53 protein-coding genes, 2 tRNA genes, 1 other RNA gene and 1 pseudogene (2 of these 57 cut by a window edge) are annotated in these 57671 nt (G+C 37.6%); 1 reads left to right on the top strand and 56 read right to left on the bottom strand.

The genetic code is table 11. The features are described 5' to 3' along the window. The 15 genes from PHC29_04310 to gatC form a co-directional block, all read right to left on the bottom strand. Nucleotides 1-484: the 5' portion of a dihydropteroate synthase gene (locus PHC29_04310; GenBank protein MDD5108715.1), read on the bottom strand. 305 nt of this gene lie to the left of the window's left edge; only the first 484 of its 789 coding nucleotides appear in the window; it begins with the start codon at nt 482-484; its stop codon lies off the left edge, out of view. A 2-nt stretch (nt 485-486) separates the two neighbouring features. Further along, entirely contained in the window at nt 487-1422 is a 936-nt protein-coding gene (locus PHC29_04305) for an acetyl-CoA decarbonylase/synthase complex subunit delta (protein ID MDD5108714.1), read from the bottom strand. Then, nucleotides 1407-2159: an AAA family ATPase gene (locus tag PHC29_04300; protein ID MDD5108713.1), complete on the bottom strand. Its 753-nt coding sequence runs from the start codon at nt 2157-2159 to the stop codon at nt 1407-1409. Before PHC29_04300 ends, PHC29_04305 begins: the two co-directional genes overlap by 16 nt. Then, the gene (locus tag PHC29_04295; protein MDD5108712.1) at nt 2160-4103 is read right to left on the bottom strand and encodes an ASKHA domain-containing protein; all 1944 of its coding nucleotides are present in this window, start codon (nt 4101-4103) and stop codon (nt 2160-2162) included. A gap of 55 nt (nt 4104-4158) precedes the next feature. After that, nucleotides 4159-5490, bottom strand: coding sequence for an acetyl-CoA decarbonylase/synthase complex subunit gamma (acsC, locus tag PHC29_04290; GenBank protein ID MDD5108711.1), 1332 nt, complete (start codon nt 5488-5490; stop codon nt 4159-4161). An 88-nt stretch (nt 5491-5578) separates the two neighbouring features. After that, nucleotides 5579-6256: a nickel pincer cofactor biosynthesis protein LarB gene (larB, locus tag PHC29_04285; protein ID MDD5108710.1), complete on the bottom strand. Its 678-nt coding sequence runs from the start codon at nt 6254-6256 to the stop codon at nt 5579-5581. 4 nt (nt 6257-6260) lie between these two features. After that, entirely contained in the window at nt 6261-6572 is a 312-nt protein-coding gene (locus PHC29_04280) for a helix-turn-helix domain-containing protein (protein ID MDD5108709.1), read from the bottom strand. Between the two features lie 8 nt (nt 6573-6580). Continuing rightward, complete coding sequence (locus PHC29_04275) at nt 6581-7084, bottom strand: polymer-forming cytoskeletal protein (GenBank protein MDD5108708.1); 504 nt, start codon at nt 7082-7084, stop codon at nt 6581-6583. Next, nucleotides 7074-7526, bottom strand: a complete 453-nt coding sequence (locus PHC29_04270; GenBank protein MDD5108707.1) for an MgtC/SapB family protein — start codon at nt 7524-7526, stop codon at nt 7074-7076. Before PHC29_04270 ends, PHC29_04275 begins: the two co-directional genes overlap by 11 nt. 129 nt (nt 7527-7655) lie before the next feature. Then, nucleotides 7656-8639 carry a tRNA (adenosine(37)-N6)-threonylcarbamoyltransferase complex transferase subunit TsaD gene (gene tsaD / locus PHC29_04265; GenBank protein ID MDD5108706.1) on the bottom strand — a complete coding sequence of 328 codons (984 nt, stop codon included), beginning with the start codon at nt 8637-8639 and terminating at the stop codon, nt 7656-7658. Continuing rightward, on the bottom strand, nt 8636-9406 hold the full coding sequence (locus PHC29_04260; GenBank protein MDD5108705.1) for a divergent polysaccharide deacetylase family protein: 771 nt from the start codon (nt 9404-9406) through the stop codon (nt 8636-8638). Before PHC29_04260 ends, tsaD begins: the two co-directional genes overlap by 4 nt. A 21-nt stretch (nt 9407-9427) precedes the next feature. Next, nucleotides 9428-10696 carry a S41 family peptidase gene (locus tag PHC29_04255; protein ID MDD5108704.1) on the bottom strand — a complete coding sequence of 423 codons (1269 nt, stop codon included), beginning with the start codon at nt 10694-10696 and terminating at the stop codon, nt 9428-9430. Further along, on the bottom strand, nt 10689-12125 hold the full coding sequence (gene gatB, locus PHC29_04250) for an Asp-tRNA(Asn)/Glu-tRNA(Gln) amidotransferase subunit GatB (GenBank protein ID MDD5108703.1): 1437 nt from the start codon (nt 12123-12125) through the stop codon (nt 10689-10691). The genes PHC29_04255 and gatB overlap by 8 nt, the downstream gene beginning before the upstream one ends. Further along, nucleotides 12122-13558, bottom strand: a complete 1437-nt coding sequence (gene gatA / locus PHC29_04245; GenBank protein MDD5108702.1) for an Asp-tRNA(Asn)/Glu-tRNA(Gln) amidotransferase subunit GatA — start codon at nt 13556-13558, stop codon at nt 12122-12124. Before gatA ends, gatB begins: the two co-directional genes overlap by 4 nt. Before the next feature lie 2 nt (nt 13559-13560). Further along, complete coding sequence (gatC, locus tag PHC29_04240; GenBank protein ID MDD5108701.1) at nt 13561-13848, bottom strand: Asp-tRNA(Asn)/Glu-tRNA(Gln) amidotransferase subunit GatC; 288 nt, start codon at nt 13846-13848, stop codon at nt 13561-13563. Nucleotides 13849-14002: 154 nt separating this feature from the next. Between gatC and PHC29_04235 the strand changes: the two genes are divergently transcribed. Continuing rightward, a complete protein-coding gene (locus tag PHC29_04235) occupies nt 14003-17230 on the top strand; it encodes a cellobiose phosphorylase (GenBank protein ID MDD5108700.1) in 3228 nt (1075 codons plus the stop codon). A 60-nt stretch (nt 17231-17290) separates the two neighbouring features. Here the strand turns inward: PHC29_04235 and PHC29_04230 are convergent, their stop codons facing one another. From PHC29_04230 to dnaK, 41 genes and pseudogenes are all read right to left on the bottom strand, one after another. Next, entirely contained in the window at nt 17291-20047 is a 2757-nt protein-coding gene (locus PHC29_04230) for a tetratricopeptide repeat protein (GenBank protein MDD5108699.1), read from the bottom strand. Nucleotides 20048-20090: 43 nt separating this feature from the next. After that, a complete protein-coding gene (locus PHC29_04225; protein ID MDD5108698.1) occupies nt 20091-20429 on the bottom strand; it encodes a hypothetical protein in 339 nt (112 codons plus the stop codon). Nucleotides 20430-20622: 193 nt separating this feature from the next. Next, the gene (plsY, locus tag PHC29_04220; GenBank protein ID MDD5108697.1) at nt 20623-21243 is read right to left on the bottom strand and encodes a glycerol-3-phosphate 1-O-acyltransferase PlsY; all 621 of its coding nucleotides are present in this window, start codon (nt 21241-21243) and stop codon (nt 20623-20625) included. Next, on the bottom strand, nt 21212-21775 hold the full coding sequence (locus PHC29_04215) for a CDP-alcohol phosphatidyltransferase family protein (protein ID MDD5108696.1): 564 nt from the start codon (nt 21773-21775) through the stop codon (nt 21212-21214). Before PHC29_04215 ends, plsY begins: the two co-directional genes overlap by 32 nt. A gap of 16 nt (nt 21776-21791) precedes the next feature. Next, nucleotides 21792-22367 carry a signal peptidase I gene (gene lepB, locus PHC29_04210; protein ID MDD5108695.1) on the bottom strand — a complete coding sequence of 192 codons (576 nt, stop codon included), beginning with the start codon at nt 22365-22367 and terminating at the stop codon, nt 21792-21794. Beyond that, entirely contained in the window at nt 22364-24163 is a 1800-nt protein-coding gene (lepA, locus tag PHC29_04205) for a translation elongation factor 4 (protein MDD5108694.1), read from the bottom strand. Before lepA ends, lepB begins: the two co-directional genes overlap by 4 nt. Further along, the gene (gene cmk / locus PHC29_04200) at nt 24164-24817 is read right to left on the bottom strand and encodes a (d)CMP kinase (GenBank protein MDD5108693.1); all 654 of its coding nucleotides are present in this window, start codon (nt 24815-24817) and stop codon (nt 24164-24166) included. Then, a complete protein-coding gene (locus PHC29_04195) occupies nt 24814-25644 on the bottom strand; it encodes a prephenate dehydrogenase (protein ID MDD5108692.1) in 831 nt (276 codons plus the stop codon). Before PHC29_04195 ends, cmk begins: the two co-directional genes overlap by 4 nt. Then, nucleotides 25631-26659, bottom strand: a complete 1029-nt coding sequence (aroF, locus tag PHC29_04190) for a 3-deoxy-7-phosphoheptulonate synthase (GenBank protein ID MDD5108691.1) — start codon at nt 26657-26659, stop codon at nt 25631-25633. The genes PHC29_04195 and aroF overlap by 14 nt, the downstream gene beginning before the upstream one ends. Then, nucleotides 26656-27801: a histidinol-phosphate transaminase gene (gene hisC, locus PHC29_04185; protein ID MDD5108690.1), complete on the bottom strand. Its 1146-nt coding sequence runs from the start codon at nt 27799-27801 to the stop codon at nt 26656-26658. Before hisC ends, aroF begins: the two co-directional genes overlap by 4 nt. Nucleotides 27802-27831: 30 nt before the next feature. Beyond that, nucleotides 27832-28890, bottom strand: a complete 1059-nt coding sequence (gene pheA, locus PHC29_04180; protein ID MDD5108689.1) for a prephenate dehydratase — start codon at nt 28888-28890, stop codon at nt 27832-27834. Next, nucleotides 28868-29473, bottom strand: coding sequence for an SMC-Scp complex subunit ScpB (gene scpB / locus PHC29_04175; GenBank protein ID MDD5108688.1), 606 nt, complete (start codon nt 29471-29473; stop codon nt 28868-28870). The genes pheA and scpB overlap by 23 nt, the downstream gene beginning before the upstream one ends. A gap of 2 nt (nt 29474-29475) precedes the next feature. Continuing rightward, nucleotides 29476-30102 (bottom strand): OB-fold domain-containing protein, encoded by a 627-nt coding sequence (locus PHC29_04170; protein MDD5108687.1) that lies wholly within the window; start codon nt 30100-30102, stop codon nt 29476-29478. After that, a complete protein-coding gene (gene ruvC, locus PHC29_04165) occupies nt 30099-30581 on the bottom strand; it encodes a crossover junction endodeoxyribonuclease RuvC (protein MDD5108686.1) in 483 nt (160 codons plus the stop codon). The genes PHC29_04170 and ruvC overlap by 4 nt, the downstream gene beginning before the upstream one ends. Beyond that, nucleotides 30578-31333: a YebC/PmpR family DNA-binding transcriptional regulator gene (locus tag PHC29_04160; GenBank protein MDD5108685.1), complete on the bottom strand. Its 756-nt coding sequence runs from the start codon at nt 31331-31333 to the stop codon at nt 30578-30580. The genes ruvC and PHC29_04160 overlap by 4 nt, the downstream gene beginning before the upstream one ends. Nucleotides 31334-31459: 126 nt before the next feature. Continuing rightward, nucleotides 31460-31834: RNase P RNA component class A (gene rnpB, locus PHC29_04155), an RNA gene on the bottom strand. A gap of 20 nt (nt 31835-31854) precedes the next feature. Next, nucleotides 31855-32229: pseudogene (locus PHC29_04150) on the bottom strand (ribonuclease HI family protein). Then, nucleotides 32226-32945 carry a C4-type zinc ribbon domain-containing protein gene (locus tag PHC29_04145; GenBank protein MDD5108684.1) on the bottom strand — a complete coding sequence of 240 codons (720 nt, stop codon included), beginning with the start codon at nt 32943-32945 and terminating at the stop codon, nt 32226-32228. The pseudogene PHC29_04150 and the gene PHC29_04145 overlap by 4 nt, the downstream one beginning before the upstream one ends. 144 nt (nt 32946-33089) lie before the next feature. Next, a tRNA-Val gene (locus PHC29_04140) sits at nt 33090-33163 on the bottom strand. 187 nt (nt 33164-33350) lie between these two features. Beyond that, a tRNA-Ile gene (locus PHC29_04135) sits at nt 33351-33424 on the bottom strand. A 73-nt stretch (nt 33425-33497) separates the two neighbouring features. Then, nucleotides 33498-35813, bottom strand: coding sequence for a diguanylate cyclase (locus PHC29_04130; protein ID MDD5108683.1), 2316 nt, complete (start codon nt 35811-35813; stop codon nt 33498-33500). A 96-nt stretch (nt 35814-35909) separates the two neighbouring features. Next, entirely contained in the window at nt 35910-37463 is a 1554-nt protein-coding gene (rpoD, locus tag PHC29_04125) for an RNA polymerase sigma factor RpoD (protein ID MDD5108682.1), read from the bottom strand. 3 nt (nt 37464-37466) lie between these two features. Then, on the bottom strand, nt 37467-38396 hold the full coding sequence (locus PHC29_04120) for a toprim domain-containing protein (GenBank protein MDD5108681.1): 930 nt from the start codon (nt 38394-38396) through the stop codon (nt 37467-37469). A 12-nt stretch (nt 38397-38408) separates the two neighbouring features. Continuing rightward, nucleotides 38409-39233, bottom strand: a complete 825-nt coding sequence (dnaG, locus tag PHC29_04115) for a DNA primase (GenBank protein ID MDD5108680.1) — start codon at nt 39231-39233, stop codon at nt 38409-38411. Nucleotides 39234-39235: 2 nt separating this feature from the next. Beyond that, nucleotides 39236-40114 carry an NGG1p interacting factor NIF3 gene (locus PHC29_04110; GenBank protein ID MDD5108679.1) on the bottom strand — a complete coding sequence of 293 codons (879 nt, stop codon included), beginning with the start codon at nt 40112-40114 and terminating at the stop codon, nt 39236-39238. Next, entirely contained in the window at nt 40111-40689 is a 579-nt protein-coding gene (locus PHC29_04105) for a CvpA family protein (GenBank protein ID MDD5108678.1), read from the bottom strand. The genes PHC29_04110 and PHC29_04105 overlap by 4 nt, the downstream gene beginning before the upstream one ends. 76 nt (nt 40690-40765) lie before the next feature. After that, the gene (locus tag PHC29_04100) at nt 40766-41698 is read right to left on the bottom strand and encodes an SDR family oxidoreductase (GenBank protein MDD5108677.1); all 933 of its coding nucleotides are present in this window, start codon (nt 41696-41698) and stop codon (nt 40766-40768) included. After that, complete coding sequence (locus PHC29_04095; GenBank protein MDD5108676.1) at nt 41691-42626, bottom strand: NAD-dependent epimerase/dehydratase family protein; 936 nt, start codon at nt 42624-42626, stop codon at nt 41691-41693. Before PHC29_04095 ends, PHC29_04100 begins: the two co-directional genes overlap by 8 nt. Continuing rightward, a complete protein-coding gene (locus tag PHC29_04090; protein ID MDD5108675.1) occupies nt 42623-43933 on the bottom strand; it encodes a nucleotide sugar dehydrogenase in 1311 nt (436 codons plus the stop codon). Before PHC29_04090 ends, PHC29_04095 begins: the two co-directional genes overlap by 4 nt. Further along, complete coding sequence (locus PHC29_04085; GenBank protein MDD5108674.1) at nt 43926-45224, bottom strand: UDP-glucose/GDP-mannose dehydrogenase family protein; 1299 nt, start codon at nt 45222-45224, stop codon at nt 43926-43928. Before PHC29_04085 ends, PHC29_04090 begins: the two co-directional genes overlap by 8 nt. Before the next feature lies 1 nt (nt 45225). Continuing rightward, nucleotides 45226-47442, bottom strand: coding sequence for an LPS assembly protein LptD (gene lptD / locus PHC29_04080; protein MDD5108673.1), 2217 nt, complete (start codon nt 47440-47442; stop codon nt 45226-45228). After that, nucleotides 47432-48091, bottom strand: a complete 660-nt coding sequence (gene fsa, locus PHC29_04075; GenBank protein MDD5108672.1) for a fructose-6-phosphate aldolase — start codon at nt 48089-48091, stop codon at nt 47432-47434. The genes lptD and fsa overlap by 11 nt, the downstream gene beginning before the upstream one ends. Then, nucleotides 48088-49014, bottom strand: coding sequence for an ROK family protein (locus PHC29_04070; GenBank protein ID MDD5108671.1), 927 nt, complete (start codon nt 49012-49014; stop codon nt 48088-48090). The genes fsa and PHC29_04070 overlap by 4 nt, the downstream gene beginning before the upstream one ends. A gap of 51 nt (nt 49015-49065) precedes the next feature. Beyond that, nucleotides 49066-50061 carry a GGDEF domain-containing protein gene (locus tag PHC29_04065; GenBank protein ID MDD5108670.1) on the bottom strand — a complete coding sequence of 332 codons (996 nt, stop codon included), beginning with the start codon at nt 50059-50061 and terminating at the stop codon, nt 49066-49068. Further along, nucleotides 50049-51230, bottom strand: coding sequence for a sensor domain-containing diguanylate cyclase (locus tag PHC29_04060; GenBank protein MDD5108669.1), 1182 nt, complete (start codon nt 51228-51230; stop codon nt 50049-50051). Before PHC29_04060 ends, PHC29_04065 begins: the two co-directional genes overlap by 13 nt. Nucleotides 51231-51370: 140 nt before the next feature. Then, nucleotides 51371-52474: a sn-glycerol-3-phosphate ABC transporter ATP-binding protein UgpC gene (gene ugpC, locus PHC29_04055; protein ID MDD5108668.1), complete on the bottom strand. Its 1104-nt coding sequence runs from the start codon at nt 52472-52474 to the stop codon at nt 51371-51373. A gap of 235 nt (nt 52475-52709) precedes the next feature. Then, entirely contained in the window at nt 52710-53549 is an 840-nt protein-coding gene (gene accD, locus PHC29_04050; protein MDD5108667.1) for an acetyl-CoA carboxylase, carboxyltransferase subunit beta, read from the bottom strand. 2 nt (nt 53550-53551) lie between these two features. Beyond that, on the bottom strand, nt 53552-54841 hold the full coding sequence (locus PHC29_04045; protein MDD5108666.1) for a DUF1015 domain-containing protein: 1290 nt from the start codon (nt 54839-54841) through the stop codon (nt 53552-53554). Between the two features lie 118 nt (nt 54842-54959). Next, nucleotides 54960-55217 (bottom strand): zinc ribbon domain-containing protein, encoded by a 258-nt coding sequence (locus PHC29_04040; GenBank protein ID MDD5108665.1) that lies wholly within the window; start codon nt 55215-55217, stop codon nt 54960-54962. A gap of 77 nt (nt 55218-55294) precedes the next feature. After that, complete coding sequence (dnaJ, locus tag PHC29_04035) at nt 55295-56461, bottom strand: molecular chaperone DnaJ (GenBank protein MDD5108664.1); 1167 nt, start codon at nt 56459-56461, stop codon at nt 55295-55297. A gap of 71 nt (nt 56462-56532) precedes the next feature. After that, nucleotides 56533-57671 carry the 3' portion of a molecular chaperone DnaK gene (gene dnaK / locus PHC29_04030; GenBank protein MDD5108663.1) on the bottom strand. 784 nt of this gene lie beyond the right edge of the window, so only the last 1139 of its 1923 coding nucleotides appear in the window; its start codon lies off the right edge, out of view; it ends in the stop codon at nt 56533-56535.

Genomic DNA, 57671 nt, shown 5'->3' with positions numbered 1-57671 from the left:
TTGGGTCTAAATAGAGATCCTCAATTGGGAAACCGTTTTCCTGGCAATATGTAACAATTTTTGCCGCTAGTTCTACGCGTTGTTCCATATTTTGGGGAATACCTTTTGTACTGATAGTTATACCGATTAGTTGGGCTTTATGTTCTTTGGCTAGCGGAACAAGTATATTCAATTTTTCCAAATCCGCAGTAGTAGAATTAATAACAGTTTTATTTCTAGCAGCTTTGAGTCCTTCATTAATGACTTCGGGATTACTGGAATCCAGGCAAAGTGGTTTATCCGTTACTTCTTGGATTGTTTCAATTAGCCAACGCATATCAACCAATGGATTATCTGTGGCTGGCCCGCAGTTTATATCAAGGGCACAAGCTCCACAACTAATCTGATCAAGCGCATATTTCTGTATTGTTTTTTTATCATGCCCTTTAATGGCAGAGGCGATTTTTGGATACATGCCATTAATAAGCTCACCAATAATAAACATATTTATTCCTGATATAATGTTTCAATAAAATTGATTACTTTTGTAATTGCTTTAGGATGGCGCATAATCAAAAGATCGGCTCCTGCTTGAATAAGGCTTGAGGCAGTAATTGCCTCCCACATAATTCCCTGTTCCAGGCTTACTTTTGCTTCTTTGGTCCTCCATGCTTCCTGTCCGACAAAACAAATAAATGGGCAAGCTAAGGTTTTGTCTCCCGACAAGGCAGCAAGCCGAGCTCTTTCCATAATAGAGTAAGCATATTCAAGTCCGTATCCTAAGGCACCGATAGTCGGATCGATAACAATGCGTTCAAGGTTTAGTCCCATGTCGGAGATTAAGATATTGAGTTGTTTGGCAATATTAATATCAATGGGGCTTTCGGCAATAATACTATGGCCATCGGCTAATACACTGGCAACTAAAGTTTTATAATTATCTTGTAGAGCACTACCGATAAGGCAACGCTGGCCTTTAGCTGCTTCCGAAACCGCGGGTAAAATTAAATTATCCTGAGTATTATCACCGCATCCTGTAATAATCAAAGGAATTTTAATTCTGCTTAATAATTTAGAGATAAATTTAGCTGATTCATCAGGAGCACGATTTCCAAAATCAGGATGCGCTCCCTGCATTTTAACATAAAGTAATTCCGCGTTAAATTCATTCACGCATTTATCCGCCCAATCAAAAGGATTATTTATCTCTTGTCCATAGGCTAATAGAAGCCCTTCCTGCCAATCTTGCGCAGGTGTATCCCAAATTTCAAAAGCAATTTTTGGTTTATTGGGTAGAGCGCCCTCTTTAAATAATAAAGGCAAGGTGGATTCTCCTCCTATTTTTACTGTGCTGTTACGAGACCCTCCTTCTTCTTTTTTAGCCCCAATTTCTATTGTGGAGATTACTCCTGGCCATTTTTCAAGTACTAGTTGTGTTTCCATATTTTTTCCCCCAGTAAATTAAATGCAGCAAATACCAACGCATTCGAATTTAATTCAAAGATTGATTTGCCTTCTAAGCTTAGCTCTTCAATCTCTTGATCCATCGGTAAATTACCCAGGTAATCCAATCCTATTTCTTCAATCTTTTCATTATCAATGTTTTTCTTAAATCGATTGATTAAAAGTAAGCTATTTTTTACTTCAAATTTCAATTCTTTTACAAGATCAGTAATCCTTTTGGCAGATTTAAGGCCGACAATAGAGGAATCAGAGATAACGATAAGCATATCGGCAAAACGGCTGGTCCTGCGGGATAAGTGTTCCAGGCCGGCTTCATTATCAATAATGATATAATCATAATCTTTGATCAATTTAGTCATTATTCCCCGTAAAACATTATTCACATAGCAATAACAACCTGGCCCTTCAGGTTTTCCCATAGTTAACAGATCGAAACCATCTTCTTCCTGAATAGCTGATTGTACTTGATGTTGAATGAAACGTTCTTTGGGCATGCCGGCTGGTACTTTATCAGGGTCGCTGCATATTTCATCAAGTATTTTACCGATGGTTTCTGGGGTACTGACCCCCAGGACTTCACCTAAATTACTGTTTGGATCAGCGTCAATAGCCAAAATAGAACCTAACTTTTTATCTTTGATTAAACGGATAATTAAAGCGGCAATCGTGGTTTTTCCAGTACCGCCTTTACCAGCCATCGCAATAATATAGCCCATTTAAAATCTTACCGTAGGAAATTTAGTTAAATCCGTATGCGGAAAAAATAAAGCCTGCCCGTATTCTTCCATATAACCGGGTTCAACTGATAATTCAAAATAAGTGATTTTTGATGCAAGTTTATCCGCCATATCCATCGCCTGGTCGGATAAAAGTATCTGCCGCGCTCCGGCCAAAGAGCTGTTGCCAATAAAAACAAATTTATCCCGCTCTATGTCCGGTAATAATCCAATTCCGATTGCTTTCTCTATATCCAGATAAGTACCGAATCCCCCGGCAATATAGAATTTATGAATTAAAGAAAAATCCAATCCCAGATGTTTAACTAAAACAGATGTGGCAGAATATATCGCGCCTTTGGAGCGTTTAAGGTTTTCAATATCGGCTTCATTAATGACAATGTCGGCTCCTGAATCAGTTTCTTCTTTAAAACAAACTACAAATTCTTTTCCAGTATCTGTTGAGCGGATACGCTTCCCTTGAGCTTTAATTTTACCGCCTTTATCGATTATTCCTGCATCCAACATTTCACTTAAGAGATCAATATATCCAGATCCGCAAATTCCACGCGGTAATTTATCCTGAATTACTGAATATTTAATAGTAAAATCTCCTTTATCAATACGCACCTTCTGGATTGCTCCGCTAGATGCCCTCATTCCGCTAGTTACTCCGCTTCCTTCGAAAGCCGGCCCAGCAGATGCGGCGCAGGCTACTAGGAATTCCTTATTACCTAAAACTATCTCTCCGTTTGTACCAATATCAATTAATATGCAAGGTTTTTCTTTTTGATATAATCCACTGGATAGAATTCCGGCAGTAGTATCTCCTCCGACATAGCTTGATACACCCGGAACGCAACAAAGTAGCCCTCTGGGGTTAATATTAATTTGAGCTTCTGCCGCGCGTAAAACCGGTAAGAAATTTGCTGTTGGAATATACGGTTGGCGCCGGATATGCGCAGGATCCATATTTAACAGCAGGTGGATCATTGTGGTGTTTCCTGAGCAAACAATACAATTAACATCATTGAGATCGACGTTGTGCTCCTGAACCAATTCTTTGATAATCTGGTTTATTGTGTCACAGACGGCGTTATGTAATTGCTCTAGGCCGTCAATCTTAGCAGCATGGACAATACGCGTAATTACATCGCTACCAAAAGTAGCCTGTTGGTTATAAGAAGCTTTTGTCCCCAGGATCTTTTTTGAATTTAAATTTACCAACTGGCCTGAAATTGTCGTTGTTCCTATATCAAAGCAAAGCCCGAAATTTTTATGTGTTGTGTCTCCAGGTTCAACCAGAACAATTTCTACAGTATTGTTACGCTTTCCCAGGGTAACGGTAATTTTCCATCCGTAATCACGCAGTAATTGGCCAAGCTGGCGGATATTGAATAATCCAGTTTGTATTTGGCCAAACTCACCTTGTTTTCGTAGCTGCCGGTATAACCGTTCTAAATCGCTGATAGAGTCATTCAGTGTCGGTTTAGGAAGCTCCAGGTATATTTTAGTAGCAAATGGTGAATGTTTAAAAAGCTGGTCTTTAATTTCGGTTTTTTGCGGATGGATCTCTTCTGCTTTTGAATAAAGGCCGCTTAGGCGCTCCTCTAATTCTTCCGGGGTAAGCTTATCAAAATTAAGACGAGAATTATCTGGAATATAAACCTCTAAATCTCCCTGGATATTGGTTAGGCACGCCAGATAGATACTATCTTTTCTTTCTTCGGGTGTGATTATTCCATTTGGCTGGCTACTCACTTGGCCGCAAACCTTAACTTTACATTTCCCGCAAATTCCGTCGCCTCCACAGGTAGAATTAATGTAAACTTTGGCCGATATTGCCGCCGAAAGAATAGTTGTGTCTCTTTCAACAGAAATAGTTAAATTATCCGGTAGAAAAGTAACTTTGAATTTTTTCATCTCTTCTAGGTTATCCGCCACTGAAACGTTGGCGGATAATCGTTGCCTATTTGCATAAAAAATTCCTGTGCAACGATTAATTTAGATTTTTTAAAAACGCGGGGATTCCCGCGGCTTCTTTAGGGCCTACGATTATTTCATATCCTGATTGCTCTGCAAGATCACCGCTGATTTGCGCCACATAACCGGGAATAATCAAATTTTTATGTTTTACCGCATCTTTGACCCCGTGCTCATTTAATGATTTAGTTATACATTCAGCATTGAATTTTTCCGCAGCCCATGCGGTAAGTACCGACATTCCTTCAGTATTAACGCTTAAAATGTATGAGGGTATTTTACTGGCCTCTACTTCTCCTAAAACAGTGTAATAACTCAGAGAGAAATTGGTAGTGATTAAAACCGGCGAATTCTGGCTTACTTGGCCGATTGGATAAAGTTTGGATTCAATTTGTAAAGGTTTCTGCGAATCAGTATAAATATTTTGTCTTAAAGTTAGGATACAAATATTTTCCCAAGTTTGGATTCCTTTAATCAAGACGAGTCCTGCGTATTTAGCGATATAAGCAGTTGCTTCCATAGCTTCTTCGTAAGGATCAGTTTTATCCGAAATAACTAAAGTTGGATATCCTAATGCCCGATTTGATTTTTTTAATGCCTGTCTGCGCAATTGCGTCAAGTCCCAGATTTTCTCAGTTACGGATTTGGTACCTGTATCTAAAATTAAATTATTTATCCCCAATGCATTTAGTTCTTTAGTCAACTTGGTTAAAATATCCAAATCTTGCCCAACCACTACTAGTGGTAACTGTAATTCTTTAGAGATTACCCCAATTTGAGCAAAGTTTTCCCTGGTTGCGCAATAAAGTAAAGGTTTACGCTCCTTTGCGGTTTCTGCTGCTTTTCTCAAAGCAGATAAATCATCACTCATTAGCATTAGAGGTAAAGTGGTATTATTTAGGACTAGTTTCAATGCCTCTAGGTATCTTTTGGAATCTGTATTTTGTTTTAAAGCTACTAAATTAACTTCAAGCAACTGTCCTATACGCTCAAATTTAAGATGATTAATTTTTTCCAGCCGGTCTTTTATTTCTATATCGCTTAAGTTATCATCGATAATAAAACCTACTCCTGCGGGGTTACGAAATTTTTCTTCATGGCGGAATAAAACCGATTCATTGCCAATTTCAAATTTTAATAAATCATTGCCTAGGGTAATGGATTTAATCGGAGGTTGCGCCTGGGCCTCCAAAATCATCTTAGCTTCTGTTGAAATGAAAGGGCATTTTTCGATTGTAATTGCTTTTTTTGCTAATTGCATGGCAAAAGCAAGGCAAGTAGCAAAGCCGCATTGACGACAGTTTGTTTTAGGTAGTAGCTTATAGATATCTAAACCTGATAAAGCCATAATTATCTCCTTGCCTACGAAGGCAACACCAGCGCAATACCAATTAGCGCTGGGTGTAACTTGCTAAGGTTAACCCCACGCTTCTTACCTATCGCGTAGGGTGATTGATTAAGCTGGCAAAATAGCCGGCCCCAAATCCATTGTCAATATTTACGACCGTTACTCCGGGTGAACATCCATTGAGCATAGTCAAAAGCGCAGCTAAGCCGGAAAAAGAAGCTCCGTATCCGCAACTAGTCGGAACTGCTATGATCGGAGCCTTGACTAAGCCACTAACTAAACTGGGGAGTGCCCCCTCCATGCCTGCCACAACAATAATAACTTGAGCTGCCTTTAATTTATCAATATTATTCATCAGCCGATGCACTCCTGCTACTCCCACATCATATAATCTTTTAATGCGGTTACCCATAATTTCCAAGGTAACTGCTGCTTCTTCAGCTATTGGTATATCGCTCGTACCCGCCGAAATAATTAAAACTAAGCCTTTTGAGAGGGGTTTAGATTTGGTTAAGAAGTAACCAATTTTTGCCAGGTGGTTATATTTTAAAGCAGGAATCGTTTTTTTTAAAAAATTAAATTCGGTTTTTTCTAATTTAGTTAATAATAAGTCTTCTTTTGCTTTGATTATTTTTTTGGCAATTTCTTTTAAGTGTTGCCGGTCCTTTCCTGGACAAAAGATAACTTCCGCAAATCCCTTCCGGTTCCTTCTGTCTGTATCAACTTTGGCAAATCCTAGATCACAAAAACCTTTCTTTGAGGACATTTATCTATAAACCCCGATACACAAGATAGGCTAGAAGGATTATAAAAATTACTGCTCCGATATAGAAATCATTGAAATAAAGAAAATCCTGAATCCTGCTTCTTATTCCTTCTGGTTCATCTTTGACCGTTTTAGAGTGTGCCAGAGGATGGTCTTTTTTATATTGCTCTACCTGTTCTTTTTTAAATCTTAGGTACAGGTCGCCTATCTTATATCCAGGAAGCCTGCCATCCTGGGTTAGGTCTAAAATATCTTTTTCAGATACGCCAAGAATAGCGGAGACTTCTCTGACGGTAAGTAGTTTTTCTTCGCCCATTTTTTAAATTATTTTCCAATTTTTCCCGATGCTACCCAGCTATCTATGGCACGACGTTCAAATTTCCAGTCGTTATCTTCTTTGTTAGCTGGCACTTTTCCTGAATTGGCCCATTCAATTATTGAACTTAATTCTACCTCCAGGTATTTTGCTAATTCTTCCGGATTAAGGAAATCATGCAGCATTGTGCATTGGCCTTCTAGAAGCGCGCCTTCAGCAATATTGAGTTTGGCCGGATAAATATGCCCCTCAACTATTGCCTGCGGCAGTAGGGTAAGCCGTTCACGGGCAGTAATTTTGCCTTTAACTTTACCTCCAATAATAATATTATCCCCGATAATATCTGCATTAATGACAGCAGTAGAACCAATAGTTAAGTTACCCCGGGTATCAAGAGTACCTTCAAATTTTCCATTAATACGCAGATTAACCGGATCCTTAAAACTCAAAGAGCCCTGCATTGCGGCATCTACATCAAGGGTTTTTTCCTCCAGCTTCTTTTTAAATGCCATGATTATCCTCCTTTGTAAGAGTAAGGGATCCTTCCACAAAGCGTAAAAAATGCAAAACAATTAAAACTAAAACAGTAGTATATATTGCTACTCTATTAAAACCAATCCCTGCTGCCAGGCCTATTCCGGCAACAACCCATAAACTGGCAGCAGTAGTTAATCCTCTTACTTTTTCAGGTTCGCGGATTATTGTGCCTGCTCCAAGGAAACCGATACCGGTAATTACTCCAGCGGCAATTCGCGCCGGATCCAATGAAACCTTATCTTTATATATATCAAAAACATATAAGGATGTCAACATGATAAGGCAAGAGCCTAAGGCTACTAATATATGCGTACGCAAACCAGCATCTCTGCGATGAACCTGACGTTCCAGGCCAATTAACCCACTCAAAAGTAAAGTTAATAACAAACGTATGATCATTTGAAAATCGGTTGGCATGTACCCTCCTTAATGAGCGCTTGACTTACGAACACGCCAGTGTGAGTAAGTCAATGCGCGAATTAATACCGCCGAATAAGCCAAAATTGTTGAAAAGAATTTTGGCTTATTTTATGAGACGGTAATCCACTAATTGAACTCAATATTTAGATTCAAGTTGCTTCTTTTTCCTTGTTTATAAAGATAATCTGCCAATCCGGCAACCATTGCAGCATTATCCATACATAGAAAGGTATCCGGAAAAAAACAATTAAGTCCGCTATCCTTTGCGCTTTCGCTAAATGTCTGGCGCAATGATCTATTGGCAATAACTCCCCCTCCAATTAGAAGATTTTCTACATTATAACGCCTACAAGCCAGAATAGATTTTTTTACTAACGCATTAATTACGCTTTCCTGGAAAGAAGCTGCGATATCTTTCTTTAATTTAGTTTCAACTTTTTTATTTTTTAAACAATATAACACAGCTGTTTTTATACCACTGAAGCTGAAATTAAATTCATTATCGGTTCCACAGCAAGCAAACTTTATTTTATGTTTATTTGCTCCTTTAGAAAATTTTTCGATCTCAGGGCCTCCGGGATATTCCATACCCATAATTTTAGCTACTTTATCAAAAGCCTCTCCGCAAGCATCATCAAGAGTCTGCCCTATTGTTTTAATCTCAGAAAAATCTTTGATATAAAAAAGACTGGTGTGGCCTCCGGAAACAACTAAAGCCATACAAGGAAAATTAATATTTTTATGGCAAAGAAGATTTGCATAAATATGGCTATGGATATGGTTAACGCCAAGTATCGGTTTCTTTAAGCTTATTGCCAGCGCTTTAGCAAATGAAATTCCAACTAGAAGTGACCCCGGTAACCCAGGCCCGCTTGTTACAGAAACAAGATCAATATCCTCTATTTTTATTTTAGCGGTTTTAATAGCTTGAGAAAAAACATCTGAAATGCTTTCAAGTTGCATGCGAGAAGCAATCTCAGGCACTATTCCTCCATGTTTACTATGTATTTTTAAGCTACTGGCGACTACATTGGCCAGGATTTTTTTACCGTCTTTAACTAGCGCAACAGAGGTTTCGTCACAGGAGCTTTCAATTCCTAAAACTATCATTTTGCTATCTCCGAAACAAAAACAAATTTGTAACCTTCTTCCTTCATTTTAGGAAGCATTTCTTTTAATACCATTAAAGTATTTTTACGGTCATGACCGATGGCGATTACACTGGTTTGTTTTCGGCATAGATTCTTTAATTTTAAAAGCTGTCCTCTTATATATGCAGGATCGTCCTGATTATCTAAAAATACATCACGCTTGGCAAATCTTTCTTTAATTTTTACAGCAATCTGGCGGCAGACGGATCTTGCAGTTACGAAACTGTCCAGAAAATATAGATTACGCTTTTTGGTTTCCAACATTACTATTCCGCTTATTCTTCTATCCTCTGTAATAGCTGAACCCATATGATTCGATATTCCTTTTGCAAAAATTATCGAGTCCAAACCAGTATCCATAATATTACTAACCTGCTTGGTTCCCATGTTCAAGGTAATGGTATTTACTTCTAATCTGTATTTTTCTTTTGGCTCCATTGGCAGATGTAGGATTATTTCAAAACCAAGGTTATTTAATTTTCTAGCAACTTCCTTTGAGTTTTTCAGATTCGGCAGAATCGCACACGTCAAAGGAACTTTTATTTCTTTTACGATTGCCATATTATCTAAATGATATCCCCAATCATCAATTACAATGGCAATTTTTCCTTTTACAGCAGGGATTTTTTTTATCGGTATTTTTTTGTAAGCTGGAGTTAGAATTAGAGCGATAAATAAAAGTAAAATTAAAATTACAGAAATACTGATCACAAGTTTATTTTTCATAAGCTTAAAATAGCAATAGTTTTAATGTTTAGATTGGTTATAAATTACTATAGCCCTTAAAGCATCCAAAGCCCCTGTTAACTGGGCATCATTTTTATAATTGAAAATATCTTCTGGGGTGGTTTTAGCCTCAGCTTGCTTATTCTCAATTTCATCAAATATTTGATTGAATTTCTTATTTTTTGTTTCGGAGGCTTCCTTATTTTCTTCCACCACAATTTCAGGAATTACTCCTTTTCCATTAATAATCTTACCAGATGGCGTAAAATAATAGCTGGTAGTTAATCGTAAGGCAGAGCCGTCTCCTAAAGGTATTACTGTTTGCACGGAACCTTTTCCGAAAGATTTAGTGCCGATAATTATGGCGCGTTTATAATCCTGGAGAGCTCCTGCCATAATCTCGCTACCGGAAGCCGATCCTTCATTAATTAAGACTGCCAAGGGTAAATCTAAAATCGCGTTCTTTGCTTCAGAAAGAAACTCTAAGTTTTGGCCTTTGTTTCTGCCTTTGGTATAAGCGATCATTTTATTTGGCTGGACAAATCTTCCCGTAATTTTAACGGCAACATCAAGTAGCCCTCCGGGATTATTACGCAAGTCAATTATTAATGCTTTCATTCCTTGTTTAGATAAATTAGTTAAGGCATTATTTAATTCTTGTAAGGTATTTTCACGAAATTCAGTAATACGAATATAACCGATTTTACCTTCCAAAATACGTGCTTGTTTTATATCCTTAATTTTTATGATCGCCCGGATAATTTTAAAATCCAAAAGTTTATTTTCGGGATCTCTCAATATCGTAAGATTTACTACTTCCCCTGGTTTTCCGCGCATCCTTTTTACCGCATCGGTTAAGGACATCTCCCGGGTTAATGTATCGTTAATTTTTACAATATGATCTCCCGCTTTTATTCCGGCTTTCCAGGCCGGCGTATCTTCAATAGGAGTAATTATGGTTAGTAAGCCATCTTTTATGGTAATTTCGATCCCCAAACCCCCGAATTTACCTTCCGTATCTACTTTCAGGTCATTGTACGTATCAGGATCCATGAATTGGCTATGTGGGTCAAGAGAAGAAAGCATACCTTTTAATGAACCATAGATTAAATCTTTGGGTTTTGTGTCATCGACGTACTCTTTTTGAATAATTGCTAAGGTATCGGAAAATAATTCAACTTGTTTGTACATCTCGTCGTTGCTTTTCTTTCTGCTATCTGAGGCTGCGATTCTGGTGCCGACAAACACAAGTATGATAATTATTAATCCAACGCATATTTTTTTACCCATTAGCAAGCCTCCTCTTTATCAGGTCTCCAACTACCTTAGGATTAGCTTTACCAGCGCTCTTTTTCATTACTTGCCCAACCAGGAACATAAGTGCGTTTATTTTCCCTGCTTTGTAGTCGCTAACCGACTTGGAATTTTCAGCAATAATTTCATGTATAATTAAATCAAGGCTTTCGGTATCAGAAATCTGTCCCAAGTTTTTTTCACTTATTATTGAGCTTGCTGTGTTGCCAGTCGCAAACATTTCCTCTAAAACAGCCTTACCAGTAAGGTTAGAGATGATTTGTTTCTTTACAACCAATTCCACTAATTCCACAAGATTTTTTGATTGAATATACTCTGGTTTAGCTTGGTTCGAAGGGTTAGATACTGTAGCTGTAAAAGGCCCAATTAACCAATTTACTATTGGTTTTTTATCATTATCCTGGAATATCTTCATGCATTCTTCAGCATAATCAGCAAATTTTTTTGAAGAAGCTAAGATTTTAGCGTCATACTCAGATAGCGAATAATCACGTACAAGGCGGGATACCTTATCTTGTGGCAGTTCAGGTAATTCTGCTTTTATACGCGCAATCATAGGCTCATCAATAATAAAAACTGCAAGGTCCGGATCAGGAAAATACCTGTAATCTTTGGCGCCTTCTTTACTACGCATAGATACAGTTTCTCCCTTATCGGCGTTCCAAAGTCGAGTCTCCTGGAACATGGCTTGATTTGTATTGAGCTGTTTAGTTTGACGGCTGATTTCAAATGTTAAAGCGTCTTTTACCCCCTTAAAAGAATTCATGTTTTTTAATTCAGTCTTAACTCCCAATTCTTTTGTTCCTTCTGGCTTTAAAGATATGTTGGCATCGCAACGCAAAGATCCTTTTTCCATATCGCAATCGGATACATCTAGGTATTCAATGATATTTTTTAAATTTGTCAGGTAGTCAAAAGCTTCTTGAGGACTTGATAAGTCAGGTTCGCTGACTATCTCAAGAAGCGGAATTCCTGTACGGTTGAAATCTACCAAGCTTGAATCTATTCCATGGATAAGTTTACCCGCATCTTCCTCTAAATGTATCCTGGTAATACCGATGCGCTTAGATATATTCTGACTAACAATCATTAAGTGTCCATTACGCGATAAAGGCAGATCGTATTGTGAAATTTGGTAATTTTTTGGTAAATCCGGATAAAAATAATTTTTACGGTCAAATTTTGTATATTTTTGTATCTGACAATTAAAAGCCAAAGCTACTTTTATTGCGGAATTTAGCGCTTCTTTATTATAAACCGGAAGGCTGCCGGGCAATCCCAAGCATACCGGGCAGGTACAGGAATTAGGGGTTTTCCCGAAGTCAATAGCACAACCACAAAATGCTTTAGTTTTAGTTTTTAATTGCAGGTGGACTTCTAAGCCGATGACTGTTTCGTATTTCATAATTTTGGTTTAAGCTTATGCCACTGGGTATTTTGCTCAAAAGTATGTGCTACCCGAAAAAGCATCTCTTCGTTAAATGGCTTGGCGATTATCTGTAAACCTACAGGCAATCCTTTTTTGGTAAAACCGCAAGGAATAGATATTGCTGGAATTCCTGCTAAATTTGCCGAGATAGTATATATATCGGACAGGTACATTTTTAGGGGGTCTTGAGTCCTTTCCCCAATTTTAAAAGCCGCGCTTGGAGATGTAGGAGCAACAATACAATCAAAATCAGTAAATACTTGATCAAAATCCTGTTTTATTAGAGTACGTACTTTTAAGGCACGTAAATAATAGGCATCATAATATCCATGCGATAAGGCAAAAGTTCCAAGTAAGATTCTACGTTTTGCTTCTTCACCAAAACCTTGCGCGCGGGTTAGTTTGTACATCTGGATTAAATTATTTGATTTTGCCCTAAATCCGTATTGAACCCCGTCAAATCTAGCCAGGTTTGAACTGGCTTCGGCAGTTGCGATAATATAATAAACAGGCACGGCATATTCTGTATGTGGTAATGAAATCTGTTGAGAAACTGCGCCTAGAGTTTCTAGTTTATTTATCGCCTCTTCAATAATAGATTTAATCTCTAGATCCATACCTTCGATAAAATATTCTTTAGGTACACCGATTTTTAAACCTCTAATATCATTGGTCAGGCTTTTAGTATAATCCGGTACATCTAATTTTACCGAGGTTGAATCATTAGCGTCATATCCTGAGATAATCTTGGTTAAAATTGCTGCATCAAGGACATCTTTGGTAATAGGCCCAATTTGATCAAGACTGGAAGCAAAAGCAATTAATCCAAAACGCGAAACGCGCCCATAAGTAGGCTTTAATCCTACAACTGCGCAGAAAGAAGCAGGTTGCCGAATTGAGCCTCCCGTATCAGAACCTAGAGCCCAAATTGCTTCATCAGCGGATACGGCAGCAGCGCAGCCTCCTGAAGAACCTCCGGGAACACACTCTAAATCCCAGGGATTAGCAGTCGCTCCCAAAAATGAATTTTCCGTTGAGGAACCAAAAGCAAATTCATCCATGTTTGCCTTTAAAGGAAAAATTTGAGCTCCTGCATTTTTTAATTTAGTGATAACTGTAGCATCATACGGCGGGCGAAAACCTTCAAGAATTTTTGAACAACATTCGGTATTCAAGCCTTCAGTGCAAATGTTATCTTTGATGGTAATTGGTGGAAGCTCATTAAGGAGTCCCTCTGATTGGAGATTTGAAGGAATTGTTTTTTCTTCTTTAATCCTGACATAAGCTTTAACTTTAGGTTCGACTTTTTGTATGCGCTTATAAAGCGAATCAAAAACTACCTTTTGATCAGTTTCTTTAGTTTTAAGCTTATCCAACAATTCGTGGGCAGTTAGTTGATTTAATTCCATAATTATTCGATTATCTTAGGTACGCTGAAGAAACTTCCTTTTTTACTCGGGGCATTTTCCAGGGCTTTTTCCACAGGTAAAGATTTATGCGGCAAATCATCCCTTAACACATTACTGATAGGTAAAATATGGCTTGCAGGCGTGATTTTCTCTATATCCAAAGTGCTTATTTTATCAATAAAACCTAATATATCATGCAGCTGTCCGGATATTTTTTCTAACTCATTAGGCTGCAATTCGATACGTGCTAAATGCGCAACATGTTTTACCGTTTCTTTATCTATCGACATCTCTTCTCCTTACCCGCACGGGCACACACGCGCAATTCCTTATAAGCGCGGGGTGATATTTTATATATTCTAACATTCTTTTGTTAAAAGTCAACATCTCGAGTTGACAATTTCATGAAAATGTGTAAAATATTAAGAATTAACCCAAATTAAAATGAGAAAAGAATCCAAACAAAGCAAGCCAAAATATTATTTAAATAAGCAGGGCGAGTTTATCATTCAAAACTACAATTATTCCAAGCCTTTTGCTAATTTCTTTCCCGGGATTGCCGGTAAATATGGAATTCCAATGTGGGTCTTCTATGTTAATCGTGGGCAATGTATCTGTAGTTTTGGTACTAGAGATAAAGATCAGGCAATCTTAGAATTCTTTCCGGCAAATAAATCATGGCAGTTAGTTTCAAGCCATGGATTCCGCACTTTCATCAAAATTAAATCTGCTAAAGACCCTGTTTATTATGAACCATTTCATAACGGCTATCTTAACTCAAAATACCAGATCACCAATTCTATTGCAATAGACTCAAGCAAACTTACCCTTGAAGAAAAAAATAACTCTTTAGGAATAAAGACTCGTATTGAATATTTTAATATTCCCAATGATACTTTCTCTGGATTAAGCCGCACAGTCAGTATTGAAAATACTTCAAAGAGGCCTAAATCTATCGAACTTATTGATGGTTTACCACAGATAGTCCCCTTTGGAACAAATAACTTTTTCTTAAAAAAACTTGGCCGTACTATTGAAGCCTGGATGAATATTGACAATCTGGACAAAAATATTCCTTTTTATAAACTAGAGGTTGATCCTTCTGACCGCCCGGAAGTAGTACATATTGATTCGGGAAATTTTTATTTAGGTTTTCATTTTGATGGATCTAAAGCAAAGTTGATCCGGCCAATTGTTGATCCTGAAGCTGTTTTTGGTAAAGTAACGGATCTTTCATACCCCTCAGAATTTTTGACTAAACATAAATTTTTCTATCCGACTCAGCAGCTAACCAGAAGCAAAACTCCAAGCGCCCTGCTATTATTGCATCTGGAACTAGAGGCTGGGAACAAAAAAACATTTCATTCGGTTATTGGGCAGGCGCGTAACAGCAGCACATTAAATAGTTGTGCTAAAAAAATTATGAAATTTGGTTACATAGAAAATAAATCAGAAGAAAACTATAAACTGATTAAAAAATTAAAAGATGATATCTTAACCAAAAGTAGTGTTCCCGAATTCGACCTATATGCAGGTCAAACTTATCTTGATAATATTATGCGTGGTGGTTACCCTGAGGTTTTTTTATCGCCAAATAAAAAGGTACCTGGATCCGCCAAGACTGTTTTTTACCTTTATTCACGTAAACATGGCGATCTAGAGAGGGATTACAATAAGTTCGTTCTACAACCAACATATTTTTCCCAGGGTAACGGTAACTACCGAGATATAAATCAAAACCGGCGTAATGACCCCTGGTTTAACCCTGAAATCGAAGATGAAAATATAATTTTCTTTATGAATTTAATTCAGGCTGACGGTTTTAATCCTTTGGTAATAAAAGGCGAGAATTTTTTGCTTAAGGATGACATTAATTTAGATCAACTTCTGGCAGGAGTAGCTAAAAAAAATGATATTGATAAACTTAAGCCCGTTCTTAATAAGATTTTTACTCCTGGAGAACTTATTCTTTTTATTGAAGATAATAATATAAAGCTTACCTGTTCATACGATAATTTTTTAGGCATTATTCTCTGTTCTTCTCAAAAAATCCAGGATGCCGAACATGGAGAAGGTTTTTGGACCGACCACTGGTCTTATAATCTAGATTTAATTGATAGTTACCTAAGAATTTATCCAGAGAAGTTCAATGAATTGTTCTTTGAAAAGAAAGTTTTTACTTTCTATGATAATGCTGAGTTTGTCAGACCGCGCAGCGAAAAGTATATGCTCTATAATCAACAGCCCCGTCAACTACACTCTCTTACCCTTGATACCGTAAAAAAAGATATGTTGCATAAACGGTTAAGCAATCAGCACATCTTGCGCACTAAAGAAGGTATGGGCCAGATTTATTATACTACGCTTATCTCCAAGCTTCTGTGTTTAGCGGTGAATAAGCTTGCTTCACTTGACCCGTTTGGCGTAGGTGTGGAGATGGAGGCTAATAAACCTAATTGGTTTGATTCTTTAAACGGGCTTCCTGCTCTCTTTGGTTCCAGCATCTGTGAAACTTTCGAATTAAAACGTCTTCTAAAAACGATAAAACTAGCGCTTGAGAACTCACACATTAATGAAATTGAATTCGCCAGCGAAATTTCTGATTTTATTGAAAAAGTTACTGTTTTACTTGTTGAAGATGGATTTAATTATTGGGATAAAAGTAATAGTGTAAAAGAAGATTACCGGCAAAAGACGCGGTTGGGGTTTTCCGGTAATACTGTTTATTTATCTGTTGTAAAGCTTATGAGTTTTACGAATGCAGCATTAGAGAAGATTGAAACAGGCTTAAATAAGGCTTTAGATAAAAAATCTGGTATTTATAATTCTTACTTCATTAATAATGTCGTAGAGTACGATGTAGTTAAAGGGCATTACATTAAGCCAAAAAAATTTATTCAAAAGTATACTCCTCTGTTTCTTGAAGGACAAATGCATGCTTTAAGGCTTTGCGAAGATAAGAATCGACTCTTAGCCCTTCATAAATCAACCAAAAAAAGCGCGCTTTTTGACAGAAAATTAAAGATGTATAAAGTAACAGCTAATCTTGATTCAATGCCTGAGGAAATCGGCAGATGCAGGGTATTTTCTCCCGGATGGCTGGAAAACGAATCCATCTGGTTGCATATGGAATATAAATATATCTTGGAATTACTTAAAAAGGGCCTAGTTAATGAGTTTTATGAAGAATTCAAAAATGTACTTATCCCATTCCAAAATCCGCAAAGATATGGCCGCAGTATATTAGAAAACTCTTCTTTTTTAGTCAGCAGTGCATTTGCCGATAAAAGACTGCATGGGAACGGATTTGTAGCCAGATTAAGCGGTTCAACAGCCGAATTTCTACATATTTGGCTGATTATGAATACCGGTGTCTCCCCTTTCTCCCTAGATAAGTCCGGTCAGCTTAATTTAACATTTAAACCATATTTGGCTGGTTGGTTATTTTCAAAGAAGGGAAAATATTCCTTTAATTTTTTAAGTAAAATTTTAATAACTTACCATAACCCGAAACGAAAAAATACTTTTGGTAAAAACGCTGCTGAAATTATAAAAATTGTTATTTTCGAAAATAATAATCAAACAGTAATTAATTCTACAACAATTCCTCCTTTATTAGCAGAGAAAATAAGATCCCGCCGAGTTAATAAAATCGATATTTACTTAGAATAAAGGGACCGTTTCTATTTTTTTAAAACCTCAAGAAATAAAAAATAGAAACGGTCCCTTGTTTTAAAATTTGCGGCGGTAATAGGCTCGTAAAATATGCGCGGTATCTATGGTAAGGGCTGTGCCTCCGTAAGGGTCAAGAGAAAAGTTGCCTAAATTACTGGTGTTACCCTCTCCGTATTGCAGGATAAATTCGTCATCTTTAGAAGGCAGGTACCTGAATTCACCATAGAAATTATGATGGCCAAGCGGGTTTGTATTTCCGGCAACCAGCCGGTCCGTATCCTGCCATCTGGAATAAGAATATTTTAAAGCCATCCCAAACTTCTTAGTTGGCATATAGGTCATTTCAATACCAACATGGTTCATGCTATCTGAATTTTGCCCGGCACTTTCAAATTCATTGCGCGTATAGTCAAGGTAAAGCTCCATTTTACTGATAGGCGCTATTCTTAGGCCGGTTTTAAAAACATTATAATAATCGTATGGGGCCTGAGGAAATCCGTTTTGACTATAAAGAAATGGATTCTTGAACCTATAAAGATTATCATTTTGGTAGAAGGTCCCGCCCAAAGTAGTGTCATTGCGTAAAGTGTTAGCCGGAAAACCGTCATAAGCTAGGTAATAATCATTGGTACGTTCGTATATGCCGTCTAAGCTCAGCCATTCAAAGAAATCATAATTCAAACCAAAGGATCCTGTCATAAGTGAAGGATCGTTTCCGTCAGGCACAGCATTATTGATAAAAAAATCACCAGTATTTCCGTCATAAATAAACGGATCAATACCATTTACGGTATGAGGTAACTTATGGTAAATACCCAGAAACTTAGAACTTAATTTATCCGTAATCTGGACTGTGGCTTCATCACGTACTACATTTTCAATAAACTTACCATTAACATTATGGACATTACGCACATCAAAAAGATTATAGGCCTTATCTTTTAGGAACGATTCAATTCTAAAACCGATAGTATTTCTGCCGGCATCAATACCATCGCCTATACGCGTTGCATTGAGTTCTCCCCAATTCGTGGTGGATTGTTCTAATCCTGAAGAATAGTAATCCATGGGTTTACGGAAATGAATATGCCTTGACCAAAAAGTATCTTGTCTAGTTTCATGATAACTAGAAAGAGAAGCATCAAATCCCGAATCCATTTTGCTAAGGTAAAACTTAGATTTTAAAAGGAAACTTTCATCTTTATCCAAAGCTATTTCATCGTAACCGTATTTTAAATCCATCAAACTCTTCTGCGGGTAACGGCTAATAAATGAAAAATAATATGCGTTTCCTCGGGATTTTGTTTCATAGGTAGCGTTACTCATATCATAAAATGACTGAGAGGATAAAATTTCAGCTTGAGCTTTTAAACCCTCCATCATTTCATAAGCAATATCCGCTCCTCCCACATAGTTTTGACTGTCCAGCTTTTGGTTAGGTTCGGTGATAAAACCTAAGCGGCTGCTAAATGTTGCACCAGCCATAAAGTTATTACTAAAATAATGTTTTAATCGGCTGGCATTAATCACATTGTCTACTGAGCCATAATCTTGCCAAAGATCCTTAGGAGTAGCAAAAGTAGTATCAAACGTCGTTGCTTCATCCGGAAGAAAACTGAAAGAAAATCCTCTTAAAGCCGTCAGATATTGGCCAGTTGAATCTTTAGTTAAGAATGAAAGTGAATCATCCCAGATGCCTTTGGTAAAATCAACAGGTACATTTCCTGAATGAAATGTACCTGGGGTATATTTACGCAGCCAGCTGCTATCCTTCCACCAAATATGATGATTGGTAATCCCCATGGGGTCATCGGAACTATAAGCTTGATCCTGCAAGGCTATGGGAAAAGCGCGAAACTTTATCTGATCGTTTGTATAATCCGTCCATAATTCACGTACTGGCTGAAATTCACGCCCTATCTTCATGCTGGGGATATTAAAACCATTAATTGTGATTGCGGTAGTTTTCCCATCAATAACTTTTAATTCAGGAATATTAAGTGTGCTCCCCTTTTGAGTTCCGTAGATAGTATTATTTACGATATGTGCGGTATTTGACCAATATAATAATTCTACTTCCGCAGTATCTCCCCCTGCAGTTGTAAGGGTAATTTTATTACTTTTTCCGCTAAAGCTCCAAGGATCAACCGTAAGATTGGAATGGAAATTAAGGCCTTCCTTATTTTCCGTATCTAAATTAACAGCTAAACTATCATAAATCCGGGGATCAAAAGTATTAAATCTGTTATTAAAAACCTCATCTGAACTCATACGCCAGCTTTTTGATTTTTCATTTAAATCAAAATTAGCTCTTTTCCAGATAAATTCACGGGGGGTTACTCCAAAACTTAGCTGCATCTGGCCGCTTACGGAGAGAGGCCCGGCTTTTATTGAGTCCTTTTCTTTTTTCTCAAATGGGCCTTCCCTATCTTTACTTGTAACATTAGGTTCAATCTTGGACATAGCTTCTTCCATAAGTTGATCCCTGCTGAATTGATTCTTTGATTCAATTGAATTATTAATATCTGAAGCGGTGTTTGCTGCTAAAGGTTTATATTCAAAAGTGGGGTTTGTTTCCTGATTAAAAATTTTATTAACATAAAGTTTAGCGGTTTTGTTGTTTGGGTCAATGGAAAGGGCTTTTTTAAATTCAGAAAGGGCATCTTCTATTTTCCCAAGAGAATAAAAGCTTTTACCCAGCTCACAAAGATAATCTGCTGCTTGGCCTTGGGCAAAGAGAGAATTGGCTGAAAAAAATAAAAACGCCAAACATACTATCGCCGTAATGTTGTATCTAATAAGTAGCTTTTGCATATTGCTATTATTATATACAACTTAAAATTCATGTCAAATAAAATTAGCCGATTTGTTGGGGTAACTTAGGGGAAATTGTAAGCTCAATGTTTAAGGTGTGAACAAATGAAATAAGAAATAGTTTCTCTTTATTTACTGCTAAAAGGCTTCCTTTGATTTTACAAAAGAAGTGCTCTTTTTTTTCCTTAGTATTTCTACTCTTTAAGACGAAAAGATAGGACTGAGATTTAGGGATATTAGTACCTTCGATTTGTCTTATCATGCAGGCAAAATGACGGCGCACTACACTATGGACGCCTTCCTTATCGGTTATTTCAGAACTGCTAATGATTTTCCTGCCTTTTTCAGAAAAAGTCAGGTTTTTATAAAGTAGGTCGCGCATATTTTCCTTATAATTAGCCGGATTGTCGTTATGCTAAATCCGGCTCCCCTCATGCTGGTGGGGATTATTACAGTAAAGTATGCAATTAAAAAAAAGCCAAATCAATAGGATTTGGCTTAAAAAAGAAAGCGTTTACTTTTGATTTTAAAACAAGGGGACGGTTCTCTTTCTCATGAGAACCGTCCCCTTGTTTTTACAGGCGGGGTTCTTTCCCGTGGAATATTCTATCTAGGTTAGTTTTGTGCCGGATAATCACGAAAAAACAAAGCAACAGAGCCACTAAAACAAGCCAAAAAGGCTGCTTAAAAAGAAAACAGAGAATTGGCAACGCGATACCGGCAGAAATTGAAGCCAAAGACACCATTCTTGAGCTAATAAAAACAATAAACCAGATTAAAATTATTAACCCCATTATGATATTCAATCCAGGTATTCTTAATGATAGTCCGAGTAAAACCCCCAGTGAAGTAGCGATTCCTTTTCCTCCTTTAAGCTTTAAAAATATAGTCCAGTTGTGGCCACAAATACAACATAACCCCATGAGAATAGCTAAGTTTTGTGCTTGTAATAAAATGGCCTTATCTAGAAAATAATTCGTTAAAAATATAACCGCGATAAAGCCCTTCAATATGTCTAAAATTAAAACAGCTATCCCCGGCCCTTTACCTAAAGCACGCATGGCATTGGTTGCTCCCACATTGCCAGAGCCAACTTCGCGGATATCAATCCCTTTTAAAACTTTACCAAAAAGATAGGCAGTAGGTATAGAGCCTAACAAGTAACTAGTTAGAAGTGCGACGATTGTCCAGAGCATATAGAATTTTAAACCCTCTTTTTACGTAATCTATTCCTGAAATAACGGTAAAAATAACCGCTAACCACCAAATTAATCCGGTAGATCTCCATTGCAATAAAACACAGATAACAGAAAGCATTTGAAATATTGTGGTAAGTTTACCCCATTTTGTAGGATAGACATCTATTGTTTGTTTTACCATATAAATGACTACTGCTCCCATGATAATGATTAAATCTCGTGAAATTACAATGAAAACAACCCAAAGCGGAAACTTCAACTCTAGCCTACTCATTGGAGATAAGAATATGAAAGCACTCATCAATAAAAGCTTATCTCCTAAAGGATCCAAAATTAAACCGGCTTTTGATTGTATTTTAGCTTTTCTGGCAATAAAACCATCTAGGCCGTCCGAAATGACCCCTAAAATAAATATGGCCAAAGCCAAATCTTTTAAATATATTCTTTGGGGCGTATAATATACAAGGCAGGCGATAAAAAATGGAACGCTGAGAATGCGAAATGTAGAAATTTTGTTCGCTATGTTCATTTTGTCCTTTTTCCCTTTATTTAATTACCCTTATGCGTTGCGGAGGCCAATAAACGATTAAGGCCTGTCCTAAAAGGTCTTCTTTGGGAACAAATCCCCAATAGCGGCTGTCTTTGGAAGAAGTGGAATTATCTCCTAACACAAAATAACTGTCTTTGGGAACGATAATCTTTTCTCCTTCAGAAGCAAACTCTCCTCTATTGTAATAATAAATCTGGTTAAAAATTGGCTCAATAGCCGGTTTATCATTTACATAAATGGATCCACCTTTAATCTCAATTGTCTCACCCGGCAAGCCAACTAACCTTTTTATAAAATCCTTCTTCTTGTCTTCAGGATAAATAAAAACAATTACATCCCCGCGTTTAGGCTGCCTTAAAGCAGGAAGGCGCCAGTTAGTAAGAGGAATTTTTGCACCATAAATAAACTTGTTTACCAGAATAAGATCGCCTTCAATCAAGGTCATACGCATTGAACCTGTAGGAATCTTAAAAGCCTGGATCAGGAAAGCGCGGATAACCATCGCCAGTAAAAAAGCGACTACGATTGATTCAATCCAATCTCGTAAAACGGATTTCTTTTTTAAACTCATATTTTTAATACCTCCAAAAATGCTTCTTGCGGTATTTCAACTTTACCGAACTGTTTTAACCGCTTCTTCCCCTTTTTTTGAGTCTCCCAAAGTTTACGCTTACGTGTAATATCTCCTCCGGAACATTTACTTGTAGCATGTTTGCCTACGCAACGTACTTTTTCAGAAGCCAAAATCTGGCTTCCTACTGCTGCCTGTATACTCACTTCGAATAGCTGGCGGGGGATTAATTCTCTTAATTTCCCGACTAAAAGATGGGCTCTTGAGACAGCTTTTTCTTTAAACATCAGTGAGGAAAAGGCATCACAGATCTGGCCATTAAGCAGGATATCAAGTTTTACCAGTTTTGTTGGCAAGTATTCTTTTACCTCATAATCCATGGAACCATAACCACGAGTAATTGACTTTATGCGATCATAGAAATCAACGATTATTTCGGAAAGCGGTATGGAGAAGACAACTTTCACACGATCTTCACCCAAGTATTCATTGGAAACAAATATTCCTCTGCGCGATTTGGTAAAATCACAAACTGCTTCAATAGAATCAACCGGAACTATCATAAGCAAACTAGCATATGGCTCCAGGGATTCCTCAATATCGCTAGATGCACAAAGTTTAGCAGGAGTATCTACTTCTATTACTTCACCGGATTTTGTTTTTATACGGTAGACTACATTGGGGACGGTAAGAATAAGGTTCAAATTATATTCACGCTCAAGCCTCTCTTGGACAATCTCCATATGTAAAAGGCCCAAGAATCCACAGCGAAAACCAGTTCCGAATGACTGGGAATTTTCAGGCTCAAACACAAATGAAGCATCAGAAAGCTTTAATTTATCCATGGCATCGCGTAACTGAGGAAAATCAGCTGGATTTACCGGATAGATACCGCAAAACACAAGAGGTTTTAATTTACGGTAACCAGGCAGAGCCTGATCGCAAGGATTTTTGGGGTCAGTAATTGTATCTCCAATGACCACCTCGCGTGGATCACGAAGATTAGCCGTGAAGTAACCAACTTCTCCACACGTTAACAAATCTACTGCTGAATATTTTAGGTCTTTAAACACTCCCAGTTCTTCAATTTTATAGATTTTACCGGCATGGAACATCTTTAATTGGGTTTTAGGGGAAATCTGTCCGTCTATAACCTTAACAAAAACAACTACTCCTTTAAAAGCATCGAAACGGCAATCAAAAATTAAAGCCTTAAGTGGGTTTTCTATTTTGCCAGCCGGAGCCGGTATAGTTTCGATAATCCTGTCTAAAATTTCAATAACGCCTGTTCCCTCTTTTGCGGAAGCCAAAATAATCTCTTCTTCCTTAAAACCTAAAACGGTTTCAACCTGTAATTTTACCCGGGGAACATCTGCGGAAATCAAATCGACTTTATTGATCACCGGAATTACATTGAGGTTATTTTCTAAAGCCAGATAATAATTTCCCACGGTCTGCGCCTCTATGCCCTGCCCGGCATCTATCACAAGAACTGCTCCTTCACAAGCAGCAAGAGATTTGGAGACTTCATAAGTAAAATCAACATGGCCCGGAGTATCAATGAGATTCAGGATATATTCCTTATTAAATTTTTTGGAAAAATAATTTAATCTGACCATTGAAGCTTTTATAGTAATTCCCCGTTCTTTCTCTAGCTCCATATCATCAAGAAGCTGGTCTCCCTTATGGCGTATATCTACTGCTCCGGTTATCTCCAATATCCGGTCAGCTAAAGTGGATTTACCATGGTCAATATGGGCAATGATTGAAAAATTTCTCAGGAGGGCTTTATCCATTTATCCTATATATTCAGCCATTTTATCTACTACCTGTTCGATAGAAAGCTTGGTAGTATCAATATAAATTGCATCTATTGCCTTACGTAAAGGTGATGCTTCTCGAGTAGAATCGATTTTATCACGGTTAGCTAAATCTTTAGCAACATCATCCTCTGAAACATTTTGCCCTAAACCTCTTAATTCTTTAAAACGGCGGTTTACCCTCTCCTGTGCGGATGCGTCAATAAAAAATTTCTTTTGGGCGCAAGGAAAAACTACCGTACCAATATCTCTGCCATCTAAAACACACTCACCTCTTTGGCCAAATTCTCTTTGTAATTTAACCAGTATCTGGCGTACATCCTTTATCTTAGCTATATCAGAAACAAATTGAGTAATTTTTGGCTTGCGAATATCCAAAGAGATATCTCTACCATCCAAGATAACCTTTAGTGAACCATCTGGGTTACTCTGCAGGTCTATTTTTGTCGAACAGGCAAGTTCAAAGATTTTCTTTTCATCAGCTACTGGTATGTTATTCTCTAAAACTTTTAGGGTTAAAGCCCTATACATTGCGCCAGTATCAATATAAAGAAAACCTAGCCTTTTGGCCAGGATTCTGGCAACTGTACTTTTCCCTGCGCCGCTTGGCCCATCAACAGCAATAATCATTTTAATTTCTTCCGCTTTTCCCTGGCCAACCCGAGGAATTTTGATAAAAGTTTTTTATTTTTGTTTCTTAAGGCAAGTTTTAAGATATTGAGTTTTGCCTGGAAGGTCAAAAGTGCATCCAGTAAATTACGACGGTTACTTAAAAATATTTGGCTCCAGAGATCGTTATCCGAAGCAGCAATGCGGGTAGAATCCTTTAAACCACCAGAGCTTAAGTTTAAAAATTCATCCGGAATCGTATTTATTAAAGAAAATGCTATTGCATGCGGCAGGTGGCTGGTAAGTGCTAAAATCTGATCGTGTTTTTCTGGGCTAAGGACAACTATCCGCGATCCTAACCTTCTCCAAAACAACCTTATTTTATTCAATGCACTATTATTAGTTAATGAATTGGGAGTAATAATGCAAACCGAACCGTTGAAAATACCTGCTTGAAGATTAAAAGCCCCGCGCTTTTCCGAACCAGCCATTGGATGACAGCCGATAAAATTTGGGATTACTTTGCTTAATTCAAATACAATATTTTCTTTACTGCTTCCGACATCAATAACGATACAGCCTCTTTTTATTTTCTTTGCTATTTTTAATCCAATATCAATAATTGTATCAACTGGGGTAGCTAATATAACTAAATCAGCATCTTGCACGGCATCCAAAGATGTGACTGCTTGGTCAACAGCTCCCATTTTTTTAGAAAAGTAAGCATTCTTGTTGTGACGGCTTAAGCCCGTAATTTGGCCTACCAAACGCCTTTTCTTTAAGTCTAGCCCTAAGGATGCTCCGATTAGCCCTGTGCCAATAATTACAACTTTATCAAACACTCTCATTAAATTTTCTTCCTATGCAATTAGCAATATCTTTAAGCTGGACCATAAGTTCAAGGAATCTATCCGGAATAAGTGATTGCGCTCCATCGGAGACAGCCTCTTCGGGATGGTTGTGTACTTCAATAATCAAGCCATCTGCGCCTGCTGCAACAGCTGCTTTAGCTAAAGCAGGCACCAGACCCCATTTACCGGCTGCATGGGACGGATCAACGATTATCGGTAAATGCGAAAGTTGTTTTGTTACGGGGACTGCGCTTATATCTAAAGTATTACGAGTAGAATCTTCAAATGTACGGATTCCTCTCTCACAAAGAATTACTGAAAAATTACCAGCGCTTAAAATATATTCAGCAGACATTAACATATCCTTAATTGTAGAAGCCATGCCTCGTTTTAAAAGTACAGGTTTTTTAGTTGCGCCTACCTCTTTTAAAAGATTAAAATTTTGCATATTACGGCAGCCAATTTGCAGGACATCTACGTAATCAGCAACTAAACTTACATCCCTAGGATCCATTACTTCACTGACTGTAACCATCCCTAGTTCATTCCCTACCTCTCGTAGCATCTGTAGACCGGCCCTACCTAATCCTTGAAAACTATAAGGAGATGTCCTGGGCTTAAAAGCTCCGCCACGAAGCACAGTTGCACCGGCTTTCTTTACTTCTTTAGCAATCGTAAATAAACTATCAATATTTTCAATGGTACAGGGTCCGGCCATAGCGACTATTTCTATCCCCCCGATTTTTACGCCCCGGCCAAGCTCGATTATTGAATCCTCTTTTTTAAATTCTCTGGAGACTAATCTAAACGGCGAAAGTACTGGTATAACATTCTCTACTCCCGGAAAAACCTCTAAAGGAGTAACCCTTAATAGGTCCTCCGGACCGATAACGCCAATAATAGTCCTCTTTGATCCCTTAGAAACATGGGGCGTTAAACCTAATGCTTTAACTTTATCGATAATATGATCTACTTGTGCTTGTGTTGCCTCAGGTTTTAAGACAATAATCATTTGGCCTGTCTCCTTGCCACAAGGGCATACCCGCGCGATACCTTACAAGCACGGGGTGTTAAAATTTTTCTTAAAATTTGCATGGATCTTTGGTTTTCTTTTTGAGTGCCGATAGTCAGTCGAATAAAATTTCTCAATCCATATTGGTTCATATCCCGGACAATTACTCCGAATTTAAGCATCTCTCTAAAAACCTTTAAACCATCCATCCCCATATCTATCAGGATAAAATTAGCAACCGAAGGAACATAACCCAATCCCATTTGAGATAAATTTTGGTAAATAAAATCCTTGCCCTCCAGGGTTATCTTACGCGTTTTTTTAAGAAAATTTTTATCCCCTATCGCAGCTATTCCTGCTGCTTGGGCTAGGCTATTGACATTAAATGGTTGCCTGACTCGTTCCATGTAGGAAACTAATTCCGGTTGTGCAATCGCATAACCTAAACGTAAACCGGCCAAGCCATAAGCCTTAGAGAATGTTTGCAGAATAACGATTCTTTTTTTACGTTTTAAAAAATTTAAGCTATCCGGGTAATCATTAACATCTATGAAGGCATTGTAGGCTTCATCAAAAACCACCACAACATGCTTAGGAAGGGCATTTAAAAACCTCTCAACCTCATTTTTAGTAACATACGTTCCTGTAGGATTATTGGGATTAGCAATAAAAACCAATTTTGTTTTTTTATCTACCAATTTTAAAATGGCCCCTAAATCATACTTAAAATAACTAAGTGGGGCTTTTTTAACTCTACGCTCATTGATCCGGGCAATAATCTCATATTCTAAAAAAGTGGTGTCGGCGGTAACAATATTCTCATCTGATTCGACGAAGGTTTTGATTAACACATCAATGAGCTCATCGGAACCATTACCTAAAACAAAATTCTCTGGTACTAACCCGAAATATTCACTAAGCCGTTTTTTTAAATAAAAACCTTGGGCATCTGGATAACGGTTAACTTGTAACAGGCATTTTTTCATTGCCCTGACTGCTTTTGGCGAAGGGCCCAATGGGTTTTCATTAGAGGCAAGCTTAAAAACCTGGCTTAATCCCAGTTGCCTCTTAGTCTCTTCGATAGGCTTACCGGGAGTATAAGGTTTAACATTCACAATGCTTTTTCGTATTAACTCTTTCACTTCTTTTTTCTCCAAAAAATATAGGAATACTTATCCTTGTGGGTAAGAACCTAAAATTTTCAAGTAAGTGCATCGACGCTCTAATTCATTCAGTGCCTTCTTTATTTTTAGGTCATCTTTGTGGCCTGAAATATCCACAAAGAAATAATATTCCCAAGCCTTCTTTTTTGACGGACGTGATTCAATTTTAGTAAGATTAACCCCATATTTACGGAAAGGCAGAAGCATCTCATATAAAGCACCTACCCGGTCCTTAATCGAAAAAAGCAGCGATGTCTTATCATGTCCCGTAGGTTTTGCAGGATTTTTACCAACTACAAGAAATCGTGTAATATTATGTAAAGTATCCTGGATTCCATAAGATATTACTTTTAAACCATAAACCTTTGAGGCTAATAGCGAAGCAATAGACGCACTATTCTTCTCCTTTTTTGCTACCTGGGCCGCATAAGTTGTGCTAGATACATCAATCAAATGCGCATTAGGTAGATTTTTCTTGAGCCAAATACGGCATTGCCCAAAAACTTGCGGGTTTGAATAAACTTTTAGAATTTTGTGCTTCGGACAATTAGCTAATAAATTATGCGATACATCTAGATTTACTTGGGCACAAATTAATAGATCTGAATCTACCAACATATCCAAAGTATGAGTTACTGCACCCTCAATGGAATTTTCTACCGGAACTACCCCATAATCAGCAGCATCCCTTTCTACATCTAAAAATACTTCCGGAATACTACCACAAGCGATATATTCCATCTGTGAACCGAATCTTTTCAAAGCCGCCAAATTACTAAAAGAAGCTTCCGGCCCCATATAGGCAATTTTTAAAACTCTTTCCAGGGCAAGGCCTGCAGACATAATCTCCCGGTAAATCGCTTCAAGTGCCCCCTTTTTTAAAGGCCCACGATTTAAGCTGCCGACTTTTTTCAAAACATCCATCTCTCTTTCAGGAGTATAAATACTTTTACCAGTATCAATCTTAATTCTGCCAATTTTTTTAGTTGCCTCAACACGTAAATTCAATAAAGCAATTAATTTACGATCAAGCTGGTCAATCTCTTTACGCAATTTGCCTAGGCTCATTTTTAACCTCCAAATCTTCTTGAATAATCGGCTCGATATTCTCTTCTTGTTTTTGCTGAGCCAAAACCGTAAAATCTTCAATTTTAGGGAGATCCTGAAGAGACTTTAATCCAAAATGTTCAAGAAATTCCCGAGTAGTCCCAAATACATATGGCCTACCAGGGATCTTTTTTCTCCCACATATACGAATTAAATTCTTTTCCAATAAACTCTTCATTACACCGTCAATATTGACGTTTCTTAGAGACTCTATCTCTACCTTGGTTAAAGGCTGTTTATATGCAATAATGGCCAAGCTTTCCAGAGCCTGCTTTGATAGTTTATCATTATAACGGTTTTTAAAGAGTTTCTTCAGAAAGGGCGCAAAGATATTAGAGGTAATCATCTGAAAACCTCCCGCAACTTCTGTTACACGGATACCCCGGTTTTGCGCTATATACTCGGTTTTTAATTCTTCGATAATCTTATTTATGCTGTCATTATCCGGAATTTCCAAAACCTTTTTTATTTGTTCAAGAGTAATTGGTTTTTCGGATGCAAAAATTAAAGCTTCAACAGCAGATTTTAAATTATTCTCTTCCATATTTACTTCACCAGGCATTTTTGTTTATAGACCAAATTTAAGAGGTCTTCAGTAGTGTTAACTTGTGAATTAGCCGACAGAACTTTTTTAATCATTCCCAGGGCCTCCGATCTCTTGTATTGCAATTGCAGCAAGACATCCAGGGCCTCTTCAGATATGTTTTTTGATATAATCTTAGCTGGGGTATCTTGATCCTGGATAAGGCCGAATTTACCTACTTTATTTTGTAATTTAGCCACAATCTCCTTGGCTCTTTGTTCACCAATACCAGGCAGAGACTTTAAATAAACCAAATCCCCTTCATCTATAGCCTTAGCTATCAATGATATCGGTTGATTTAGTGCTTTTAAAGCTGCTTTCGGGCCAATACCGGATACAGTAATAAAAATTTCAAAAAAATCTTTTTCAACTTGATTTAGAAATCCAATTAAAATCGGAGTACTTTTTGATTGTTCTACCTGATAATAATGATAAGTTAGTAAGGATACTGGGCCATCCGGATTGATTGACTTATCGATTCCTTGCATGACACAGGCAGGTATAAAAACCTCATAACTTAACCCGCCTAAATCCAGAATTAAATAGTTAAGGCCTTTTTCTAAAACTTTTCCTGTAATTCTAGAAATCATATTTTTGAGCGGTTAATATAATTATGCGCTATAGCTAACGCCAAGGCGTCGGTGACATCCATATGAGATGGTAAAGTTTTTAATCCTAATGTATGGACAATCATCGCCTGTACCTGAGCCTTAGAAGCCAAGCCTTTTCCCACTATTGATTTCTTTATACGTGTTGCGCTATATTCAAAAAGAGGTATATTTTTGGAAGCTGCTGCCAAACAAATAACCCCTCTGGCTTGTCCCAAAATACAAGCAGTTGCCGGATGTTTATAATGTGAATATATTTTTTCAAGCACCAAACAATCTGCGTGCATATCGCTGATTAATTTAAGTACTCCGCGATAGATTTTATCTAGTCTTTTTTCAGCTGGCTCTTTTGCCGAGGTTTGAATTATACCCGCTTCAATTAAAGCTAGGGCTGCTCCCTTAACCTGAATAACACCATAGCCGCTGATAGCTAGGGCAGGGTCAATCCCTATAATAATCATTCCTCTGAAGCAACCTCATCCAAAATTTCATCTGGAATATCAAAATTAGCATAAACCTGTTGAACGTCATCGTGCTCTTCCAGCGATTCTATCAAAGCCAAAACCTGTTTTGCTTCATTCCCAGTAACTTTAATCGTAGAGGAAGGAATCATAGTTAATTCAGCATCTTCCCACTTAATCCCTTTTTCTTGCAGAGCAGCCTTTACTTTTTCCAGGTCTTGAATGGATGTAAAAATTTCATAAAAATTGTCATCGTGCTTCATATCTTCGGCGCCCGCATCCAAAACAATATTCATCAATTCATCTTCTTTAATCTTATCTTTAGTAACTGAAATATAACCTTTTTGAGTAAATATCCAGCTTACCGCACCTGCCCCCGCCATATTTCCCCCTCTTTTTGACATAAGATTACGCAACTCAGCGGTAGTTCGGTTTTTATTATCAGTAAGAGAATCAACCAAAATCGCCACGCCTCCAGGACCGTAAGCTTCATACATTACCGCCTCATAGACTACACCTGGAAGTTCTCCGGTTCCTCTCTTTATTGCCATCTTCACATTATCCGAAGGCATATTTGCCTCTTTAGCCTTTTGCATTATTGCCCGCAGACGAGGATTAGAATCGGGATTACCCCCTCCATCCCTAGCAACTACAACGAGTTCTTTGATAATTTTAGTAAAGGTTGCGCCTCTTTTTGCGTCGGCAATACCTTTTTTACCCTTATTTGTCTTCCATTTCGAATGACCTGACATAACTTCCTCCCATGTTAGAACATTGAATATTAAATCCTAAACAAATTTAAACAGTAGTTATAAGCTGTAAGTTTGTAGCTTATAACTTAAAGCTTAAAACTTATCCAGAGTTTAGAATTTCTAATTTAAAGCAGGCAGAATAAGCCGGGTTCTGTCTTGATGCGAATCTGCGCATCGATTAGTGACTATTCCTCTCAACAAGCGCGTTACCGCGCAAGCTTTAGCAGCATACCCTAAGACTGATATCGCGCCGGATACAGCGCTTGTCTCCTATTCTGCTTTGCTCCATGTAGAGATTGCCTCGTTTCACCGCCCCATTTACACGGGGACGCTCGTCTCTGTGGCTCTCCCGCCAAAAATATTAGCGGGTCCGCCACGTATTGTGGCGGATATCCGTCTTAACTTGCGTTAAGAGACGGGAGTTACCCGTTACATTATCCTCTGGAGCCCGGACTTTCCTCCCAACATTAAAACAATGGTGGGCAGCCACATTCTGCCTGCTTCTTTCTAATTGCTTCTGTCGCCAATTTATCCGCCAAGCTGTTTTCTTCTCGCCTGACATGATTAATTACTACTTTTTCAAAACCAGTTAAAAGATGCACTGCTTTGTTGTAAAAATTCCGTATTCCTTCATGCCTAACTTTATAAATCTTGTTTAGTTGTCTGGCCAAAAGCTGGCTATCCGTATTAATCTCCAAACTTTTGGCTTTTAAAACACGGGCCTCTTCAAGAGCATATATCAAAGCAGAGTATTCAGCAATATTATTGGTAGCATGACCGATATAATTGGATATCTTTTTAATTATACAGCCACTTTGATAAATTACAACTCCGGCTCCACTTTGCCCTGGGTTACCTTTGGAAGCCCCATCAATATAAATTTGTAAATGGGTCATTCTTCAATATAAAGAATACGGTTGCACATTTCACAGGTAATAATATGTTCATACATCTTAATTAAATTAATTACTTGTGGAGGCAATAGCATATGGCAACCAGCACAAGAATTGTCTGCAACTTTTACAATAGCCAATCCGTTACGACTATGCAGGATACGTTCATACTCTAACAGTATCTTTAGGTCAATGTCAGGAATAAGCTGTTTTCTTTGAGCCTCTAATTGGCTTAAATTACCCTCAATTTCTTTTAACCGTAACTCTACCCTCTTTTTTTCTCCAGAAAAAATCTTTTCTTCTTCTTTTAATTTTAAATCTTCATCAGCGATTTGTGCTTTAATTTTATCTGATTCTTCAAAAGAGATAAGAATCTTTTCCTCGATTACTGATCCGTCAGCCTTGGTATCTGCAATTTGCTGTTGCATAGTTTGAAATTCTTTATTTGTCTTTAAAGAATAGAGCTGGCCCTGTAGCTTCTTTACTGTTTCAGCGTTAGCTGCAAGTTCAAGTTCCTTTTCCTTACGCTGTTTTTGCAACTCCAAAGATTTTTTTTCAAGCTCAGCCAAACCTTGTTTTTTGCTTTCAAAGGAGGTTTCTAATGTCTTGACCTCTTGAGGCTTAGCTAGCTTTTCATTGTTTAGAGCATAGATCTGGCCGTCTAACTTCTGAAGTTTTACTAAACCAATTATCTGCGACTTCAAATCAGCTATAGTCAATTTATCTCCTCAGAAAATATTAATGGACGAATAAGACTCGCAACCTCTGACTTCCACAATGTGAATGTGGCGGGCGCCACTAATACTTTGGCGCCCGTCCGCCAACGCTTTAGTGGCGGACGCTCTAACTTCGCTCATTTTAAATGGGCGATAGAGGATTCGAACCTCTGACTTCCACAATGTGAATGTGGCGCTCTAACCAACTGAGCCAATCGCCCCATAATATATAATACTGGGCCCACAGGGACTCCAACCCCGGACCAGTCGCTCCTCGCCCAGCTCGTCGCTTCCCATAGGGGCTCTGCCCCTATGGCGCTTCGCTGTCACCCCGAATACGTGGGGAAAATTTTTCCCCACACCCCTTTTTGGTCCGAGGTTTAAAACTGTGTGCCGAAAGCTATCAACTGGGCCCACAGGGACTCGAACCCCGGACCAATTGATTATGAGTCAACTGCTCTAACCGACTGAGCTATGGGCCCTAATTTGTTAATAGTGAATATTTTTTTAGTTTAACACATTATTTATAGCGGGGCAAGTTAAAATTTATCCAAATTAACTCGGTAGAATAGCTCTTTTTTTGCGATTAATAACCTTTAAGAAAGTACTCACAATACGAGGGTCAAACTGAGTTCCGGAGGCCTTTTTAATAAGATCTATCGCAACAGTCTTGGAAAATGCCTTATGATATGGCCGGTCGCTAATCAAAGCCTGGTATACATCAGCAATAGCAATAACCCTAGCTCCCAGAGGAATATCCTCTCCTTTTATCCCGCTAGGATATCCTTTTCCGTCCCAGCGCTCATGGTGATAGAAAATAAAAGGAATCAGGGCATGTAAAAATTGAATAGGCCTAATAATATCAGCCCCAATCTGAGGATGTTTTTTAATTTCTTCAAATTCCTTCTTGGTAAGCTTGCCCTTCTTAAGCAAGATATTCTCACTTATACCTATCTTGCCTAAATCATGCAACATCGCCGCCTGCTTTATTAACTCTACCTCTTCTTTTGCTAAATTTAATTCTTTTGCAATTTCTATTGCAAAATGTACCGTATTCTCAACATGTTCACCGGTATAATGATCTTTTAATTCCAGAGTTTTAGCAAAGGCAAAAATTGATTCAGTCAACCCCTGTTTTGATTGTTTATTAAGTTTATTAATTGTATTCTTTAAAGTTTTTACGCCTATGGCTTTAGATGATTTTTCCGTTTTTTTCTTCAGATTGCTTTTGATATCTAGAATACAATAGGCGCGATTACCTCCGCTTTCCTTGACTTTATTAAGCACTTTGTTGGCTAAATTCACCAAATCCTTTCCTTTATTAGCTCTATCATCAGGAAAAGAAACTACGGAAAAACTTAACTTTAACTTAACGCTGTGTTTCTTATTCCCAAAGTTAATGAAGTTTAAAGAATCGAGCAATCTCTGGGCCATATTAAAAGCCACACTACGATTTAACCTGGGAGATATAATAATAAATTCTTCTCCACTGTAACGCACAAGGATATCGTAACGCCTTACCATTCTTTTTAGCTGTATTGCCAACTGTTTTAAAACCAAGTCGCCAAAGGCTACGCCATAAACATCATTTATAGATTTAAAATAATCCACATCAAGCATTATTAGAGCCAAATTTTGAGCATATCTTCTAGCCTGGTGGAATTCGGCTTCAATAACATCCTGAAGATAACGATAATTATATAATCCAGTATGCGCGTCGATAAGCGAAACGCTCTTTAACTTTTGATTGGTTTTAATCAATTCACGGTTAAGAATATTTTTTTCTAATTCCGATTTTTTATACCTGGCTGTCTCCTGCAGAAGTTCTTGAGTACGTTCTCCCACTAAATGCTCTAAATTATTACGGTAACGCTGTAATTCTTCGGTTATCTTGTTTTTTTCGGTTATATCAACATGTACTCTGGCAAATAACCATTGGCCATCACTGTTTTGAAAAGGTATGGTAGTAACCTGATTGAAACGGTTATTTTCTTTAGGCATTACCTCTTCGCTAACGATAGCTTTCTTTATCTCTAATGTTTTGTCAATCGGACACTCAGGGCAGGGAACCAAACGATCTTTAAAATAATTAAAACATTTTTTCCCCTTCCAATCTCCATAAAGATGCGCCCATTCCGGGTCTACATAATGAATAAAATAATCCTTATCAATAATATCCAGGCCGGTTTTAGTTGCTCCTAAAATAAATTCGATCTGTTTATTTAAAGTACTTGCATTTGACTCAGCGGTTTTCCTTGATTCAATCTCTAACTCCAGTAACTTTGTGCGTTGTTCTACTAAAACCTCCAGTTTTTCACGGTAAACTTTTAATTCTTCTTCGGTAACTCTATGTTTACTTATTTCTTTGCGTAAGTCTTCATTAAGGCTAGATAATTCAGCTGTTCTTACCTTAACTCTAAGTGCTAGTTCCGAACGGATATTTTGTAATCTTTCTTCTTCTTTTTTACGCTGCGTAATATCCCTGGATATACCAGTTGTGCCGACTACAGCGCCATGTTCGTCGAAAACCGGGGTTTTAATAGTTTCAACCCAACTAACTATGCCTTCGTTGTTAATTATTCTCTCCTGCACACATTTTCGCTTCCCGCTCTTCATTACTTCCTGGTCGTCGGCGCGATAACTTTCCGCCAGATCTTTTGGCCAAATATCTAAGTCATTCTTACCCACCAGCTTTTCAGGTTTAAAACCACAAGTCTGGCCAAAACGCTCATTAACCATGATAAAGTTGCTTTGGCTATCTTTAAGCCAGGCAATATCCGGAATATTATCCAAAATAGCCTTTTCTTGCAGCTCTCTATTAAGCAATTCCGCAGAAGTAATCTCTACTTTATCCTGTTTTTGATTTTCCATATTTATTGAATAAAAGGCAGCCCCCCCTTTAAGAGAAGCTACCCTAAGACTTATTTTTTAAACAAGTCATTATAAATACCTTTATTGATGCTGGCTTTAATATTCTCTTTGGTGTGCCAGAGTCATATCCATAAATGTGCGCAAACGTCGCGAACGTGATGGATGCCTCAACTTCTTTAAGGCTTTGGCTTCGATCTGCCGGACTCTTTCTCTTGTAACCTTAAATACATTGCCTACTTCTTCTAAGGTGCGTGCTGATCCATCTTGAATACCAAAACGTAAGACTAAAATTTTCTTCTCTCTCTCCGTTAAAGTACCTAAAGCAGAATTCATTTCATCTTTTAACATTGAACGCACGGTTTCATTTGCCGGTGATACTGCTTTTTTATCCTGAATAAAATCCCCAAAGTGCGTGTCGCCTTCATCCCCTATAGGCATTTGTAAAGAGATAGGTTCCTGAGCAATCTTGAGAATGGATTTTATTTTACCCTGTGGAAAACGCATCTTGTGAGCGATCTCCTCAGGAGTAGGTTCACGGCCATTTTTTTGGACAAAAACCCTAGAAAATCGAATTATTTTGTTAATTGTCTCGGTCATATGCACAGGGATTCTGATAGTGCGGGCTTGATCTGCAATCGAACGGGTTATCGCCTGGCGGATCCACCAAGTAGCGTAAGTTGAAAATTTATATCCGCGCTTATATTCAAATTTTTCCACAGCTCGCATTAATCCGATATTACCTTCTTGAATTAGGTCAAGAAAAGAAAGCCCTCGATTAGTATATTTTTTAGCAATACTTACAACCAGCCGAAGGTTCGCCTCCACCAATTTCTTTTTAGTACGGCTAAACTTTAGATGAGCGGATTTTACCAATTTCATCTGCTCCTTAATTTTACCGTAAGGCTGAGAAATTTCTTTCAGTATCTGAGAACGGCGGTTACTAGTTCTTTTACCTGAACGTTTTATATAATCAAGTTCCCGAAGTAACAGGCTTAATTTACGCACCGCCGCCTCGATCACGGAAGTGGTAAAATTAAGTTGTAATATCAAATTAACAGCAACATCATCACTTCGAGTTTGCTTAACCTTACTTAGGAGGCGCTTAAATCTACCCACAACACTGCTCTTCTTTATTCGAATATCCTCTTTAACTACTTCTTCCATATTGATTTTTTCTTCCAAAATGTCATTGGCAACAACTAAAACTTCATTTCTGACAAATTTAGCAGCAAGGCTGGCACGCTTAAATTTATCTTCAGCATCCTCTATTTTTTTTGCCAACTCAATTTCATTTTCACGGCTTAAGAGCGAAATAGACCCCATTTGCTTCAAATACATCTTTACCGGGTCATCAAGCGGCATAAACCGCTCTTCGCTTTTTAGTTGTTCAGTAAGCAGTTCTTCTCGCTGGGCAGCTAAATTTTGTTTATCCTGAGTAGCCCTGTTTGCCGATAAACCGGCATCACTTTCAGCTTCTACGATTTGAATGTCTTCGTTACCAAGTAATTCGAAAAGGTGATCAATTGCTACGGTGCTTGAAAGATCCTCTGGCAAAAGATCGTTTACTTCATCATAAGTGAGAAAACCTTTCTGTTTGCCCAGAGCAATCAATTTCTCCATATCCTTAGTGGGCTGCTCTTTTTTCTTCATTCGCTAATCACCTTTCTTTATAAGATTATGAAATTCCTGAATAAGGCTATTTAATCTTTGTTCATCACCCATATTTTGGGCATTTTTTATCTGTGTATGTAGGTATTCACGCCTAGTCTTTACTCTCTGCACTTTAATTCGCGCAATACAATCATTGAGAGCTTTTTCCCTTTCTTCCTCTAATATAGTGGGCATAAACATGGTTTCGCAGAGTAACTGATTTGCATCATCTTCACTGAAATAATTCATCAAGAGGCTTGGCTCAATATTTTTACCTCGCAGGATCAAATCATGAATAACTTGTACAATTTTGGCGGTGCGCGCATCTTGAAAATCCGAAGGGGATAGCTCCTCCATGATTTTTCCAATCAATTCTTTTTCTTCAAGCATAAATTTGATTAAAAGCTTCTCAGCGGGATTAATTTCAGTATATTTTTTTTCTAAAGGCAAAACTATTCTTCCAGGACTTGTAGCGTTAAGTTTCAATTTATTCAATTCATCAAGAATATAGTGTTCATCTATTTTAATCTCCTCAGATAATTTTTTTATATACTCGCCTCTTAAAATGGCATTATCGAATTTATTAATGGTTAAAAGCATTTGGGAGGCGATCTCACTTTTTCCTTGGGCCTCCTTTATATCATAACGACTCCTTAAGACATCCAGTTTATAATCAAAGAAACTAGCCGCATTATCAATTTTAACTCTTAAGCTCTTTACTCCTTCTTGGCGCACTACCACATCGGGATCTTTGTCTTTTGGCAATGGGGCAATTTTCACATTCATTCCTTCATCAATAAGGATATCCAGGCTTCTTAAAGTAGCAATCTGGCCTGCCGTATCGCCATCGTAGACCATTATTACATTATGGGTATAACGCTTAAGTAATTTAATCTGCTCCAAGGTAAGGGCAGTTCCTTGAGAGGCTACTATATTTTTTATTCCTTACTGATACGGTATCATAAAATCCAAGTACCCTTCTACGATTATTACGCAATCAGTATCCCTTATGAAATCCTTGGATAAATTCAAACCGAAAAGATTCCTGCCTTTGGTATAAATCGGAGTCTCAGGTGAATTAATGTATTTAGGCAAGCAATTGTCCATTACTCTAGCACCAAAACCAATTACCCTGCTGTGAATATCAAAAATAGGAAAAATGATACGGTTGCGAAAACGATCGTAGTAGCCGCCTGCTTCCTTGGCTAAAACTAACCCTGCATTCTCCATAAGCGAAAGAGAAATGTTCTTTAATCTCAGAAAATTAATTAAATTATCCCAACCATTGCCTGCAAGTCCAAGATGAAACTCTTTTACTGTAGAAAGTTTTACTCCCCTGTTTTTCAAATAATCACAGGCGGACAAACCACTGGTAGTAAATAAATTATTTTCATAAAAATTTGCTGCTAATTCATTAACTTTGTATAACTGGTTATTTAAACTGGCTGCTTTTAAAGCCTCGGGTTTATGCTCCTGCGGTAAATTAACCCCTGCTTTTTTTGCTAATACTTCAACCGCTTCGGGAAACTCCATTCTTTCATGCCGCATAAGAAACTTAAAAGCATTACCTGACTCCCCACAACCAAAACAATGATAGATCTGACGCTGCGGCGAGACCATAAAAGAGGCTGTCTTTTCATGATGAAAAGGGCAATTAGCCTTAAAATTACTGCCTGCTTTTTTAAGCTGAAGATAGCTAGAAATAAGCTCAACTATATCCGTACGGCCGAGAATATCTTCTAATAAATTCTCTGGTATAAGTCCAGACATTTTTATTTCCTTTTGATTCTGGTAAAACCGGAACAAGCAACTACTTGAAAAGTTTGTTTTGCGGATTTTTCAATATTATCCAGAAGGAGATTTAATCCTAGGTTATCACTTGAGATATGCCCTGCAATAACAACATTTAGGTTAGCTTCTTTTACTTTTTTAAAATGCTCTTCACTCAAATGCATGGAAACTAAGGTTCTCACACCAGCCTTATATAATCTTCCAAAAACATCTTTTGAACCCTCTGTACCCCCTGTCATTTCAAGTAAAATCTTTCCTGCGGCGCGTTTTGGATTACCAAGAATTATTCGTGGCCCGGTATTAAATTTTTTAGCAATTTGATACTCTGGAATTGTATCTAATATTTTTACAATATCTTCAACTAATCGAGGTTTTTTTTGCTTAAAAATATTTTCTAAATACCTATACACATGATTGTCCGCAGGAGTATGGGCGTTCATAAAAGGCATGTTCAATAATCTGGCTGCATCTACAGGCCGGGTATGATTTTGAGGTAAAACTCTGCGCTCTACCTCAAGCATTCTATCTTGGACCAATCTAAAAGCGCTCTTATAAGCAACTCCAGATTGGCATAATAAATCCACCTGCAGCTTCATCACTTCATGCAATCCCGCATATGATTTTCCTTCAGGATGATGCGCAACTACCAAATCCAGCCCCTCTCTCTGGCGAATACGGTCAGCCAGCAGAAGTTCAGCAACCTCAATATCAACACCAACCATTATTTTTTTTACTTCTAAATCAAAGCTACCAAAAAGAATTGATGAATCTTCAAAATTTTTTATTTTCGATTTATCTTTACGCGGATCGGCTCTTCGGCCGAAATCCACTACCTGATTATAAAAATTAATTAGCTTCATTTACGGTTAAATCTTTCTGTAACTTCAGTAACTGTAGAATTAAATTTTTCTTTCGAAGAGAATTTAGAAACAATACCTTGCCACAACCACCCATATGTTTGAGGTGCAACCATATAAACTTTGCTACCTAAATAAGAGTGTTTTACCGAATTATTAAGGTATTTTACGCTTGAAATAATCAGGATATAAACTAGTAGCCCTACTGTAAAAAATGCCCGCACAAAACCTAAAATAAGCCCGCCAAATTGGCTAATTCTAGGTGAGGCCTCTAATTTTATAAAGTGATAGAACGTGTTACGTAAAATTACAAACACAAGGTATCCACCTAAGGCTAAAATAATAAAAATTAAAAAATCCAAAAATTCTAAAGGCATCTCCTTAGGAAGAAACCAACGCCTAGCAATATCTGAAAGGCTAGTATAGTAATGCAATGAGATATAGGTTGTAAATATAATCCCTAAAAACTTAAACAATTCAATGGGTAGACCCATTTGAAAAGAAATGTAACATATTCTAAGTGCTAGGATTATGATTATAATATCAACGATGTTAAATTGCTTGATTATATCAATCATTGTAAACTCCTTTTTGAATATAATTTATGTGAAAGTATAACATTATACAGACGGCTTGTCAAGGAAAGGGCTTTCTTTATTCTTTAAACCACGATATGGTACGCTTAATACCCTCCTGAAGAGGGACAACCGGTTTCCAGCCAAGATATTCTTTGGCTTTTGAGATATTCGGTTGACGTTGCTGAGGATCATCTTGAGGTAATTTTTTAAATATTATTTTGCTTTTTGAAGCCGTTAATTTCAAAACCAATTTTGCCAATTGCATAATGGTAAATTCGTTCGGATTACCAAGATTTATCGGTTGATTTTCTTTGGAAAGCATTAGGCGTAATAATCCTTCTACCATATCATCAATATAACAGAAACTTCTGGTTTGCTGGCCCTTGCCATAAACAGTTAAAGATCTATTTTTTAATGCTTGATCAATAAAATTCGGAACAACCCTTCCATCATTACGCCGCATCTTAGGCCCATAAGTATTAAAAATACGCGCAATCTTCGTGTTTATTCTATGCGTACGATGATACGCCATGGTAAGAGCCTCAGCAAAACGCTTAGATTCATCGTAACAACCCCGCACTCCAACAGGGTTGACATGTCCCCAATAATTTTCTTTTTGTGGGTGCTCTAGTGGATCTCCATAGATTTCAGAGGTAGAAAAAAGCATAAAAACAGCTTTTTTTTGTTTGGCTAAACCCAAGGCATTATGCGTACCTAAAGAACCTACCTTTAAAGTTTGTATAGGAAAAACTAAATAATCTTTCGGTGAGGCCAGTGATGCGCAATGCAAAACATAATCTATTCTACCGGGAATATCGATATAATTGGTAACATTACATACATGTAAGCGGAAATTCTTATCTTTTAAAAGAGGCTTTATATTGTCCATGCAACCAGTAATAAAATTATCCAGGCATATTACCAAATAATCATTCTGCAGTAGCTTTTGGCTTAGATGCGATCCAATAAATCCTGCTGCCCCGGTAATTAATGCTACTTTCTTACGCATTCCTTCTCCAATATTCTGTGGTAATTTTTAATCCCGTAATAAAATCAACAGATGATTTAAAATTTAATAATTTAATTGCCCGAGTCGTATCTGCTAAGGTTTTAAATACATCACCTGAACGTACAGAAAAAAATAGGGGTTTAATATTTTTACCTAAAAACTTATTTAAAATTTTCACTAGTTCCAATATGCTAATGTTATTTCCAGTAGCAATATTAAATACTCCGAATTTAACCTTTATTGCCTTAACAGCTGCCAAATTTGCCAAAACTACATTCTGCACAAATGTAAAATCGCGAGATTGCCTGCCATTGCCAAAAATCGGCGGTTGTTTATTATTTAACAGGCAATTAATAAACTTCGGGATAACTACGGCATAATCATCATCAATGGCCTGTCGAGGTCCAAAAACGTTAAAGTAACGCAAAATTATCGTCGGTAAACCAAAATAGAGGCTGAATATCCTGCAATAATATTCACCGGTAAGCTTGCTTAAAGCATAAGGAGAAATCGGAACAGGAACAAAGCTCTCCTCTTCTGGAAATTTTTTTACATCTCCATAAACTGAACTTGATGAAGCAAAGATAAAACGTTTAACCTTATTTTTAGCAGAAGACTCCAGCATATTCAGAGTACCATCAATATTTACCCGATTGTAATCATGCGGGTAAGCCATTGACTTTGGAACACTTCTTAAAGCGGCTTGATGTAAAACAAAATCGATATTTTTGGTTGCTTTAATACAGGCAGGCTTAGAACAAATATCCCCTCTAATTAAGTCTATCTTATTCTTAACCCCATTAAGATTAACGATACTGCCGCTAGAGAAATTATCTAAAACACGTACGTAATGTCCATTACTGACTAGTGTTTCAACGATATGTGAACCGATAAAACCCGCCCCTCCAGTAACTAAAAATCTACTCATAGTCGTTGCACCTTTTCCGCGTATTTACCTTTAAAGACATTCCTGGAATCAAAAATTAATTTTGCATTTTTTAATATCATGGAGTAATTGATACAGCTGTGGTCTGTAGCAATAAGTACACAATCAAATTCATTTATTTTTTTATTACTTAGCTTGATTGATTTCAAATCAATGTTTTTTACTTTTAAAAAAGGTATTAGCGGATCAAAATAGCAAACTTTTGCTCCCTGTTTCTTCAAACAACTGATTACATCGATACTCGGAGATTTACGCAGGTCTTTGACGTCTTTCTTATAAGTAGCACCAATAACTAATATTTTTGCACCTTTAAATTTAATTTTATTTTTTTTGAGTAACTCCTTAATTCGCTTTACAACATACTCTGGCATATAATTTATCATATCTGAGGCTAGTTTTATAAAACGGGAAGAGAAGCCGAAACTCTTGGCTTTCCAATGCAGGTATAACGGATCCTTAGGGATACAATGGCCGCCTACCCCTGGCCCTGGATAAAAAGGCATAAAACCAAATGGCTTGGTACTGGCCGCATTAATAACCTCCCAAATGTCAATCCCCATCTTATGCGCCATCATAGATAATTCATCTATTAACCCGATGTTAATCAAACGAAATGTATTTTCAAGAAGCTTAACTGTCTCCGCGGCCCGAGGGCTGCTTACAGGAACTACCTTTTTAAGAATAATACGGTAAACGGCCATCGCCAATTCCGTAGCTTCCGAAGTAAGCCCACCTATGACTTTGGGAATCTTCTGGACAGGAAATCTTTTATTACCCGGATCGATTCTTTCAGGCGAAAAACAAAGGTAAAAATCTTTTCCATGTTTAAGGCCCACTTTCTCAAAAATAGGCAGAATCTCCTCTTCTGTGGTCCCAGGATAAGTGGTACTTTCTAAAATTACTAGTGCCTCCTTTTTTATATGAAACGCAGCCTCTTCTACCGCATTTTTTATAAAAGAAATGTCCGGCAGGTATTTACCTTTAAGCGGGGTAGGAACACAAATTAAAACCGCATCAGCTTGATTAATACTAGAAAAATCCGCGCTAGCCTTAAAATATCCATGGGCCTTTACGTCTTTTAATTCTTTACTGCTGATATCGCTGATATAGGACTGGCCTTTGGCGATAGATTTGAGGCGATCACGATCGATTTCAATACCGATTACATTGGTATGCTTCTTAGCAAACTCCAGCGCTAAAGGAAATCCCACATAGCCTAAACCTATAACAGCTATTTTTATCTGTTTATTTTTGATTCTTTTATCTAAATTAGCTAAAACTTTATTCACTTCCCCTGCCTACTCCTATATAAGTAAAACCCAGTTTAATGAGCATCTTCGGATCATAGATATTCCTGCCATCAACCACAAAAGCCCGCTTCAAAGTCTTTTTTAGTTTTATAAAATCCAGCTCTTTAAACTCATTCCATTCTGTAGCAACAATAAGGCAATCGGCGTTTCTTGCCGCTTGATATGGATCATTACAGAAAACTACACTTTTGAGAAATATACTTGCTCTATCCATTGCTTTTGGATCATAGACTTTTACCTTTGCCCCTTCCTCTATTAAAGTATTTATTAAGTCAATACTTGGTGAATTCCTCAAATCATCGGTATTGGGTTTAAAAGCCAAACCCAGCACTGCAACCGTCTTATCTTTTATTATCCATAAAGCTTCTTTGATTTTCTGAAAAACAAATTTCTTTTGTTCTTCGTTGGTATCCCTTACTGCTTTAAGGATCGAAAAATCATATCCTAACTTCTGGGCAATAGTTATAAAGGCATCCAAATCCTTGGGAAAACAAGAACCACCATAGCCTATGCCCGCATGTAGAAAATGACGGCCAATACGGTTATCTAAGCCCATCCCTTCTGCCACCTCTTTTACGTCAGCTCCAACCTTATCGCAGATTTGACTAAGCGCATTAATAAATGAAATTTTAGTTGCCAAAAAAGCATTGGAGGCATGCTTAATCAATTCCGCTGATTTTATGTTAGTAACTAAAATAGGCCGATTCAAAGGCTGGTATAAATTGGTCATTATCCGCTTAGCCCTTAAACTCTCTAATCCAATCACGATCCTATCAGGGCGAGTAAAATCATTTATTGCCGAACCTTCGCGTAAAAATTCCGGATTAGACACAACATCGAATTTATACCTATTCTTTAAATAGGTTGAAATCGTTTTTTTAACCCAAGCGCAGGTTTCAACCGGTACGGTAGATTTTTCAACAACAAGACGATAACCATCCATATTCTGTGCAATAGTCCGGGCAACATTCTCAATACCAGTTAAATCCGCTTCCCCATTACCTAAGGAAGGCGTACCTACAGCAATAAAGATTACTTCGCTGCCCCTTACTGCCTCTTTGATACTTGAAGTAAATTTCAGCCTCTTCTTCTTAAGATTATCGGTAATTAACTCTTCCAAGCCGGGTTCGTAAATAGGGGTTATTCCTCGCTTGAGGAAACCAATCTTCTTTGTGTCATTATCCGCGCAAATAACCTGGTTTCCCAACTCAGCAAAACAAGCCCCGCTAACTAACCCTACATAGCCTGAACCGATAATTGAAATATTCATTCTATTGAGCTCCGGATTTCTTTTCGCTTACAGACTGGTCAAACCCAAATTCGTTTTCAGGAAAAGCTTTGAGCCTAAAGGTAAAAAATATACTAGTCCCGCTGATATCCTTTTTGTTGAGGGTAATATCCAACTCCCAACAATGCAGGTCACGGGTTAAAGTATATTCCTGTTCCTGCGAACCACTATCGAGAATAACTGCACCAGTAGAATCTTTTACTTTCTTAAAATTATACCGCTCATAAATGCCAAATTTCCATTTTGGGCTAAGCCGCCAAGTGAAACCTGCAGTAACTTCGTTTTTCCCCTTCCTCTCATAGCGCTGCCCAAAAATCATTGTACGATCTTTATCAAGGTCGATACCTATATCATAATTAACCAGAGAAAAACTGTTATAGTTAACAGAATCATGATCAGAATGCTCGTAAGTAGCATCCCCTTCAAAACGCATCCAAGAATAAGGAAGTATTTTTAATTTAAAAAGAATATCAGAAAGCTGGCTGGAAAGTTTGTTGGTGGGATTATTCAAAAATGCGTTATCCCCGGATTTCGGATCCAGCACATATTCTGTCGTAACTAATAAATCTACAAAATCAATACTCTGGCCGCCACGTTTGGTCTGCAGTTTATTTGATAGGCCCAGGGAAGCAGTATTACCACGGTTTATGAAATCAACGGTATCAATCTGTTTTATGTTGCTTGCAGGAATAGTAGGCACATGAGTATACAGATACCCAATTGTGGGAGTGATTACATGCCTTAAGCCATTAATATCTAAACCTAAAAAATCCGTTTTAACATTAAATACACGATAAAATTTAGTGCTCATATCTGCGCCACTATAAAAAATCGTACGCACAATACCATCCTGTCCGTTTGCTCCCTTGTCATAAAAGGTCTGGCGGCTGGAAACAAAAGGCCTAAATTGCACAAAAGAAACCTTCATTGGACGGGATAACGTATTCTTGGTGTCTAAACGCGCCACCGTAACAGCATCATTGGTTACAGGAGACATGGTTGAACCTTTTTTATTATAATTACCCATCTGGCTTATATTTTCAAAATAAAATGGTGTCTGGCCCAGTTGCAAGCTTGGCAGGTTATAATTTATCTCCGGGGTTTTTTCAATTTGATCAAACCAGTGGTTTGTGCGTTCCTGCAAAATTACATCGAGGCTTGAATAATTAAAAGCGTGATGAAACAATGCATAACTTAGAGGTTGAGAATCTTTCTCATATTCACGGAAAAAATAATCCTTTAGGAAATTACGGTTAGACGGTTTCACATCATCCTTCCATCTTTTGTCTGTAATTTTAAGAAATTCAGCAATAAAATTAGTGCGCTGGTCTATATCCCATTTATGGCGCCAACGCATAAAATAACGTTGATATTCCGTAGATGCATTCCCTGCTTGGTTACTAGGTTTTTCATTCGTATAGTAAAACTTAAATTCGCCCTTTCCTACACCCGGAGTCCTGTAATTTGAGTAAAAACCTTCTGCCCACCCCAATTTATTACGATAATCAAGCAGAAGCCTGCCATCGATATTATCCGTAATATTATAACGCCAGGCACTCAATACATATGGACCCCAATCCTTTCTTTTACCTGGCTCAACCTGAACATGCATAAATGGTTCCTTCATTGAATAGTTAAAACATGGAAGATAGGCAACGGGGACGGTACCAAGATAAAGAGTAACCTGCTTTGCTTGCGTTTTATCTCCAGGAAACATGTTTAACTTCTTTATCGCAAGACGATAATGAACCTGATCCATGCTACAGGTAGTAAAATACCCTCTTTTGGCTATAAATTCACTATCGCTTACCTTCTCTACAATTTTGGCTTTTCCAAAATAGGGATTAGCTCGGAAATCAGCATTAAGAATTACACCTGTCTTATTTGCAAAATTATAAATTATTTTTTCTCCAGTAACTACTCCTTTTGAATCTTGGAGACGGGCATTACCTTCAGCTAAACCCTCTTTTGTCTGCATATTGACTTTTAACTTATTACAAGTTAATTTTGACCCCTTATAAGTAACTTCAATATTCCCGGTAGCAGTAACTTCTCTGTTGTCAGCAGAATACTCAACATTATCACCATTAATAATTATCGGGGATTCTTTATTCTCTTCGGCAGTTACCAAACCGCACGACAATAATAAAAATGCCAGAACACAACCCAATAAATTGACTAGTTTAAAATTATTTAACATTATTTCCCTGGGGGATTTTTTTATAATCTTCCAAAAACCTGTTGATACCGATATCCGTTAAAGGATGTTTAATCAACTGTTCGATTACTAGAAAAGGAATCGTAGAGATATCCGCTCCGACCAAAGCGGCATTAACCACATGCATCGGGTTACGCACAGAAGCGACAATTATCTGAGTCTTAAAATTATAATTTACATATATTTTCTTTATATCCGCAATCAAATCCATTCCTTCTTTGGCGATATCATCAAGCCTGCCGATAAAAGGAGATACATAAGTTGCTCCTGCCTTTGCCACTAATAAAGCTTGGGCAGCAGAAAAACAAAGAGTAACATTCGTTTTAACTCCTTCAGCCGATAAAATTTTCACCGCTTTCAATCCTTCCTTGGTAAGCGGGATTTTAATCACAATATTTTTAGCAATTTTAATCAATTGCCGCGCTTCTTCCATCATTCCTTGAGCATCTAGGCTAATCACTTCAGCGCTTACCGGCCCAGAAACCATTCCACAGATTTCTTTTAATACCTCTTGAAAATTACGCCCTTCTTTTGCCATAAGTGTAGGATTAGTCGTTACCCCATCAATAAGGCCTAAGCTTGTGGCCTCTTTAATCTCTTTAATGCTTGCTGTATCGATAAAAATTTTCATTTTACCAGCCTCTCCTTAACCATATATCCCGCCCCAATTATTCCGGCATTAATACCTAATTTAGCTTTTAATATTTTTACTCTTTTTGCCTGAACGCTCATTGCGCGCGAAAAAATAGTTTTTTTAACGCTTTCAAACAAAACTTTCCCGGCACAAGCTACTCCGCCACCAATCACAATCACATCAAGATTAAGTAAATTCACGACCCCGGCTAAAGCCAAACCTAATTTTTCTCCAATTGCATACCAAAATTTTATCGCCTTAAGATTATTATCTTTTGCCATTTGGCTAACATCTTCAAGAGAGGTTCCTGAACCAAATATCTTATGTGCTTCTTTCGTAATTGAAGTATTTCCAATGTAGGCCTCAAGGCAAGCCTTTGCTCCGCAGCCACAAAGAGGGCCAGTTTCATTGATAGGAAGATGGCCAAGTTCTCCAGCAGCGTTATCCTGTCCCCGGTATAGATCTCCATTAATAATCAATCCTGCTCCAACTCCTGTCCCTAAAGTTAAACATATGGCATTCATATATCCAGCTGCTGACCCTGCTTTATATTCAGCCAAAGCCATAAGCTTAGCATCGTTATCAACGACAACTTGCAGTTTGGTTTTTTGTTCCAAAATCTCCTTAAGCTCTACATTCTTCCATCCAGTAATGTTGGGCAAAAAATGTACTAAGCCTTTAAAAGTATCTACCGGCCCAGGTAATCCTATCCCTATCCCCAAAATAGCAGATTTGGATAATCCCTGGTTAAAAATAAAACTGTCAATCGAATCACTAATCCCATAAATAATCTTTTGCTTATTATCAAAACTCTTTGTGCTAAAAGAGTTTTTGGCCTTAATTTTTAAACTACTATCAAGCAAGGCACACTTTAAATTTGTACCGCCTAGATCTATTCCAATAATAAATTTTTTAACCATGGGTGGTATTCTATATTAAAAAACACCTCATTTCAAGGGATAACTTCATTTTTAGGCAGGAGAAAAACAAACTTTATTTTTGCCAGTCTCTTTTGCTAAATACAATGCCTGATCCGCCATATCAATTAGATCTTGCATATTTAAAGCATTGTCCGGAAAGGTAGAAACACCTATGCTTACAGTAACCTTTAGCTCCTCGTCATAAATTTTTATCAAAGCCCCTGCGATTGCCTGACGTATACGTTCAGCGGCAAAATTAGCCTGATCCCTATCTGTTTCAGTTAAAACAATAGAAATCTCTTCTCCTCCATAGCGGCCGATAAAATCAATCTGCCTGACTGCGTCGTTTATAATCTTAGAAACTTTACGCAATATGGCGTCTCCTACCAAATGCCCATATCGGTCGTTAAACTGCTTAAAATTATCTATATCTATCATAAGAAAAGTTAAATGCAGTTTATTTCTCTTTGAACGCCTTAGTTCTTCGCTAAAACGCTCCAGGAAATACCTTCGGCAATAAACGCCTGTAAGTGAATCAGTAATAATCATGCTTTGAACTTTTTCATAAAGGAGCGCTCTTCTTAATCCAATTAAAAGTTGCTGTGCCAAAATCCCAAATTTTTCTTTATCGGACTCCAATATCCTATCTACTGCAAGATATCCAATTATTTGATTTTCTTCGATATTCAAAGGCAGAATCGTATAATCCTTATATTTAATGAGATCAGCAGCCTCCTTGATATAGCGGCAATCCCCTATTTCAATATATTTCTTCAGGTTTTTATTAAAAATAGAGAAAACCTTCTCTTCTTCCAAGCTCTTACAAATATCCTTGGTCAACTCATAAAGCGCCAGGGTATCTGCAAGCTTTTTATCAAGTTGTGTATTCTCCGATATTAAATTTTCTTTTAAATTAGTTAAAATAGCAAGCTCATCGAGTTTTTGTGTATTTTGATTTTCCAGAGACCTGATACGTTCTGAAAAAAAATCCCGCAAAAACATATACCAAAGGATTGATAGGAGAAAAAATAATGCTATGTGGAACATACTTGATTTCTCCCTTTTTCTTTAGCTTTATACATAGCTTTATCGGCCTTTTGGACTAACTCATCATCATCTTTTGTATCAAGCGGCAGATTAGCAATCCCAATGGAAACAGTTATTCGGGTATCATGACGGCGCAATATAATAGTTTCATTCTCAATTTTTCGGCGCAACTGCTCACCGATAATCGATGCTTTCTGCTTGTTTAGCCCTGATAACATAACTAAAAATTCTTCCCCGCCAAAACGGCATAATAAAGGATTAAATTCCTTTAAGCAGTCTTTAAGCAATAAACTGACCTTCTTTAAAACAATATCTCCGGCAGTATGGCCAAATTTATCATTATATTGCTTAAAAAAATCGATGTCGATCATCATTAAGGATAAATACTGATCCAGCCGCTGGCATCGTTTAACCTCATCTTTCAAGCGGCTAATAAAATAATGCTTGGTGTACAAAGAAGTTAAATCATCATGTATTGCCAGTTCCTGTTTTTTATGGAAAAGTAAGCTATTCTCCAATGCTCCGGCCCCAAGATCAGCTACCAGCGCAAGAAACCGCAAATCATCCTGATTAAAAGAGCCACTTTTTTTACTTTCAAGCCGTAAAAGCCCAAGCAAGGAATTATGACTGATTAACGGTGCGCTAATCAATGAGAGGATATCCCGCTCATCCTGAAAACGGATACTCTCCAAATCAAAACGGAAATCATTTTTCAGATCCTCGATGATAAGCCAAGTGGAATGCCTTAAAACCCACTGATCAAAAATGTCTCCTTCTTTGGTAAGAATAACCAAATCAGAATTATCCTTTATCGAATATACTAGGTTTAATTTTTGATACTGGTTATCTACTAGGTAGAATAAAGCAGTCCCCTGGCCATTTGAAATTAATGAATAAACTGCATAACTTAATACGCGTACAACTGACTCGGTCTTTAAGGAAACATTAATGTCTTCGATTATTTTTTTCAGGTTACTATAGCGGGTTATCTTAAACGTGAGGGCATCTTTGAGTTCCTGGAATTTTTTAATTTCGGAATTGGCAATATTTATCTGCTCAGTCGTATGTTCAAGCCCGGAGTTAATTATTGATATTCGGCAGTCTGAAAACTTAAAAAGATAGGAAGAAATAATTATATTACCCAAAATAAAACCCATAAGGGTAACCAAATTAATCCTTTCGTGAAAAAATAAAAAGTTACATATCAGAAAACAAATTGGAATGATTAGAAGAAAAAGGAGCTTTCGGGATGAGTTTTTTTGACTCATAAGACGCTTTACTTGAGCTAAACTTTAAAGCTTTAAAAGCTTTAAATTATAGCTTCTTCGGTGCTCTTATTAAAAAAATGCACCTTGCTCATATCAAAAACTACGTCCATTTCCTGATTGACACGTGGACGATCATGAGCACCTACGCGAGCAATAAAGGTATGTTTACCCGTATTCAGGTAGAGATAAACCTCTGAGCCCATTGGTTCAAACACCTCACAGTTTACCTTAACGATATTTTCCGGCGGGGCTTGCGAGACAAACAATTTATCGTAAATATCCTCAGAGCGGATCCCAAAAAATACTTCCATACCTATATAACTAGTCATTTTTTTATACATATCTTCAACTAGTTTAACCTGGATCTTACCTTCATCAAAATATAACTTGCCTTCTTTTTTAATAATCCTACCCATCATAAAATTCATAGGAGGAGAACCAATAAAACCAGCAACAAACTTATTTTTTGGATGGTCATATACATCAATCGGATCACCTAATTGCGAAATCACTCCATCCTTCATTACGGCAATACGATCTCCCATTGTCATAGCTTCAACTTGATCATGGGTTACATAAATAATTGTTGTCTGTAATCTTATATGTAACTTATGTATTTCAGTACGCATCTGCACACGCATCTTAGCATCAAGATTACTTAAAGGTTCATCAAATAAAAAAACCATGGGTTTCCTTACAATCGCTCTTCCTACTGCCACGCGCTGGCGTTCTCCTCCTGAAAGCTCCCGTGGTTTACGATTCAGAAGGCGCTTAATTCCCAAAATTTCGGCAGCCTCATTAACCCGTTGAATGATCTCCTGTTTTGGAATACGCCTAAGGCGAAGGCCAAATGACATATTTTCTTCTACTGTCATATGAGGATAAAGGGCATAATTCTGAAAAACCATAGCAATATCGCGGTCTTTTGCGGGGACATCATTAACCTGCTTATTCCCAATATAGATATTCCCTGAACTTATTTCCTCTAAACCAGCAATCATCCTTAAGGTAGTGGATTTACCACAGCCAGAAGGCCCGACCAAAACCATAAACTCTTTATTTTCAATACCTAAATTTACTTTATTGACCGCCAGGACATTCCCCGGAAAAATCTTACAAACATTATTTAAACTTACCTGAGCCATTTGATTACTCCTCGAGCACCTTGATTTTTTATCTAGTGAGACGTCGACGAGTGCTTTAAAATTTTGGTATCAAAATTTTAAAGCTTGTTACGAGTCGACGCACCAACCTGGGTAACACCGGCGCAATTCTTCGCCACAGCGAACACTGGCCCAAATCCAATAAGGGCCAGGTGCTAATTAAAGCCGAATATAACTTATTTTCTTTTATAAACCCAAACTCTATTATTATACAAAATTAACAAAAATAGTCAAGTAATTGAGTTAAAATATCCTTCATCTTTTTACGATCAACTATCATATCAATAAGCCCATGATCTAGCAAAAATTCCGAACGCTGAAAACCAACCGGAAGTTTCTGCCGGATAGTCTGTTCGATGACCCTGGGCCCGGTAAAACCAATCAATGCTTTTGGCTCAGCCATAATTATATCTCCAACACTTGCAAATGAAGCCATAATTCCAGCCATCGTCGGATTAGTAAGTATGGAAATATAAGGTAGGTTTGCTTTGTGATGATACGATAAGGCAGCGCAAGTTTTAGCCATTTGCATAAGGCTATACATACCTTCATACATGCGCGCTCCCCCTCCTGAGCCAGATACAATAATCACAGGCAACTTATTCTTTGTAGCATATTCAACCGCCCGGGTTATTTTCTCTCCCACTACCGATCCCATAGATCCCATAATAAAACGTGAATCGGTTACGGCGACGACCGCCTTCTTCTGATTAATTTTACCTTCTCCGGATACAACTGCATCCTTTAACCCGGTAGCTTCCTGATCCTGCTTCAATTTTTCCTTATAGGTCTTTGGACCTTTAAAATCCAAGGGGTCAACTGAGGATATATCATTGTCAAATTCAGAAAAACTATCCTTGTCAAATAATAAGCTAATTCTTTCATATGCGGTAAGGCTGAAGTGATAATTACATTTAGGACAAACTTTGAAATTATCGTCCAGAGTTTTGTTATAAAGCGTCTCAGAACATCCCTCACATTTTGTCCATAACCCGTCGGGCATAACTTTTTTCTTTAAACGCACAATAGTATATTTAGGTTTTCCAAACAAAGCCATATCTAGCATTTCTCCAATTTGTTAACCACTAGGCCTGAAAGAACCTTGGGATAAAAATAAGTAGATTTTGGAGGCATCTTGTTGCCTCCAAGGGCAACATTGATAATCTGGTCGATTTTAACGGGATTCAAGAAAAAAGCGATATTTAATGAATCCTTGTCTACTTCTTCTAAAAATTCCGCTGAATCAGGGCTATATTTTATATTCGGTAAATTATTTAAATCGAGTTTTAAGATATTCTTTAATACCAGATAGTTAAGAATAGCTACATCAAGGGCCCTATACTCTTTAGGCTTATCGGTAATTAACTTATCTAAAATTTTTACATTTTTTAAGCGTAAAAGGAAATACTTCCTATCTTTATATAACCCTATTAAATGTTCTGTACAACCGGCTTTTTCCATAAGAAAAAAGAAGCGAGTTCTGTCTTTAACCTGATCAACATCAAAATATTCTTTGGCGCCAGTAATAAAATCATCCAGATCAAAAGTAGCATCTAATTTGAGTAGCCGATGAATGGGTAAAATAGACAAACCATGCGGGTCTGTATTGGTAAAATATGCTAAGCAGTAATTAAAATCCTCTTCGCCGGTAAATTGACTTTTGAGTTTTTCGCGCATAAGATCACGATAGGCGCATGAAACCTCATAACGATGATGGCCATCGGCAATAAACATATTCTCGTCATTAGTACTTGTTTCAATTATGTTAAGTGTGGCCGGATCATCAACTCTCCATAATTTATGCACAGTTTTTTCATCATCAACGACTTCAATAAAAGCTTTTTGAGAAGGAATATATTTCTGGAATGTCCTTTGAATAATACGTTTTTTATCTAAAAAGACTATAAAAATCGGGCTAAGATTGGCTTTTACCTGCTTAATTAGCTTAAGCCTATCAAGTTTTGCCGCATTATGTGTGTTTTCATGGCCAAAAACAACTGAGCCTTTTTCATCTCCAAGCCTAAGCAAAGAAATAAATCCTAAACGAGTCTTTTTCTCTCCACGAATGATATATTGCTGAACATAGAAATACACGGCTGGACGCTCATCTTGAATAAGAATATCATCTTTAAGCCACTGGCGGAAAATTACTCCTGCTCTCTGATATTTATCATCCGAGGCAGAATCTTTAGCTAAAAGTATATGAATAAAATTATGCGGTGAACGCTCATGGAACATCTCTTGAGCGTCTGATGAGATTACATCATACGGTGGGCAGACAACTTGCTTAAGATTACCAATCTTTTCTTGATTATAGACTACTGCTTTTAATGCCTTAATTTTAGTCATTGAGGAAACATTTTACCACAGAAAACAACAAAAACAATAAAAATGTAAATCTAGGGGACGGTTCTATTTTCCATCATATAAACGACGGAAAAATAGAACCGTCCCCTTTATTCTTGATTTAATGCCCAGGGCAACCCGAACAACCTTCGCTTGCTTTAGGACAGGCAGTAACATGGCCTTTTGAAGGTTTAGCTGCTTTCTTATAATCAGTAGCGTAGAAACCAGTTCCTTTAAAAATAAATCCTGCTGAACCACTAATTAACTTTTTTAGCTTCTTGCCACATTCCGGACACTTCGTCTTAGGTTTTGCTGTTATACTCTGCAAAATTTCAAATTTATGCTTGCAGGATAAGCATTCGTATTCATAAGTAGGCATATTATCTCCTCCACCGGGAGGACACCCGCGCAATTCCAATTAGCGCGGGGTGCACTATCACCGGGCGTATGTATTATTTAACGAAACGTTTTCTTAAATTTATCTGTAAAACTTGACTTTCCTCCTAAATCTTCACCACTAAGACGGGCAAACTCCTCAATTAACTGCCTTTGCTGAGCAGATAATCTTGTGGGAATATCAATTTCTACTCTCACTAACTCATCACCGATATCCCGAGAATGTAAATCCGGTATTCCTTTACCTTTAAGACGAAAAGTTTTACCTGGTTGTGTACCGGCAGGCACTTTCATTGTCAATCTTCCCCCTAGAGTGGGAACTTCAACTTCACCTCCTAAAACAGCTTTAGCCAAACTTATATTAACAGAAGTTGTGATATCATTATTATGCCTTTGAAAAATTTCATGTTCCCTGACTTCTATAACCACATACAAATCTCCTCGGCTATTTACCCCTGCCTCACCCTCTCCCCGGACGCGTAGTTGAGAATCATTATCCACTCCAGCCGGAATTTTAACGTTAATTTTTTTAGTAACTTTAACTCTACCTTCTCCGCGACAATCCGGACAAGGAGTTCCAATTATTGAGCCTTCACCACCGCAACGTGAACAAGTCTGAGCTAATTGAAAAAAACCATTTGAAACTACTGTTTTACCTGCTCCTCTACATTGTGGGCAAGTAGTTCTTTTTGTTCCACTTTTAGCGCCGCTTCCAGAACAACTCATACAGGTTTCATAGCGAGGTACCGTTATTATTTTCTCAATACCTTGTGCTACTTCCTCAAGCGAAATTTCAATTGCAATTTGCAGATCCCTACCGCGGCGCCTGGATGACCCAGGCCTAGATTGCCGAGAACCTGAAATATCAAAACCTAAATCACCGAATATTTCATCAAATATGCTTGAGCCTCCTGCAAAACCTCCACCCATCTCCCTAAAGATACTGCTGAAATCAGCACCTCTAAAAATATCTTCTTGGGCATATTTCTGGTCAATACCAGAATGGCCATAACGGTCATAAAGATCCCGTTTTGAAGGATCCGAAAGAACTGCATAAGCCTCAGATATTCCTTTAAATTTATCTTCGGCTTCTTTTTTTTGATCAAGAGGGACGCGATCAGGATGAAACTTAAGCGCCATCTCACGATAAGCCTTTTTTACCTCATCGATACTGGCAGTTTTCTGCACTCCTAAAATTTGATAATAATCACCTTTGACTGACATAATTATTTTCCTAAACTTAAATGGTCCCAGAACATTAAAAAAGTCCTGGGACCATCTTTAAACTCCAGCACTATTTATTTCTTCCCATTATTATCTTCTTCTTTATACTCAGCATCAATAATATCTTCATCTTTTCCGCCGGAGGCGGATCCGCCTGCGGCAGACTTATTCCCTGATTCTTGAGCTGCATCCTGTTGTCCTGCACCAGGACCTGCTTGGCCTTGCTGTGATTGCTGTTGTTTAGCAGCAGCCTGCTTGTAAATCTCCTCAGCAAGCTTATGTGAAACTTTAGTTAAATCCTCCATGCCTTTCTTAATTCTATCTACATTTTTATCTTTAATTGCTGCTTTTAGATCGTTAGCTTTTGCCTCAATATCAGCCCGTTCAGCCTGGCCAACTTTATCCCCGTAATCTTTTAGGGATTTTTCTGTAGCATATACCAAATTATCCGCCTGATTAATGGTTTCTATTTCTTCTTTCTTTTTGGCATCATCAGATGCAAACTTCTCCGCGTCACGAACCATCTTATCAATCTCTTCTTTAGATAATTTCTTAGGGGCGCTGATACGAATGGATTGTTCCTTACCAGTACCTAAATCTTTGGCTGAAACATGCACGATTCCATCGCGGTCAATATCGAATTTTACTTCAATCTGCGGAACGCCGCGTGGAGCAGCAGGAATACCTACTAAATCAAACCTGCCTAATTCCACATTATCATCTGCCAATTGACGTTCACCTTGTAGAACTCGAATAGTAACAGCCGTCTGATTATCCGCTGCAGTTGAAAATACCTGGCTCTTTTGTGTAGGAATTGAAGCATTCCTTTCTATTAATTTAGTATTTACTCCACCCAATGTTTCAATGCCTAAGGATAAAGGAGTGACATCTAGAAGAAGCACATCCTTAACCTCTCCGGTAATAATCGCTGCTTGGACAGCTGCCCCTAAAGCAACACACTCCATCGGATCAACACCACGTTCAATTTTTTTGCCCACATAATCTTCAACAAATTTTTGCACAATAGGCATACGCGTAGGCCCGCCGACCATAATAATGCGGTCAACCTCTTTTGCAGTTAATTTAGCATCTCCTAAAGCCTGCTCCATAGGATGACGGCATCGATCAATAATTGGCCCAACCAAATCCTCTAATTTTGCACGAGTGATGTTCATAGTTAAATGCTTAGGTCCAGTAGAATCAGCTGTAATAA

The sequence above is a fragment of the Candidatus Omnitrophota bacterium genome (genome assembly GCA_028712255.1).
Taxonomy (GTDB): Bacteria; Omnitrophota; Gorgyraeia; order Gygaellales; family Profunditerraquicolaceae; genus UBA6249.
Note: the sequence above shows the minus strand (reverse complement) of the source record. Positions and strands in the feature narration are given on the sequence as shown.

Excerpts from the sequence above, each read along its gene's own strand:
- PHC29_04110 (MDD5108679.1), bottom strand. The coding sequence starts at position 40,114 with ATGAAGCTAATTAATTTTTATAATCAGGTAGTGGATTTCGGCCGAAGA.
- PHC29_04065 (MDD5108670.1), bottom strand. The coding sequence starts at position 50,061 with ATGTTCCACATAGCATTATTTTTTCTCCTATCAATCCTTTGGTATATG.
- accD (MDD5108667.1), bottom strand. The coding sequence starts at position 53,549 with ATGGCTTTGTTTGGAAAACCTAAATATACTATTGTGCGTTTAAAGAAA.
- larB (MDD5108710.1), bottom strand. The coding sequence starts at position 6,256 with ATGTCCTCAAAGAAAGGTTTTTGTGATCTAGGATTTGCCAAAGTTGAT.
- pheA (MDD5108689.1), bottom strand. The coding sequence starts at position 28,890 with ATGAGCCTAGGCAAATTGCGTAAAGAGATTGACCAGCTTGATCGTAAA.
- PHC29_04260 (MDD5108705.1), bottom strand. The coding sequence starts at position 9,406 with ATGAAAAATAAACTTGTGATCAGTATTTCTGTAATTTTAATTTTACTT.
- cmk (MDD5108693.1), bottom strand. The coding sequence starts at position 24,817 with ATGATTATTGCTGTTGATGGGCCAAGCGGCGCAGGGAAAAGTACAGTT.
- PHC29_04195 (MDD5108692.1), bottom strand. The coding sequence starts at position 25,644 with ATGAGAGTGTTTGATAAAGTTGTAATTATTGGCACAGGGCTAATCGGA.
- PHC29_04255 (MDD5108704.1), bottom strand. The coding sequence starts at position 10,696 with ATGGGTAAAAAAATATGCGTTGGATTAATAATTATCATACTTGTGTTT.
- gatB (MDD5108703.1), bottom strand. The coding sequence starts at position 12,125 with ATGAAATACGAAACAGTCATCGGCTTAGAAGTCCACCTGCAATTAAAA.
- PHC29_04045 (MDD5108666.1), bottom strand. The coding sequence starts at position 54,841 with ATGACTAAAATTAAGGCATTAAAAGCAGTAGTCTATAATCAAGAAAAG.
- PHC29_04225 (MDD5108698.1), bottom strand. The coding sequence starts at position 20,429 with ATGCGCGACCTACTTTATAAAAACCTGACTTTTTCTGAAAAAGGCAGG.
- aroF (MDD5108691.1), bottom strand. The coding sequence starts at position 26,659 with ATGATTATTGTCTTAAAACCTGAGGCAACACAAGCACAAGTAGATCAT.
- PHC29_04280 (MDD5108709.1), bottom strand. The coding sequence starts at position 6,572 with ATGGGCGAAGAAAAACTACTTACCGTCAGAGAAGTCTCCGCTATTCTT.
- PHC29_04105 (MDD5108678.1), bottom strand. The coding sequence starts at position 40,689 with ATGATTGATATAATCAAGCAATTTAACATCGTTGATATTATAATCATA.
- ugpC (MDD5108668.1), bottom strand. The coding sequence starts at position 52,474 with ATGGCTCAGGTAAGTTTAAATAATGTTTGTAAGATTTTTCCGGGGAAT.
- plsY (MDD5108697.1), bottom strand. The coding sequence starts at position 21,243 with ATGCTCTGGACAATCGTCGCACTTCTAACTAGTTACTTGTTAGGCTCT.
- lptD (MDD5108673.1), bottom strand. The coding sequence starts at position 47,442 with ATGTTAAATAATTTTAAACTAGTCAATTTATTGGGTTGTGTTCTGGCA.
- acsC (MDD5108711.1), bottom strand. The coding sequence starts at position 5,490 with ATGGCTTTATCAGGTTTAGATATCTATAAGCTACTACCTAAAACAAAC.
- gatC (MDD5108701.1), bottom strand. The coding sequence starts at position 13,848 with ATGTCGATAGATAAAGAAACGGTAAAACATGTTGCGCATTTAGCACGT.
- PHC29_04100 (MDD5108677.1), bottom strand. The coding sequence starts at position 41,698 with ATGCGTAAGAAAGTAGCATTAATTACCGGGGCAGCAGGATTTATTGGA.
- PHC29_04085 (MDD5108674.1), bottom strand. The coding sequence starts at position 45,224 with ATGAATATTTCAATTATCGGTTCAGGCTATGTAGGGTTAGTTAGCGGG.
- rpoD (MDD5108682.1), bottom strand. The coding sequence starts at position 37,463 with ATGAAGAAAAAAGAGCAGCCCACTAAGGATATGGAGAAATTGATTGCT.
- lepA (MDD5108694.1), bottom strand. The coding sequence starts at position 24,163 with ATGGATAAAGCCCTCCTGAGAAATTTTTCAATCATTGCCCATATTGAC.
- PHC29_04270 (MDD5108707.1), bottom strand. The coding sequence starts at position 7,526 with ATGCCAACCGATTTTCAAATGATCATACGTTTGTTATTAACTTTACTT.
- tsaD (MDD5108706.1), bottom strand. The coding sequence starts at position 8,639 with ATGATAGTTTTAGGAATTGAAAGCTCCTGTGACGAAACCTCTGTTGCG.
- PHC29_04170 (MDD5108687.1), bottom strand. The coding sequence starts at position 30,102 with ATGATTTCTAGAATTACAGGAAAAGTTTTAGAAAAAGGCCTTAACTAT.
- dnaG (MDD5108680.1), bottom strand. The coding sequence starts at position 39,233 with ATGTCTGGACTTATACCAGAGAATTTATTAGAAGATATTCTCGGCCGT.
- PHC29_04230 (MDD5108699.1), bottom strand. The coding sequence starts at position 20,047 with ATGCAAAAGCTACTTATTAGATACAACATTACGGCGATAGTATGTTTG.
- scpB (MDD5108688.1), bottom strand. The coding sequence starts at position 29,473 with ATGGAAGAGAATAATTTAAAATCTGCTGTTGAAGCTTTAATTTTTGCA.
- PHC29_04300 (MDD5108713.1), bottom strand. The coding sequence starts at position 2,159 with ATGGGCTATATTATTGCGATGGCTGGTAAAGGCGGTACTGGAAAAACC.
- PHC29_04235 (MDD5108700.1), top strand. The coding sequence starts at position 14,003 with ATGAGAAAAGAATCCAAACAAAGCAAGCCAAAATATTATTTAAATAAG.
- PHC29_04095 (MDD5108676.1), bottom strand. The coding sequence starts at position 42,626 with ATGAGTAGATTTTTAGTTACTGGAGGGGCGGGTTTTATCGGTTCACAT.
- PHC29_04160 (MDD5108685.1), bottom strand. The coding sequence starts at position 31,333 with ATGTCAGGTCATTCGAAATGGAAGACAAATAAGGGTAAAAAAGGTATT.
- PHC29_04275 (MDD5108708.1), bottom strand. The coding sequence starts at position 7,084 with ATGGCATTTAAAAAGAAGCTGGAGGAAAAAACCCTTGATGTAGATGCC.
- PHC29_04070 (MDD5108671.1), bottom strand. The coding sequence starts at position 49,014 with ATGGTTAAAAAATTTATTATTGGAATAGATCTAGGCGGTACAAATTTA.
- PHC29_04130 (MDD5108683.1), bottom strand. The coding sequence starts at position 35,813 with ATGGAAAATCAAAAACAGGATAAAGTAGAGATTACTTCTGCGGAATTG.
- ruvC (MDD5108686.1), bottom strand. The coding sequence starts at position 30,581 with ATGATTATTATAGGGATTGACCCTGCCCTAGCTATCAGCGGCTATGGT.
- PHC29_04305 (MDD5108714.1), bottom strand. The coding sequence starts at position 1,422 with ATGGAAACACAACTAGTACTTGAAAAATGGCCAGGAGTAATCTCCACA.
- PHC29_04040 (MDD5108665.1), bottom strand. The coding sequence starts at position 55,217 with ATGCCTACTTATGAATACGAATGCTTATCCTGCAAGCATAAATTTGAA.
- gatA (MDD5108702.1), bottom strand. The coding sequence starts at position 13,558 with ATGGAATTAAATCAACTAACTGCCCACGAATTGTTGGATAAGCTTAAA.
- PHC29_04215 (MDD5108696.1), bottom strand. The coding sequence starts at position 21,775 with ATGAACATAGCGAACAAAATTTCTACATTTCGCATTCTCAGCGTTCCA.
- fsa (MDD5108672.1), bottom strand. The coding sequence starts at position 48,091 with ATGAAAATTTTTATCGATACAGCAAGCATTAAAGAGATTAAAGAGGCC.
- lepB (MDD5108695.1), bottom strand. The coding sequence starts at position 22,367 with ATGAGTTTAAAAAAGAAATCCGTTTTACGAGATTGGATTGAATCAATC.